The sequence below is a fragment of the Chryseobacterium sp. UNC8MFCol genome, from assembly GCF_000482305.1.
GTDB classification, from domain to species: domain Bacteria; phylum Bacteroidota; class Bacteroidia; order Flavobacteriales; family Weeksellaceae; genus Chryseobacterium; species Chryseobacterium indologenes.
Window position 1 is genome coordinate 440,564 of record NZ_KI535290.1, and the last position, 57,671, is coordinate 498,234.

Sequence of the window (57,671 nt, forward strand, 5' to 3'; positions counted from 1 at the left end):
CTCTGAAAGGTATCGATGATGCGATTCCCACTTTACCTTCTGCCAGTCTTTCAGCAATCTGCTCTGTTTCTTTTGGTGAAAGATGTCCCAGCGCAAAAGCATGGCTTACAAAAGTCTTACCTTGTAATTCAGGATTTTCGAGTGCTTTATCGATAAGATAATTGATGGTCTTTATCCCGGACTCTCCTGCTTCATGAAGATGGATATCAATTCCTTTATGATGATCTAACGCTAATTGTACAGTGAAATCCATTACCTTTTCAATACTTCCGTCGATACTGAACGGATCCAATCCCCCTATAAAATCAACACTTTTCATTTGTGCGGCTTCTTTCAGTAAAGGAACTGTATCCGTATAATAGATTCCATGTTGAGGAAAGGCGACCAATTCTGTTTTAAAAGAATCTTTCTTATTGTTCAGGGCCTGCTCCAGATGCTCCAGAGATTTCAATCCTGAAGTGGGGTCAATATTGAAATGGGTTCTGACAAAATGGGTTCCGTAATGCTGTAATAAACTGATCAGCTGCTCTGCTCTTTCCACTGAAGTCTTCAACAGTTCAGGGATGATTTCCTGTTCGTAGGCAATCATATCCTTCACCGTTTTTCTTTTTGGGGAAAGCGTTTGCCATGGAAGTCCGTACCATGTTTTATCCAAATGGATATGCATATCTCTGAAAGCTGGAAGCATCAGATATCCTTTCGCATCAATTGCGTTAGAAGAAGGTTCGTTAGATTTTACTGCTTGTATTTTCCCGTCTTCAATTTCGATACTGAAAAGATCTGTTTTTGTTCCGGTTACCTCTTCATTTTCGTATTCAAAACCTGTTTCCAGGCGGACATTTTTCAGGGAATATTTTCCTTTTGCAGTTAATTGATAGGGAAATTGCATGATGTAATATTTTAACAATACAAAATTACACCAGCTTGTATTCAAAACCGGTGTATCAATTATGTCTTGTTTTGTACAGATTATTCTTTAAACTGAGAAGGCGTCATCCCTGTTTGTGCTTTGAAGAATTTTGAAAAGCTGGCATGGTCGTAAAAGCCAAGATCATATACAATGTCTTTCACAGACATTTCCGAGACTTTCAAAAGCCGTTTTGCTTCCAGTAAAATACGGTCCTGAATCAATGACGAAGCGGAGGAATTCAGGTTCTTCTTGCAGACAATATTCAGATAATTGGCAGAAATGTTCAGCTTATCAGCATAGAAAGATACGGACCTTTCCGTTTTAAAATGCTCATCAATCAGCTGCAAAAATCTGGAGATGATAGGATTGGAATGATACATTTCAAAATCTTTAAAGGCACCTTCCATACACTGGCTTACCAATAGCCCAATAAGCTCACTCCTTTTCTGGATAAGCTCCCAAAAGACTTTTTCGCCTGTCAGTTCTTTTTGAATAGCTTTAAATTCATACCGGAAAGTTTCAAAAACGTCCTTTGAAAGGTTAATAACCGGATGATTCTGGTAATAAGAAGCGGAAAACCTCAATGAAGGCAGAAAGCTTTCAAACCAATCCCTGCTGATCATCAGCTGGTATCCTATCGTTTCCTTTTCAATAACCCATTGATGAACCTGATCCGGAAAAACAAGATGAATCTGATGGTTTTTTATCTGATATTCCGTAAAATCTATCGTGTGGGAACCTACTCCGTGCTCAAAAAGGTTGATGATAAAAAAATCGTGTTTATGGGGATCATCGATGGAACGTGCCCCGTAAAGTTCATTAAACAACAAATTACAGCCCATAAGCTGATTTTCGCTGAACTCCTGAATTCCTAAAATAGGAAAATGATCTGTATGATAACTCACACTACCTTAATTTCTCTTAAAATTAATAAAATTCCCCGGAGAAAAATTAAAATAACCACAAAAGAAACAAATCCCGAGTCTTTTGTGGTTAAATATCAACTAAATTATATGTCTGAAATTTCTACTGTTTGATCAAAATCCGGCGTTAAGATCTTAAGATTGCGGCAATCTCTTTAAAACCCAATGATTCTGCATGCTGCAAAGGCGTTTTTCCAGAATGGTCAGGAATATTGAGATCCGCACCGTTATCCTTTAAGATCTGTACAATTTCCTGATATTTTTGCGAGCCGTTTCCAAGAATTACGGCTTCCATTAAGGCGGTCCAGCCTAAACGGTTAACATGATTGACCGGGAAGCCTTTTGTTTTCACCAATACTTTCACCGTTTCCACATGTCCACGCTCACAGGCAGGAATCAAAGCGGTACCGTTATACCTGTTGAAAACATCAAAACGCGCTCCGTTTTCCAGAAATAATCTGACCAATTCTGTTTGTCCACTTGCTCCGGCATACAAAAACGGACTGTCCAGCTGCTTATCCTGAAGGTTAACATCTGCTTTATGGGAAATCAGAAGCTTTGCCATTTCCGGTTTATTTTCCAGGGTAGCTATCAAAAGTAAAGAACGTCCTTTTTTGTCCTGGGTATTCACATCAGTACCGTTCTCCAAAGCCGACTTTACGCCAGTAAGATCATTTTTCTTTACCAGATCTGTAATACGGGTCTGTTGCATAATATTTTCTTTTGAATGACTATCAGATTTCACTTCACAGGCATTCAGGCTTCCAAACGCCAAAAGAAATACCAGGATTTTCATAGCTTTTCATTTTTGAGGTTAATGATTAAAAAACAACATTTCCCTGATGTACCAGTGATTCCACATTTGAAATTCTTGATACAGCTTCTGCTGAGCAGCTTGCATTCAGCAATACAAAGTTGGCCGGGTCTCCGGCTTTAGGCCATTGCTGAGTTCCTTTATCATCCAATGGAAGTACGTTCCCTGTAGCGAGTTTTAAACTTCTAGATAAGGCAAACTCTGTAGAATATCCATATACCTGGGCCATTAAATTAGCCTTTTCCAGAACACTTCCGGTTCCGAATGTATTCCAATGGTCTACAATACTGTCATTCCCCGTCAGTACCGTTACATTATGTTTGTATAAAGTCGGAATCGGCATTACCAGTCTTCCGAAAGGAATGGTAGAAACAATTCCGATCTGAGCCTCAGCTAATTTTTCAGCAACTTCTTCCTGCCTGGATGCTTCCAGTTTTGCCAGAATAAAACAGTGGCTTAGGTATGTTTTGCCTTTTAAAGCAGGGTTTTCATTCACCTTTTTGATCAGGTATTCTACAGTTTTCAGTCCGGATTCTCCTGTTTCATGCAGGTGAATATCAATTCCTTTGTTGTTGTCTAAAGCCAGCTGAACAGTAAAGTCTACTACTTTTTCGATATTTCCGTCAACATTGAAAGGGTCTACTCCACCGATAAAATCAACATCCATCTTAGCAGCCTCTTTCAGATAAGGTGCTGAATCCGTATAAAACACTCCATGTTGCGGAAATGCGACCAATTCCGCTCCAAATCCTTGCTTTTTATTATCCAGGGCTTTCTGGAGGTTCTTTAATGACTGCAGTTTTGAAGTTGGCTCAATATTCACATGACTTCTTGCATATGAAGTTCCTTTTGACTGCAATAATTCTATCATTTTCTCTGCCTTAAAGGTTGAGTTTTTAAGCATTTCAGGAAGCATTTTCTGCTCCAGTTCTATCATCCCTTTGATTCCTCCTGTTCTTTTGCGGACTGCCTGCCACTTATCGCCATAAAAAGTTTTATCTAAATGGATATGCATATCTTTAAATGCCGGAAGCATTAAAAATCCCTTGGCGTCTACCCCTTTGGCGCTCGGTTGGTTCGGTGCAACCTTGGTGATCTTACCGTTTTCAACTTCTACACAAAATAAATCCGTTTTTGTTGAAACGACTTCTCCATCCTCATAGGTAAAACCTGTTTCCAGGCGAACATTTTTAAGGCTGATTTTTCCTTTTGCCGAAATATTCTTATCCTTAAAAAAAGGTGATGCTGTCATAATACCAGGTAATAAAGTGAATCCCGCTACGGCCCATGCGGAGCCTTTTAAAAAATCCTTACGAGATATATTATGGTCTGAGCTCTTCATATCCAATCTATTTATTACAAAATTAAAAAGAACGGATAGGAACACAGTGTACGGTTTATCACAAAATCTGTATCATTTATGCTTTCTCGACGGCTTTAAGAATAAACAGCACAAAAATTCATTGTTTATCATTTTTTTATTACAAGGATTTGATAAAACATTTTTTATATTTCAGATAGGTAGCTTTAATATTTTTTATACAAACAAAATAAAACTATATTTTTTTATTAAAATTTATCTTTGCAAGAAAAAATATATGAAAAAAATTATTGGTTTTATTTTGATGGGTGCAGCTTCTGTATTATTTGCACAAACCGGCATTAATACTGAAAATCCTAAAGCAACTCTTGATGTCAGTGCTAAAAAAGAAGTTTTAACGATTGCTGGTTTATTACCTCCGAGATTAACCCGGGCAGAACTTACGGAGAAAGGCAATACATTGTATGGAAAAGAGCAGGATGGAGCTATCATATACATTACTGACGCTTCCGGAGGAGATGCCTTGAGCCAAAGAGAACATATCCAAAGTAAAGGCCTTTATATATTTGATGCTGATGAAGCCAATAAGGAAGGACGCTGGATGTGTCTTCTGTGCTATGGTTTCGCGTAATTTAAGGCATTACCCTAAAAACAAGAGACCGGTTGAAAAGCCGGTCTCTTGTTTTTATTTATTTGAATATTCAAATTTCCTCACTGCTTCCAGTGTCATATCAATTTCCTTCTCTTTGATCGCATCACTGATGAAATATGTTTCATAACCACTTGGCGGAAGATATATTCCGTTCGTCAGCATCTGGTGGAAGAAATTATTGAATAATGAATGATTGGCTTCCTGTGCTTCATCAAAGTTAGATACTCTGTTGGTATGGAAGAATACAGACATCATAGAGCCTTTTCTGTTGATCTTATGGGCAATCCCTTTTTCATTTAAAATCTTCCCGATTTCAAAATCCAGCATTTCTGTTGTCTTGGCTAATCTGTTGAAAAATTCAGGATCATTTTTAATCAGCTGAAGGGTTTTCAATCCTGCTCTCATCGCTAAAGGATTTCCACTTAATGTTCCTGCCTGATATACTCCTCCTTTGGGAGCCAGATGGTCCATGATTTCATTTCTTCCGGCAAAAGCTCCTACCGGCAGTCCTCCACCGATAACTTTTCCGTACGTTACAAGATCAGCTTTTACGTTGAAAAGTTCCTGTGCACCTCCGAAAGCGAGTCTGAAGCCTGTCATTACCTCATCGAAAATCAATAAAGCACCATTTTCATCACAGATTCTTCTCAGGTTCTGAAGGAAATTATTTTCCGGTAAAACACATCCCATATTTCCTGCCACCGGCTCAATAATAACTGCGGCAATCTCTCCTGCATTATGACGGAACAAATCTTCTACCTGTTCAAAATCGTTGTAACGAGCCAGTAAAGTATCCTTAGCCGTACCTGCTGTCACTCCCGGAGAATTGGGATTACCAAAAGTTGCAGCTCCACTTCCCGCTTTAATCAGGAATGAATCTGAATGTCCGTGATAGCACCCTTCAAATTTCACAATTTTATCTCTTCCTGTATATCCTCTTGCCAGCCTGATCGCGCTCATACAGGCTTCTGTTCCTGAAGAAACCATTCTGATCTGATCGATATTCGGAACGTTTTCGATGATGAATTTTGCAATCTCGGTTTCAAGTTCTGTAGGAGCACCGAAAGAAAATCCTTTTTCGGCCTGTAGCTTCAAATCTTCCAACACTTCAGGATGGGTATGACCTAAAATCGCAGGTCCCCATGAATTGATGTAATCGATATAGGTGTTGTCATCTGCATCAGTAAGGTAAGCACCTTTTGCTGATTTCATGAAAACGGGAACTCCTCCCACAGATTTGAATGCTCTCACCGGTGAGTTAACGCCTCCCGGAATGTATTTGTAGGCTTCATCAAATAAAGCCGAACTTCTTTGATATTTCATATATACTTAGTTGCTGGTTGACAGTTCTTGATTGGCATGTAACTGTCAACAATAAACTCTCAACAAAAAATTAATTTCTTGGTTTTTTATCAATCAGATAAATCAGCTGCCCTGCAGATGGCTGTTGTCCTTCATCCATTCTGTTTTTAGCATATAATTTATGTAATTTGATTCCGAATTTCTGAGCGATATCATGCATATCCTCGCCTGATTCGGCTTTGTAGGTAGCGGTATTTCCTGATGAATTTTTAGACTCCAGGAAAACAATATCATTTTTCTTGAGCGCGTCATTTTCCAGTTCATTCCATTTTTTCAGTCTGCCTTCGCTGACTTTAAATTTGTTGGCAATAAACTGTATATTGGTATCTTCAGGAATTACGATATATTTTAGCCCGTCGTTCGGGTGACTTTTGATAAGAATTGAGTTGAGAATCTCCGCCTTGGTTTTGATTCTCTCTACTCTCTTTTGTTGCTGTGCGTAAGAAGTCTGTTTATAAGGTACTTCTACGGTAACCGGTTCTTTAGCTTTTTTAGCATATTTTGAAGGTTCAAGCTGTGCCATAAAAGATCTGTCGTCTTTCAGGTCCGGATACATTTTAAGAACAGCATACAATACTTCTGTAGAATTGGTATTGTCGTATTCGTATAATTTATACTTTTCAATCTTGGTGATAAGGATAGATGCATAACGGGGATTGGTTGCATAGCCTGCTTTTTTCAATCCATATGCCCAGGCTCTGTAATCCTTCATATCCAGCTTGAAAAGGTTTGCATAATACTTTCTTGTGGATAGAAATACAGAATGATCTTCGTACGACTGTCTTGGATCTTCATACACACGGAAGCATTCGTTCGGTGCATCATCTGTATGTTTCATTGTTTTACCGGTCCAGTCTTCTTTACATTTTATACCGAAGTGGTTTTTACCTTCCAACGCCAGACGGCTTTGTCCGCCGCCGGTTTCCAAAAGTCCCTGTGCTAATGTGATAGAAGCCGGAATTTTATATTTTTCCATTTCTTCTACGGCATATTTAGCAAACTTCTGAATGTACTGATCTTCGGTTGCCCAGTTTTGGGCAGAAAATTTTGATAAAACTAAAAGGCTTATGGATAGGAAAAGTCTTTTCATGTTTTTCAATTTTACTTATATAATTAAATTTCTATTCTGTTTTTCTAAAAGCAGATTAGCTCCCTCAATCCCCTGCAAGCCACCAGTATGAAAGCATAAAATCCTGCTGTTTTCAGGAAAATAACTGTCTTCAATCATCTCAAAAATCTTCTGCATCATTTTTCCTGTATACATCGGTTCTAAAGGAATATCATATTTCTCTTTGAAATCATTGATAAAACGGACATTTTCATCATTTATTTTACCATAACCTCCAAAACCTGAATCTATTAGATTAAAGTTCCGTTTCAAAGTTAATTCAAATATTTTATTTTCCAGTGAAGCATCATCAACGACCTTACAGCCTATAACTTTCTGATTGTCTTCACAAAATTTTGAAATTCCGGCAATAGTTCCTCCAGTTCCTACTGCGGTGCAAAGATAGTCAAAATCTTTTGTTTGCTCATTGAGCATCATTTTCACCCCTTGTACAGCTTCTTCATTGGTACCACCTTCAGGAACGATCAGTGCGTCAGGAAACTCCTGTTGAAGGAATTCTGTGAGTTTTTCTTTGTGGCGGTATTCTTCGCGGGTGACAAATTTCATATTCATCCCATTTCTTTTCGCAAAAAGCAAAGTAGGATTGTCACGCCATTTATGTTGCAGCTCTTCTCCCCTTATGATTCCTAATGTTGGAATCCCTGCTGAATTTCCAACCGCTGAAACCGCTGAAATATGATTGGAAAATGCTCCACCAAAAGTAATAATATAAGGATTCTGAGGTTTTTTTTCCAGATAATGATTCACATTATAAAACAATTTCCAGTACTTATTTCCTGAAATCTGTGGATGAATCAGGTCTTCCCTTTTGATAAAGAGTTTTATATTTTTTTCAACAGGTATTTCCTGGATCGGAATTGATTCTGTAGGGAGTTTTAATAGCATTTTTTGCTGCTCATGTTAATTATTGCAAAATTAGCAAAAGATTTATTGGTTGGAAATATTGGTGTAGCCAAGCCTATTTTCTGTTGACTTCAAATATTCATCCGCATTATTTCAGATATATTTACGGAAGCTCCAGAATTTTCTGCTTTTCAGATAATGCAAGTCGTGTTCTTTTGCATAGGCTTCTCTTTCAAAGGATATTCTTTTGTAGGCCAGATATCCGTCTTTGAGCTTAAAAAGCCAGTAATAATATTCAATGACATAGAAAATGTAGAAGAAAATAATGAGCATTTCCAATTGTTGCCGTAAATGGATTTTCTCGTGATTGATCAATACATTATTTTCCTTATCTTCGGGTTTCCTAATAAAGATAAAGGGAAAGAGAGCAATGCCGTTAATTTTTAATCTTTTTAATGGCTTTTGGCATACAATTATCATAGTAACAAATATAAAAAGTTTTTGACTAGGTTTTAACTTATGGCTCATTATGACATCAAAGAAGGTGAAGACTTTTACTATAATGAACAGGGATACAAGGTTTTTACAGAAAAATTCCATCTGAAAAGAGGATACTGCTGTAAAAGCGGTTGCAGGCACTGTCCTTACGGGTACGACAAAAAGACGGATACATTCATTAAAAATGATAAAAAAAATAAATAAAATGAAAAAATATATTTTTATTTTGTTGGCAGCAGCTACATTGGGATTAACTTCATGCAGCCCTTTTCAGGTACGTTCAGATTATGCTGAAACTGCCAATTTCAATTCTTATAAAACATATAAAATAAGAATCGATGATTTAAAATTGAATGATATTGATAAAGACAGAGTTTTGAATGAGCTATCAAGACAATTGCAAAGCAAAGGACTTCAGTCCGGAGAAAACCCTGATCTTATTGTCAACGTAAAAGCGAATCATAAGAAAATTACAGATATCAATACCACTTCTCCTTACGGAATGTGGGGATGGGGTGGCCCATTCGGATGGGGAGTCGGTATGAACAGAACATGGACCAGCAATTATAATGAAGGGGCTTTAATCGTTGATCTCATCGACTCAAAAACCAATAAACTGGTTTGGCAGGGTATCGGAAGCGGAATTTCTGTAGATTCACCAAAATCAAAACAGAGACAGATTCCTGAAATCATGGCTGAGATTATGAAAAATTATCCGCCACAAAGAAAATAGGATTTTAATCTATTATTATAGGAATGCCGGTGCAATATTGCACCGGCATTTTTTTATATCATGGCTGATAGGTAAAGGAATCATTTTCATTAATATTTTTACCTGTTGTTTATGTTATGTATTTTAAAATTAATGATAATGTCATTTTTTATTCATAAAAATGTAGTATTCTTGTTTTGAAATTATATTAATATGAAAAAAATTATCTTATTCTCTGTCTTTGCGGGACTTGCGCATGCTCAGGCGCCTGCAGGATACTACAATGCAGCTAACGGATTGAATGGTGCAGCATTAAAAACGGCTTTAAGTTCTATTATTTCGAATGGACATCAGGACAAAGGATATAACGGATTATGGACTGCTTATAAAACTACGGATATTGACAAGGACTATGAAAATGACGGAAGTATTCTGGATATCTATTCCGAAAAACCGACAGGTGCAGATCCGTACAACTACACGCCAGGATCAAATCAGTGCGGAACTTATTCTACGGAAGGCAATTGCTATAACCGGGAACACGTGATTCCTCAAAGTTTATTTAATCAGGCATCACCTATGGTTGCAGATATTCACTTTATCAGAGCAACTGACGGAAAAGTAAACGGAATGAGAAGCAATTATCCGTACGGAAAGGTAGGAAGTGCCTCATTTACTTCTAAAAACGGATCTAAGCTTGGAAGCTCTTCCTCTTCGGGATATTCGGGGACTGTATTTGAGCCGATTGATGAGTTTAAAGGAGATGTAGCCCGTATGATTTTTTATTTTGTAACCCGTTACGAGAGCAAACTATCTTCTTTTGCTTCGGGAAATATGTTGGGAAGCTCAGCATATCCGGGATTACAAACATGGGAGCTGAATACCCTTCTGGCATGGCATAATCAGGATCCTGTTTCTCAGGCGGAAATTAAAAGAAATAATGCTTCTTATACCTATCAGGGAAATAGAAATCCGTTTATTGACAATCCTTCTTATGTCAATCAGATTTGGGGTTCTCAGCAGCCAACAGGTGATACCCAATCGCCGACGGCAGCTACCGGCTTAATTGTAAACGGAAAAACATCCAACAGTATTTCCCTTACCTGGAATGCTTCGACAGATAATGTGGGGGTCACTTCATATGCCATTTATATGGACGGAAATTTGAAAACTACTTCAAATACCACCTCTGCCACAGTTTCAGGACTGAACCCTTCCACTACTTATAATTTTTATGTGGTTGCTAAAGATGCGGCCGGAAATTCTTCTGCAAACAGTTCAACAGTTTCCGGAACAACCAATGCAGGAGCAACTAATCCTTCTACAAGTTGTGCCAGTGAGAACTTTGAATCAGTACCGACAGGCAGCACTTCTTCCTACTCCACCAGAACATGGACAAATAACGGAATTTCGTGGACAGCTACTGATGCAAGAACAGATCAGACGATCAATGCCAAAGCAATAACTGTAAGAAACGGATCTTTAACTTCCGGAAGCTCAGCAAATGGTATTGGTTCTCTAACAGTAACCACACAGCTCAAGTTTTCAGGAACCAATGGAAGTTTTGACGTGAAAGTAAACGGAACTACAGTAGGAACCATTCCTTACGGTACTTCAGTAACGACTACAACCATCAACAATATCAATGTCTCCGGAAATGTAACGGTAAGTCTGGTTAATACTTCAACAAGCAACAGGGTGGCAATTGATGATCTTACATGGACCTGTTATTCAGGAGGAACTGCCAGGCTAGCTCAAGCTACTGTCCCGGAAACACAGGCTTCGGACTTTAAAATCTCTCCCAATCCTGTTACAAACCAGGAAATAACGGTAAAAGGAGATATTCAGAGGGTGAAAAAAGCGGAAATCTATAATTTGCAGGGAAAAGTAATGCAAACGATTGATCAGCCTTTTAAGAACGGAAATTCAATAAGAACCCAAAATCTTGGTCAGGGCGTTTATATCTTAAAACTGGATGGAGCTACCTTGCAGTTCTTAGTTAAATAATTCAAGACCATTCATCAGATAAAAAAAAGCTGGTCCCTGCTTCGGGGGCCAGCTTTTTTATGTAAAGATTCAGCATTTTCAATTTTCAATTTATTTCTTCTCTTTTTCTTTAATAATTTTAGACCAATCAGAAAACATTTTGGTAATGGTATTGGCATTGATCAAACTGAAAAAGAACATTCCGGTAAAAATAGTCAGCCAGCAATACATCAGCTTGATGATATTCTTATCAGTAACCAGGAAGAGAACAAATATGGTAACAACTCCCAGGATAAAGGTGAAAAGCAGGGTATACAATAGTACATGAACGATATACATATTGAATTTAAGTTTACGGAATACCCATCCTGCCACGGTAACCGGAATAAGCAAGACTAAAGGCAGAAAAAATGCTCCAAAGATGATCATCTCCGGAGAGTCCTGAAATTCGCCCGCAAGCCTGGTGAAGATATTAAAACCGGACACCGTCATAGTGTTTTTCTTCGGTTGCTATTTCCAGTAAAGTCCTGTCTTTATACCCCATCATCCCAGCTAACAATACATTGGGAAACTCATGGATGCCTATATTATAAAGATTGACACTGTCGTTGAAGAATTCTCTTCTGTCGGCAATTTTATTTTCAAGCTCAGAAACCCTTGTTTGGAGTTCCAGGAAATTATTATTGGATTTCAGCTCCGGATAGTTTTCTGAAACGGCAAAGAATGAAGTTAAAGCCTTTGAGGTTTCATTGGCTATTTCTGTTTTTTTATCAGCATCTGTAGTCGTGCTATAGGATGTTCTAAGCTCTGTAAGACGGGTAAGAACATTTTCTTCATAATTCATGAAATGTTTGGCAACATTCACCAGATTTGGGATTTCATCTGCTCTTTGTTTTACAATGACATCAATGTTGCCGTAGGCTTTCTCAACATTGAATTTCAGCATTACCAATTTATTGTACAGGCTGATCAAAAAGCTGATAATGGTGACTCCCAGCAGGATAAGTATGATGATTGCAACGGTTTGATTCATGATTGTATGAGTATATAGGTTATGATTAAAAGGATAACGGAACATATGAACAGAAACGATCTGAGCAGGGGCTGGTATTTGTTCCAGACATCAATGCCTGATGCTGAGGTTATTCCCAATATTTTATGATGGTCATCTCTTCTGATAAACGGCACTCCGTTTCTGCTATCCGCGTAGCCTACCAAAAGCATTTTCTGCCCGTCCTTTAAAAGGGTTTCCGTATATCTTTTGCTATTATTGCTGCTGATGTTGGTTTCGCTCAGAAGGACCAGCTCAATTCCTTCGGGTTCTACATCGATCATTCCTGTGCTGTCCTTTATCCTGAAAGGGTTGCATTTCGTTTCCCGGTGAATGGTCGTATACCTTTCGTCACCGTCTGAATCCTTGTCAATATCTTCAATCGTGTAATAATATCCGATACAGGTTTCATTGTTTACGGGTGAAGACAAAGGAGTATTCATCACCAGACTGCCCTCCACCTCTACCAATCCTTTGGCTAATGATTGAATTTTTGAAGTAGGAAGAGAGGACTGCAATTTCAAAAACCGTTTGGCAGATGTAGGTTTCAGGATAAGCAATGCAACGATGACAAAAAAGAATAAGGGAAGAAAAATAAATATCCGCTCTGCATAGCTGTCATAATGGGTATAAAAGTCTGAAAGATCATTATGAAACGGCATCTTTTCTTTAAAGATCAACCACAGGATAAAATAGAGAAAGCAGAATACTGCGATTCCGATAACAAGTAATGATATTTTTTTGTTGTTTCTCATGTGTTTATCCGGTAAGTCACCTTGTCTTTGTTTGCAACGCAACAGACTCTGCGCTTAAAAATACGTTTTATTTTAAAATTTATATAATTTCAAATTCTTGTTTTCCTTCCGGAATATAAAATGAAATATCCAGCATCAGCTCTTCTTTGGTTTTCGGATCTACCAGATATAGGGCTGAGTCTCCGTTTAATCTTTTTAAAACGGCTGCTTTATTTTCCGCGTAGAATATCATGACAGCATCCTGTGGTAAAGGTTGTACCTCCATTCCGGCATTGAATTCCTGCAGCAGTTCTTTAAATCTTCCTTCTGATTCACCGGCTGAAAGATACATGGACTTTGCCATATTTTCTTCTCTGGCAGAAATCATCTTCTTATACTCATCATATCTTCCGGTCTGAATCTGTCTGATCAATTTATTGTAGGCCGCTTCCAGCTTTTCTCTGACATCCTTAAGGTCTTTAAGGTTCCTGCCATGCTGCCATGCCTTTAACTGGTAAGGAACTTCCGCTTTAAAAGTGCTATTGTGTCTGAGAACCGGTAATTTCTGATCTTCAACCGGTTTTGACTGATAATCACCAAACTGACTGTCAAAGACAAAGTTGTTGGCTACATCAAACAGTTTTATATTCAATTTCAATTCGGCTTCTTTATCAAGCTCTGTTTTTCCTGCTATGGGAAGAATAGAGGCCGTCAGTGTCTGTTCTCCACTCTCAAGAATGGCATAATTGACAGGAATCATGGTGGAAACCTGGTGGGTGATATTCATATGAATCACAGGATAGTCATTCACTCGGATCTCCAGCATACATGCGGATGCACTGAAATCAATGACATAATAAGGCTGCTGCATAGTGGTTTTATAAGGTGTATCTTAAGTTAAGAGATTGTTTGGGGTTAGCTTAAAGAAATTTTATCCAGGTCCGGATATCCGGATCCATTAAGAAGATCTTTCCATTCTTTATTTTTGAAAACAAACAGGTTGCATCGGTATTCTTCAGGCTTGTTGTCAATCCGGGTTTCACAGTAGTAGTAAATAACGTCTTTATTTTTCCAGATGGCTACTTCCTGTCTGAACTTATTAGGTGTCGGGATGACTTCATTGTCTTTCACTTCTGAGTCAAAACTTTCATGTACAGTATTAAATTCTGGTTTCTGTAATGTCTGGTTTAAGTTTTCAAAAAGAGCCTTTTTTTCATTTTCTGTATAAATATCCAGTTGATACATACCCAGCTCATCATCTTTTTCATTGGCAAGCGGTCCTATTTCGTGGTCAACTTTTCCAAAATGCAAAAGAACTTTATTGGTATTTTTATTATTTTTCCCGTCTAAACTTATTCCGTTAAAGTGTAGGATTTTTTCTGTTGAAAACGCCAGTCTTTCATTCCCTATTAAGGTAACCTCATCCGTATAAACGGTATCTTTTGTCGTTATTCCTCCGGATTTCAGAATATCGTTGATATTTTGTCCTATGGAAATAGATGCCAGATTAAAAGGCCCGGTCTGGGTATTATTTTTAACCTCGGTCTGAGGTGCTCCGTTTTTTCCCTGCTGACCACATGATGAGAGTCCTAAGCACATGGCTGATATGAGCACATATTTCAAATTTTTCATAGTATTATTTTTCATGAGTGGTTATAAAACTTTGTAAAACAGTTTCTCTGTCTTCCATATTCCCGTAATGTATTCCCGATTTCACAAAATACAGGCTGGTCTCGAAACCTATTGCTTCTTTCTGATCCGTGGTAACTTTACTTTTCACCTGTTCCAATAAAATATCAAAACCGTCTTTGGTCTTTTTCCAGTAATATCCGGAATATGGCCACGCGTCTGTCGCTGTTGAAATCACTTCCGGCTCACCGTATTTTTTCTTCAAGGCTGCCATCAATGATTCACTTTCTTTAAAATTTTTAGTTACAATAAAGTAACCCTGAAGCAGATTATCTTTCTGATTGTTGACCAGAAATCCGATCTCGCTTTTGAGAAACTTTTTTCCTTTGGGATAATCCACTACAAATTGGATGCCTCCATACTGATATTGGTCTACTTTATAGGTATTATAATAAGGATATCCCGTCGTTTGTTCAAGATCAGTTTGTCTCGTAGCATTTTTAAGGACAGCCTCATGATTAGTTCCCGGCTTCAGATCTGACAACTCCGTTTTTGATTGGGAGCTACAGCAATTAAACAATAGCAAAGTACTTATCAGTAGTATATTTTTCATATTATCCTTGTTGAATGAATGGTATTTGTGCAGATATTCCTGTAAATTTTTCCAGTTTTTGAATCACATCAAACTCAGGAAGTATCTGGTAGGTTTTATCAAAATCAACGAGTTCCATTTTTCGGTCTGTTTCTAAAAAACCTTTTTTAATGTACAATCCGACGCTGGCTTTTACCACTACGGTTGCAACGAGTCCGTCAAATTTCACTTCCGGCCTGTAATATAAGGTTTTTTGTGTACTGCTTTTCTGATCATACGTTAAACTCTGTCCGAAAGTAGCAGATGCTTTGCCGGTAGCTTTCAGTTTTCCTTCCGCATAGGCTTCCGCAATAATAACTACGAATTTAGCTTTTACTTCGATACCTGCGTCCAGTTCAATTACAATTTTGGTCGTCAGCTTTCCGTTTCCTCCGCCTGCATCTGAATTGGTATTAAAGTTCAGTTTGGTTTCTCCTGAAATGGTTCCTTTTACTTTTAAATCCATATACATGTTTAAAGTAACGGGATGGTCGTCATCAGCCAGCCATGCTCTTACCTCGTTCAAGACCTGTTTGGCTGCTACATTAGCCGTTCCTCCACTTACCACTCCTACTCCGGCCTGTATCAGCATATCGAGAAGGTCTACCGTAATGTCAATACCGATCAATGGCTCTGCTTTAAAATACATTTCCATGGCCGTTCCGATTGTTGGCAACGGTTTTCGGTTTTTCTGGCCTCTTTCCAGCTGCCATTCTCCCCCGAAACAGAAATTAGGAGGTTTCATTTCTATGGCTAAGGGAAGTTTACTGGTAAAGCTGTTCTTTCTGATTTTTCCTTTGGTCTGATCTGTCACCCCTTTTGAAAACTCTTTTAAAGAACTGAAGACTTTATAGAACCACTTGATTTTATCTTCAAACTTGAAAGTGGCATCAAAATGACCGTTGTACTTATCATTGGCTACTTTGTCCCAATTGGCTTCCATAGTCACTCCAAAATCTACCGCCGTATTTTTACCTCTTTTTTCATTTCCGATTTTTCCAGCTTTGCTTTGCATTTCCTGATGTTTTTTCGGAGGGAGATTCTGCCATTTAACACTCAGGTCATTGCTCAAGTTTAAAAAGAAATGAAAATCCCATTTGATATCGGGAAACACATTCATTAAAACGGTCGTCTTTGATGTGTTGCTGTAAAACCTGCAACTATGGGCATGGAGATGAATTTTGTTTGGGGTGGTCCACTCCGGCCAGATATACTGCAGTGGAAGTGCATTGAATCTGGATAAATCGGAATACACCTGATAGTCGAAGGATGGAGAAGTAAATTTTCTTTCTTTATCACCTGCATCGATTACCTGACCTATATCCAGCAACCGAACTTCTTTGGCGTGGAGTGCTTTATTCCTGAAACAAGCTTTGGTATCAAGATCCGTCACTTCAATCGTAACATTTCTTTTGGTCGAAGAAGTGGGCCCAATGGTATGATAGATAATGGTATTGGCATCGTGGGGGAAATAATCAAAATAGATATCTACCCTACGGTTGTTTTTATATTCCTTTTCGTCTTTATGCTTGATATTATCACCTCCTTTTTTATCATCTGTAGGGTTTACTTCACCTTTTCCCAACGATTTGATTCGTTTGGCATCCAAACCTCCGTCTGTGAAGAACTTCTTGACAATGTCGGATCTTTTCTGGGATAGGGTTTTGTTGTATTCCATTTTACCGATCACACAGGCGTAACCGTCTACCGTAATCGTAGAATGCTGATGTTCCAGCAAAAAGCGAAGGATATTATTGAGTTTTGTTTCCCCGTCTCCTTCTATAATTGCAGAATTGAATTCGTAAAAAATGGTAGCATGGATGGTTTCTTTTGCTGCTGTATTTTTCACCCCTTTCCCGTTATCAAACACGGTAATGGGTGTTTTTACTTCTCCTTTCTTATCAAAACCAATGTCGGTGATATTGATCATTTCAAACTTACAGGGTTCGTAACGTTCAACATTTTTATCGGGCATGTAAACCTTGGTAGGCACTACATTCTGAGGTTGCTTGGGAGCCTGGGCCACCAGCTGATTTTTAATCCTTAAAAACCGGGCGTGAATGTCATCATTATTATCATCCACAATGTATTTTCCTTTGGAGTCTTTTACTTTTACATAGAGTTCTTCGACATCTTTGATATCTTTGATCATCCCTTTCCATTGGGAAGTATTCTGGATTTTAACATTAATTTCACCGTCATTGACTTCTACATCCGTTAACGTTCTCAACAGGAGATCGTCTTTTGCTCCTCCTCCATATCGTATTCTCCTGTAAATTTCTATGGTAAGATCCTTCCTTCCATTAAGGCCTTCTGTACCCAGATACAGATAGATGATATGCCCGTAACTGAAATAATATTCTTTTCGTACGTCTTTTCCGCCTTCGGTTGTACTCCATTTGGAATCTACAATTCTCGGCGGACAGAATCCGAAAATATATTTTCCTACTTTGTTGACGGTATCGGGTTTTCCTCCTAAGCTGGCTTCAACATAATAAGAAAGAATTCCGCATTCTTTTTTGGTAAATTTATATTCAAATACATAGCCTGCCGGTCTTCTCAGCTGCTCGATGATTGTTTTCCTTGAAGATTTCTGCCTGATCCATACCACTTCTTTTTTCTTGTCTGCATCGGGAGTTCCGGGATACCATTCTGAAACGCTGAAACGGATGGGTTTTCCGGGTTCTACTCCAATCATATCTCCGCTGCTGACTACCACTTTTGCATTGTCAGCTCTTGGAGCAATATCTATTTTTTTTATTCCTTTGTTTGCCATACAATCATTGTTTAAAAATCGTGTGATGGATCTTCATCATTTTTCTCATCTTTACGCATTTCCTCAGCATCCACCAAAGGATTGATCTGCTGCTGTACTTCAGGATCGGCATTTTTAAAGTTTTGCTGACTGGCTTCTGCTCTTTGTCCGTGGTCAATGATTTCGATGCAAGGGCTTCCGGCAACCGCACAAACTGCTTTGCTGTCTTCTACAATGATAAAGCCTCCGTTACTTAGCTGGACTTTATCATAAAAGTTCTGCCATTCGGTAACCATGATTTTACAAGGTGGCGGTGGGCCACCATGCTTTGTACAGTTACCAAATGTATTTTTTTCAAATGTAGCGCCTCCAATTTCTTTCGTGGTCACGATGAGTTTTTTGGAAGCATCTTTATCATTTGCATATTCTTTCTGGTGAGTAAGTACTTTGAGCTTATCGGGTGCCTGCCCAAACTGGCACTTGCACGTTGCTCCCTGTACTACAATATGTTTTTCTGCCATGGTTTATCTTCTCCTTTTTGACTGAAATGCAGGCTGCAAAAAGTAGAAGCCCATGCTGACAGTCTGTGTCTTAATTTAATTTTCATTTGTTTTGTTTTTTTATTCAGGAAGAGCGGCGATAGAAACCGAAATCTTCTTTTCTTGCCTCAAAAGAATACTGCTTTCGAGATACATTGATTCGGGAAATATTGTTTTCTCATCCAGGTAATATCTCACCCTGAATTCACCATTATCGTTCATTACCGGCTCATCGTCAATTATCATAGAGAAAGGAGCACCGTTCATAAAGTCAGATGCAGATCTCTCCTCATGTAATTTTCCGGTTCCGTCTATCCGGATGAGATTATGGTCATCTTTGAGAGGGTCAAGCTCCAGTTTTATTTTATATTTTGGTTCTATCGGATTATCTGTGATCGGGAAGCTTTGTATTTCTTCTATGCTAAAATCCTCTCCAAAGCTTTGATAAATCCCATAAAATAATGTTCTGATGAAATAATCATTTTTAAGATATAAATTAAGGGTTTCAGGAGCATCCAGTACTTTTTCAATCTGTCTGCAGTAGCGATCAACAGTCTCACCGTCAAATTCCTTGTACACTGCTTCTTTTACGGCCGGCCATCTTTCTTTAAAGACAGAAAGATTCTCAACTGTTTTAAATTTTCCGTGCTCATCGGTACTGATCTGCAGAGGATATAAAACTTTTGAGGTCTGATAAGCCAACATATCTGCTATTTCATTGACTTCTTCTTCGTTCAGATATATTTTGGAAATTCTGTTTATTTCAAAATAATGTTGTTGTCTTTCACTTCTGATCCATCGTACTGAAACTTCATATTTGAGCTCGTTGAGATGATCTCCGTTTTCAATAGTGACAACGGCACCGTATTTCCTGTATATTTTTGCAGGGTTAAATACCAGACTATTAGCCCTACCCAGCGGTACTTTTTTATCCTGATCAACTGCTGAAGATCTGGGAATAAAAATCTCCTTCTGCCCGGTCAGCTCAATCAGAACCATATCTCTTACACTGCAAAGGTTATTGTGAAATAACTTCAGCGCATCTTTATCTATTCCATAAAGGGCTGCAATGCTTTTTAGGGTATCGTTTTCCTGAACGGTATGTATATTAAATTTCTGCATAATTATCCTGCTTCACAACGTGTTGATTATATTTTAATGCACCACTCTTTTCCTGTCTGACCTCGGGTCCATTCCTATGGCATACCGGTCGGCAGACCAGTGGAGGTATTTATTCCTTAAATCTCTGAGGTCTTTCTGCTCTGCGAGCTCTCTTATATAATCAGGATGAGTTTTATTATGGTTATATTTTTTATCCAGATCAGCAACCCACTTAAAATCATAAGGTTTTCCGTTTTTAAAGACATATCCCCTAAGTTTTTTTTCAACACGAACCAGAAGGGTATCTTTAGAAAAATCATAGGTCTTTTTTATCTTCGTCATGGATATCTGCTCACATTTAGCGGTATTGGCTTTTTCTGTCATAAATGTGAGGGGAATATAGCTGTAGGTATGCAGTAAATCTCTGACTCCTTTTAATGCAAAATATGCATTGCCCCCAATGTAGGAGAGTTGATTTCTGTTATACCATCCTTCGGCAACCAATCTGTCTTCAAGAGGTTTAAGATCTCTTTTATCCGTCCAGTCGGTTTCTATTTCTCTTACCCATTCTGTTTCGGATAAGTAACTTCCTCCAATGTCTGAATGTACGCCCGGAAATGTTTTTTCTTCTCCATAGAAAACAGGAACCTGCTTTTTTCCTTTTGCATCTGTATCGTAGGCTACATTGGTAAGATCGAAGTTCTCCCTGTGCTCATCAGTGGCAATAAAGTGTACAATTTTTTTGGCCGAGGTTATATCGTCCAGGTGTAATTCTTCTACATCATTGCTGAAGTTGGGCTTTGCAGAAACACCGGGATGATACGATGAAACGGTGTCATAAATTCCCAAAAAGCGAACGACAATCCGCTCAACGGTAATACCTGCCTCCATTAACTTTAATCCAAGATGTCCTCTTGGCGGCAGTTGGGTAATAGGCACTTCTTTTCCGTCATCATCACTGTAAAAGGTAACGCTTACTTTTCTTTTGGTATAGGTTTTCTTGTTGGCGGCGTACTTTCTTTTATTAATTTCATATACAAAGTTACGGGCTGCCGCCGCTCCTCTGCTGAATCCAAAGACATCCAATGTTAAGACGGCAACTTTCTTTTTATTGCCGAGTTTTTCCTTTAATCTTTTGACTGTTTCTTCACAGCCTTTTCTCACTTTCCCACGGATTCCTGTGTCTCCGCTCCCAAAAGCAAAGCCGCTATTTTCATCATCTTTACGGTCATCGGTTCCTATTCCTTCGATATAAATGCCATAATCAGCATTGCAGGCTTCCGACATACGAGCAACATTGCTCCAGCCATTATCATAACTGGTGTCTTTTTTCTCGCTTATCAGCTTTTTGGACCAGGTTTTAATCCCGTATTTTTTATAAACTTCCGTATTATTTTCCCGCTCTTTGGTATTGGCTTTATTGTTGAGCGTTCCATCAAAGAAAACTCCCAGTACAGCATCTATAGAATCATCTTCTATGTTTTCGGGAGTATAATTTCCAAAAACTACATTTGACATAGGTTTCTATTTGTTTTGCTTTACGTATTTATCGGTCTGTGTCACCGGATATTTTTTACCGTTTTGCTCGATATAAATCTCTGCAGTATTTCCACTGCTTATATCAATAACTATATCTGCAGAAGCTTCTTTATCTAATCCTCCAAATATTTTATACATATCGGTTTTTTCAAAATCCAGAGGAAGAAAAGTTCCGTTGTATACTTTATTGGCCTCTTTTATATATTGTGAATTCCCTGTACATACAATCTGTGAGCTTTCCTGTTTTCCGTCTTTATTTTTCCATTCGAAATAGAAAAGATACGGCACAGCTCTTTTGGCATACGGTAAAGCAGTAGCCGGCTGATCCTGCAGCGTACTTTCACGTTCACCGTTGGCCATATAAAAATTCCTTTTTTCAAGAGTACTTCCTGCAGGCAAGATAAGCTTGGGTCTCCAGTTTAATTTTTCTCTGAAATTTTCATATAAATCAGGGTTCGGGTAGCCTTCGTCTTTTATCTTTTGAGTAACGATGGGTTTTACGATTCCAGGGTCGTTCAGGATATCTTCTCTGTAGTTGGGTTCAAATACATATTTAAATTTATCGTAAGCTTCTGCTTGTGTAATTTGTATTTCTTTGCCCTGAAAATGTCCTACCTCAACCTGATGTCCGTCTCCATATAACCAAAGTATCAATTTCCCTTTTGGTCCTAAGCCAATGACAAAGGTGTCATATGTTCCTTTTTTTAAGGAATCAAAATAGGTCTGGCTGAATCCTTCATTAAACAATCGGGTAATTTTTTGGGTGTCCAACTCCCAATGTCCTGCATAAAATTTATTTTCTGCCAGAGAATACCAGGTAAATTCCAAGGTATGGGGAACTTTGACGGGATGATCTGTGCCCCCCATATGTTTTCCGGGTTCTCCCCATCCTCCGCCTGTAATTCCCCAGATATCAGAAAACGGAAACTGATAATCATCAGCGATCAGCTCTCCGTAATAAGCCTGCATCGGGTATTCATTGGGTGCTGACAAGGTTCCTGTCCATATATATTTTTCTTCCATTTTTTTATTTTGACATGTGATTAATGAGAAACTGCATACAATGAAAAGAATGAAAGTTTTCAATTTATTTATTCCCATGAGACATTATTTTTTTATTGCTGGACAAAATAAGATTTTCCCGCTGTGCTTCCACATTTATCTTTTGGGCAATCTTTTCTACCTTTTTTCCTACATTTAAATGATAAGAGTCTTTCACGGTGACCCGGATATTGGTTGCGGTTTTTCTAATGGCCATTTTAGAACAATTTTGATTTTTCAGCACTGTTGAATTCTACGATTTTTCCACTCTGCATGGTCATATTTTCCAGCTCGCTGAACATGGATATTTCTCCTGCAATTTCATGAGAGGTTTCGGATTGTCTTTTGAATTCTTTTTCTACCATTTCGGTTCTGGTATCCGAAGATTCCCTGATATCACCGGAAGCGGTTTGTACAATATCCTGTCCTGCTACAGAAATAATATCATCATTAGCATTGCTCGTAATACTGTTTCCGGCTCCGATTGAAATTTCTTTTCCGGCTGTAATATTGATATTTTCTCCGGCATTCAATGTAAAATTCTTCGGGGCCTTCATATCAATATTTCCTTTACCATCCATGAAGTATACGTTTCCGCTTGGGTCAAGAATTTTCACACTTCCTTCTTCATCATTCATTAAAATCCTGATTCCGCTTCTGGTTTGTATCGATTTTAAATGGTTATTGATCCCACCTCCCAAAGCAACTCCTCCATGGAACATTCCTCCCATGACAAAAGGTCTGTCGGGATGGCTGTGCACGAAGTTTACCATGACCTGATCTCCTACTTCAGGAATAGCCACATATCCTCTGTTTTGGGTAATCTGGTCTGTACCCCCCGCATCGGGACTCATCATCCTGATAAAATGAGTGGTATCATTAGTTTGCCAGTCAAATCTTACCTGAATCCTTCCCTGCTTTTCAGGGTCTGTATTTGAAATTACGGTTGCCGTCTGCGGCTCGGCTTTAGGAACGGTATATTCTGGTCTGGGAAGGAAGCCTGTATCTGCAGCAATTCCGACAAAGCTTCCGTGATAATGGCCTATGGTATCAATTTCATGTTCCGACTCCGTAATCATGATTCTGGTAAAATAAGAAGTCTCATTGGAATCCGGTTTACGCATCTGCATATCTACGACACAACCCGGGTGCAGAAAAGGAACGGTTGTATTTCCTGAAACGGAAAAAACATTTACCGCTTCACTTCCTGAAGCACTTTTCTGTGAATATTCTACGTCAAGATGAGTAGAAGCTTTTATAGGAGCAACCTGTAATGCCGGTGTCTTATAAATAGAATCGTTATGGCTGTAAGCTGTCTTCGCAAGATCCCCCACATGTTTGATGGGTGTTGATCCGGAAGTTAGTTTTTCATTTTTATGACTGTTGTAACCGTAAAATTGTGGTCTGGTATGCACTGCTTTTAATTCAACCTTGATATCATTGGCACTGCTTCCGTAGGTTAAGATGATGGGTTTGTTCTGGGGAGGGAGTTTTCCGAAATGTACTACTTCGCCATCATAATAAAACTGTTCTCCGTATGCTTCCGCCATTCTTGCCAGATAATTATAATGCGTTTCATCATACTGGCTGCTGTAGATGATCTGTGAAAAATTATTAGCATCAACTCTTACGTCAAAACGGTTCTTATCTATTCCTTGTTTGATGACTTCTTCTGCAATAATTCCCATGTTGACGGGCTGATTTCCCCCAAAGCTCTGAATATGCGGAGCTCCGTCAAGAAGGATGGTCGGGCTGCTTCCGGTGAGTACGATATTTCCCAGGCTCATTTTTTCCTGACTGAATCCGACACCTGTAATGACTCCCACAAAAGTCCTTTCCGGGCTGTTGTCGACATCTTTATAAGAAATAATGGCTGTGAGACGTTTTCCAAGAAATTTATTAGCATCTTCCAATGAATGGGTTTGCCTTTCTCCCAAGGTATCATGTGCCAAGGTGAGCGTAAACTCATGATGGCGTTTTGTACTTTGCTTAAGTTTAAAGTGTTTGTAATATTTGATCATCTTTCCCTCTATTACAAGAGAGAGTTTTACCAATCGGTTGATTCCTGTATGATGATTTTCAGATATACCGTCTGCATTTTGCGTCGGACGAAAAGTCCCCGCTTGATTCCCAGGCATGATTGACATATTGTGTAGTGATTTGTTAGGTTTTTAATTTTTTGAAGAATTTTTAAACAAATAAAAATCCGGCAGATAATGATTTTCCAACAGGTAAAAAAAGACCGTCTTGTAAGGACAGTCTTTTAATATCTTGGAATGAAAGACCTAGCTCATTGGCCAAAGTCCTTCATAGAATGAGTTTCCGTAACTAATGCTTTCTGCACTTACTACAAAGCTGATCAGCATATTATTGCTGTCTAATGCATCAAAATCTACTTCATGCTGGATAACGTACCCGTTTTCCCATTTTAAAGTGATCAATGTACCTTCTTCGTGAGATTTGTTGAAATTGATTTCTCCTGTTGTAGGCTTGTATTTGCTGTTTAGTAAGCTTTCCAAAACATCAGATTTTTCTGTTGCCTCGATGGTTACTTTAATCAGTGCGTTTGACGGATCAGAGGCTACACGTCCTGAAACATCTGTAGCTCTTGATACACTGTAATTAAGCTTTAATAATTTTTGTCCCTCACCTCCATTGAATTTTAAGATTCCTCTTGAATTTCCTGCCATATTCTTACATTTTATTCTTTACTATATATTGTCCCTATAAGGTTTAATATAAACAAAGATAGACTTCATGTTCTAAACTGAAAAATTTTCGAGCAAGAGTTTCAGAAATTGTAGTAATTCTACGACTTTCAAACATCGGATATTATTGTAAAAATCATAACCGGCAGGTTTCTTTATCAGGTCTGTAAAAAAACATGTTTATAAACATATGATCCTATAATGATCGTAAGATTAATGATAAGCAGGGCCATCAGTACAGGTCCATATTTTCTTTTCCTGTCTATAAAACTTATCCCAAGAATAAATAAAAACAACAATATGGTATATACTGCCGGATACATCTGAAACGCTTCTGAAAATTTCCCTTCAAATACGAGAACAACAGCTCTCTGCGCACCGCATCCGGGACATTCTACTCCCAGAAATCTTTTACTGGGACAAGTCAGCATGAAGTCATCAATATTCATTTTTCGGAAATGTTGGGATGATTTGATATTACGTTGAAATCTTTGCTCTGGTGTATTGATGAGGGAAGAAGCAGTCTTCATTCATTTCAAATGATCCCTGAACGGCGATATAGGGATTTCTTAAAATCTCTCTGGCAATAAAAATAAGATCTGCATCTCCGTTTTGAAGAATTTTCTCCGCCTGATCAATCTCTGTGATAAGACCTACGGCACCTGTTTTCACAGAAGCTTCGTTTTTTACCTGAGACGAAAAAGGAACCTGATACCCGTCAAAAACTGAAATCTTCGCTCCATGGATATTTCCACCACTGGAAACATCTACCAGATCAACACCATGCTCTTTAAGCACTTTTGCCAGAGCCACGCTGCTTTCAATATCCCATCCGTTTTCGGCATATTCCGTTCCGGAAATACGTACAAAAAGTGCGGTATTTTCGCTTAATACTTCATTAACGGCATCTACGATTTCGATTAAAAACCTGATTCTGTTTTCAAAACTTCCTCCATATTCATCCGTTCTGATATTGGAAAGCGGTGACAGAAACTGGTGAATCAGATAACCATGTGCTCCATGAATTTCAATGACATCAAATCCTGCTTTAACTGCTCTTTTGGCCGCTTCTTTAAAATTCTGAACCTGTTCTTTTACCTCACCGGTAGTCAAAGCATGCGGAATTCTTTCCGAAGGATGATAAGGAATGGAACTCGGTGCAACGGTTTCCCAACCTTCTTCTACTGAAATCTGTTTATTATTCCAGGTAGATCCTTTTCTTCCTGCATGAGCTAACTGAATGCCTATTTTACTTTCAGAATTTTCATGCACGAAGTTGACAATTCGTTGTAGTTTTTCAGCCTGTTGATCATTCCAGATTCCCATGCAGTGATTGGTAATCCTCCCTTTGGGTTCTACGCCTGTTGCTTCTACCACGATCAGACCTGTTCCTCCCTGTGCCCTGCTTCCGTAGTGTACAAAATGAAAGTCATTGGCCATCCCGTTTTCACATGAATACATGCACATTGGAGACATTACCCATCGGTTTTTGAGCTCAATATTTCTGAATTTTATTGGTGTATATAGCATTTTTATTATTTTAAAAATTAGAATTTGCGGGAAGAAGAATAAATATTGCCCACCTCATTAAAAAGAAGTAATTTTACCCCCCTTTTTTAGTCGACAATATATGAAAAAAGACATACAGATCAGTTACGAATACTTTAAAAATAGCAGCGAACTGAGCGATATAGAGAAAAAATTATTTGAAAGAGCCAAAGAAGCTCGTGAGATGGCCTATGCTCCGTATTCTCAGTTTCTGGTGGGATGTTCTGTTTTGCTGGAAAACGGAGAAATCTATTCCGGGAATAATCAGGAAAATGCGGCGTATCCGTCCGGTCTTTGTGCTGAGAGAACTACCCTTTTCTGGGTGGCAGCGAATTTTCCTAATGTGAAAATAGAAAAGATTTTCGTCGTGGGTGGCCCGAAAGAATTCCATGAAAGCAACCCTCCGATTCCTCCATGTGGAGCTTGCCGTCAAAGCCTTATAGAATACGAAACCAAACAGAACGAAAATATAGACCTTTATTTCTCCAGCATGAATGAAGAAGTAGTGAAGGTTCATGCCGTGAAGGATTTGTTACCTTTTTACTTTGACTCTACCTTTTTGTAAAAAATAAGAAAGTAAATTTTATGAACAAATAACTAGTGGCTTTATATTAACCACAGAATTTTTGTTTTGATATGGGATCAGCTAAAGATCTTAAAAATCGTATTGATAATATTTAGTTTACAACCTGTAGTAATGAATGCTACAGGTTTTTTATTGGTGTTGAAAAAAATGCAAAGATTTAATAAATAACAAACCCTTTTACAACACAATAAAATCAAAGGTTTTCGTAAGAATTTTTATAGCCACTCATTCACGAATGATTTTATTCGTGCATGAGTGGTAAACCAATAAAAACTCCCGATACTTTCTATTTACGGAATCTCTCAAATCTGCGAGAAAATAAAAAAAACCGACTTTACTGACTAAAAAAAAGGATAACCAATGTGCACCACATAAAATAGGCTGTCTTATTTCTAAAACAACCTTATTACTTTTTTATATCATCAGTTAATCTTCTGTTTCCTCTTCGTCCTCATCATCTTCATATTGCTCCAGATAGTAACTGAAAGTGAAATCTTCTACTTCTTCCTCCGCATCTTCCAGCGTAGTCAACAAGTCTTCAAAAATTTCCAACTGATCTACTGTCATATTAACAAACTCAAGGTGAAGCGGCATCTCGAGATCTCCCGTAATGGTATCAAAAAGTGCATCAAGATTATCCCCAAAATGTTCAGGAAGTTTTATTTTTTCCTTTAGCTGGGCGTAAAAATCTTCGTAATCGCCTATGTCTGTAAAATCTATATATATTGTCTTCATATCTAATTAAATTTCCAATTTTTATCTATTAAAAAAGCTTTGCATGTATTGCAAAAATCGGTCTCCTCATTGGTAGGATTTTTACCTTCTGCATCTCTCATAAAGCACATCTTCCTGGGGCAATGTGGCAGCCCTTGTGTATGTCCAAGCTCATGGATGGCTATTTTATAAAATTGTTCATTCGCATTCTCTTTACTGAGTCTGAATTTGGATGCTACACAGGCTTTTCCAGGTCTATACCCTAATCCCATAATCCCAAAATCTTTTATTTTCCCTCTGGTTGCACTTATATCTTTTGAGGTTAAACCAATCGTAACAAATCCATCTTTTGTTCTTTTATTCAAAAATTTAATGATTGAATCAGCCCGGTATCTATTTCTCTCTTTATAATAAGTATTCTTAGGAAAATCTATAGCCTCAAGAACCTGTACATTTGGGTAAATTTTTTTAATACCTTCTGTAACCGTTAACAAACTTTGAGAACTGACATCCTTAAAAGGTTGAATAAGTATAGTTATGAACTGTTTTTGCTCAATCTTCACTGTTTTATGTTTCTCTTTACATGAAATCATCAGAAGAAAAACCATAAGAAGATAAAAACTATAATTTTTCAAAATTAACTATTTAAAATAACTTATCAGGAATATCGGCTTTGTGACGAACGCAATGACATTATTGTTTATCAAAACTCTTATAATGATTTTTGGTAAGATAAACGTCTCCGCTTCTGGTAAAAATAATTCTGCCTGCCTGCCTGTTGCCGCAATGGTAATTCACATCCGCTTCAAAGTACTTTTCTCCATCCGGTAACCTTCCTTCACGGTTACCAAATTTATCTCCTCCAATAGCTTTTCCCGGGAGTACATCGCAAAGATTTCCTTTTGAAGGATTCCAGCCTTGTTTCCTGGCTTCATTTTTTGTGATATAATAGTCCGGTAATCTATGATTTTGTTTAACATAACTGATAACGGTTCTTTCTTCCGTCAGTTTTTCAATGGGATCTTGACTTGCTGTATTTCCGGCATTCAATTGATTTTCTGCAGAAGTACTTCCGTAGCTTACATTTTCTGTTTTTGCTATGTTTGCATCTCCTTTGTCAATAAAATTCTTGTAAATATACATCACTGACATCCCGAAAAGAAGTCCTAAACAGATGAAGAATACGGCTCTTATTTTACCATTCATAGTATTTTTATTAATATAACAATTTAACCTAGTTTCTCCATTCTTCAGGAATATCACAAATCGGAATAGGTTCCATTTTGTGTTTTGCGGCTTTATGCATTCTGTCAAAGATCAGGAATACTTCTTTATCTCTGCCTTCATAGTCGTCAGCTGTTTTGGTTCCGTATTCTTTCTGAATCTTTTCAAGTTCAGGATACGTGGCTCCGATCTGCTGTTCATCAGTTCTGTCTACATCCCAAAGTCCGTCTGTAGGAATAGCTTCCTGAATACTTTTGATAAGGTTCAATCCTTTCGCCAGGGTATACACTTCAGTTTTATAAAGGTCTGCAATTGGAGAAACATCTACTCCGCCGTCTCCATATTTTGTATAGAAACCGATTCCGAAATCTTCTACTTTATTTCCTGTGCCACATACCAAAAGACCGTTCAGCTGGCCATAGTAGTACAGCGTAAGCATTCTTAAACGGGATCTTGTATTGGCAAAAGCCAGTTTTTCGTTGGGATACAGATCATCCTGCACATTAAATGTTTTATACAGTTCCTCGAAAGCAGGTGTCAGATCTACAGACATGATTTCAACATTGGGAAATTTTGATTTAAGATCATTCATATGGTCTTTCGCTCGGTCTACCTGATCGGCTTTCTGACGGATCGGCATTTCAATGAGTAGGGTTTTCAATCCTGTCATGGCCGCCAATGTGGAAACCACTCCTGAATCTACACCTCCTGAAACGCCTATTACATAACCGTTAACTCTGGCTTTTGTTGCATACTCTTTTAACCAGTCTACAATATGATCTATTACTTTTTGTGTCTGCATTATTTATATTTTTAATCTATACCAAATTCTTTAGGGTATTTCACCACCCCTTTTACATTTTTTAGTCCGTCTTTTACCAGCTCTATAGCCATTCCATTTTCTTCGGGAATTTCAAACGGAAAAGAAATCCCAAAATTACTTGTTTTTTCGTAACCAAACTTCGGATAATATTTTTCGTGCCCAAGAAGGATCACCGATTGATATCCTAATTCCCTGGCTATATGGTGTCCATGAAGGATAAGCTGGCTTCCGATTCCCTGATTTTGAAAGTCCGGCTTAACCGATACGGGAGCTAATGCCAGTGATTCAAAGGATTCTGAAGCATTTTCAATCCTGATTTTTGTAAACAGAATATGGCCCGCAATTTCTCCGTCATCATCCTCCATTACCAATGATAATTCGGGAATGAATGCATCGGAAACTCTTAATTTTTCTACCAAAAACTGTTCCTGATGGTCACTATGCTCCATATTTCTGAATGCTTCTTCTATAAGTTGAAACACGCTTTCGTGATCATTTTCTTCTTCCTGTCTGATCCTCATGGTCTATGCAATATATTTTTCACGTTTCAGTTCGTACCAGAGACAAGGTATTCCCGAATCTTCAAACTCTCCTGTATTTTCAAAGCCAAGCTTTCTCAATATATGGTTGGAACCTGTATTTCCGGCATCTGCATAAGCATAAATAGTATCGGCACCCAATTCGTTAAAACCGTACTCAAGAGCAGCCCGTGCAGTTTCCATAGCATATCCTTTACCCCAGAACTCAGGGATAAAACGATAGCCGAGATCCAGAGTGTTCACATACCCGTTGATGGGTTGTTTTAATAATTTCAGGCCGCTCCACCCTATCATCAGGCCACTTTCTTTTTCGATTACAGCTAGTCTTCCTACTCCGTTTTCGTCGTACTGCTTCTGAATCATTTTGATGGCTTCTTTTGATTCTTCAAGACTTGTCACGGGTTTACCAAGATATTTCATGACCTCAGGATCGGAATCCATCAGAAACATTCTTTCACAATCGGTCTCCTCAAGTTTTCTTAAAATCAATCTTTTTGTTTCTATTATCATCGTATTTTTTATTCCTTAGTTCCAAAAATTGTCACATCCGTTTTTGTGCCTTTTTTAATATCTGATTCTTTCATATTATTTCTTCCTACATTTATTGTTTGTAACGCTGTATTGGCTGAGATATCTATTATCTGAATTTTATTATGTTCAATATTAAGCTTTTTCAGGTTTTTGAGTGTGGTAATATCAATAGTTTCTAACTGATTTAAAGATAATGTTAATTGTTCAACTTTTGGTGTTCCTTTCATTGAAATAGCCTGCATAAGATTATTATCTAAATATAATGATCCCAGGTTTTTTAAATTTTCTGCGGTGAATGAAGTGAGTCTGCATCCTGTACATGAAAACAATTCCAGTTTATCGAGATTCGCAATCCTTATATCAGGAATAGTATTATCATCAAGTACGGCCATTTTAACGTTTTTAAAATGCCGTAAATCATCAGCGGAAGTAATACCTTTCTGTACCAGAAATAAATTGGTTATCATTCCGGTTTCTACAGGTTCCATGATTCCATTTTTATTAAGGTCAAAATTTGCCAACACTGCTTTCTCAAAATTCTTGTCCTTAAACTCAAGCTTTTGACTATAAAAAAAGGAAGATCCGGCAATAAGGGCAAGGGTTGTAAATATTTTAATTTTCATCATGATATGTCCATTTAATCCTTACTTTTGTAAACTTAAATTCCTTGTAAAAATAATGAAGATTTTTAGATATATTGCGCTTTCTTCTGTTTTAATTCTGGGCCTTGATTCCTGTAAAAAAGAGTCCGGAGATCAATGGAAAGTGGAAATAAAAGAACCTGTCGAAAAAATTAAGATCACGGATATTTCTAAAGAATTTTACAATCCGGGGATTCCGTTAGAACAATTTAAATCTCAGTTTCCATGGTTTCAGGGCACCGTTTCTGATGAAGATTTCGGAAAAAGAAGAACGGATGATGAAGAGATAAAAATCTATAAGGAAGCCATCGGAAAAATAGATCAGGCTAAATTACAAACAGAGCTTCAGGAGCTGTTTTCACATGTTAAATATTATTTTCCTCAGTTTAAGAGTCCGAAAGTTTATCTTTTTTCGTCTGCTTTACAGATGGTACAGGACCCGATCATTTATGACCGGAAAGGAAACTTCTTGTTTATAGACATTACAGGTTTCATGGGAGATGGCAATCCTCATTACAAAGGACTGGAACTTTACTTCCAGAAGTCTATGAATCCGCAGAATATTGTTCCGAAAGTTTCGCAGCTTTTTGCGGAAAACATCGTTACAGAATCTCCAGATCACCAGAAATTTATTGATCAGATCATTCTCAACGGTAAGGTGATGGTTTTACAGGATGCTTTCCTTCCTGACTTTCCGGATTATCTTAAAATAAATTATACCCAAAAGCAATATGATTGGGCTAAAGCCAATGAGGCCAACATCTGGAACTATTTCGTAGAAAGCAATTTGATTTTCGGAGATGACCCAAGATTGGGTGAGCGTTTTATTTCTCCGGGACCTTTTTCAAAGTTTTATACAGAAATTGATAATGAATCTTCCCCACAAATAGGGATTTTCACAGGATGGCAAATCTGCAAAGCCTACCTGAAAGAAAAACCTGAGACGAAATTAACTGATTTCCTGAAAATGGATGCGACCAGCATCTTTAACCAATCCGGATATAAACCTGTAACAAAGTAGAGAATATCACATACCTATAAAAGACCTTTTGTATTGCAAAGGGTCTTTTTTATTTTCAACACAAATCAACATGCACATGGAAAATTTAATTAGTATTCGGAATTTAAATTACGGATTTACGAGGGACAAGCTCATCCTGAAAAATATAGATCTTTCGGTTCCCAAAGGAAGTATTTTTGGTTTTCTGGGAGCTAACGGAGCGGGAAAATCCACAACTATGAAAATGCTGATCGGCAGTATTCCCGACGACCAAAATTCTATTCAGATTTTTGAAAAAGATTTATCAGATCTGTACCCGGAAGGCTTTCAGAAAATCGGTAGCCTGATTGATACAGCAGCATTCTACGACCATCTTTCCGGCTGGGATAACCTTGTCATTATTTCCAGACTTCGAAATTTACCCGAGTCTGAATGTGAAAGAGTTCTACATCTTGTGGGGCTTTGGGAAAGCAGAAAAATGAAAATGAAAAAGTATTCCCTGGGAATGAAGCAAAGGCTCTCTATTGCCATGACTCTCCTTGGGAAACCTGATCTGCTTATTCTTGATGAACCTGTAAACGGGCTGGATCCTAACGGAATGCTGGAGATGAGGGAATTACTCATCAAACTTAACAAAGAAGAAGGAGTTACTATTTTTATATCAAGCCATCTGCTTCAGGAAATTGAAAAAATGATCACTCATCTTGCTATTATTTCTCATGGTGAGATTCGCTTTACAGGAAGTATACAAGATCTTAACGAACTCTACAGATACAACCATATCCGAATTGGAATCATGAATGCAACTCGGTTTATTGATGAAGTTCCTGAGAATTATTCTCCTAAAATTATCAATGACCACACTATAGAAATCACTGCAGAGTCTAAAGAAAATATTGCAGCTCTTATCAAAAAGCTGGTTTTGGCTCAAGCCGAAATCTTTGAGGTAAAAAATAATGCGGGTCTTGAGGACTGGTTTATGGAAATAACAAAAAACTAAACTCAGATGAAAAAATTATTAACCGCCATCGGTACAGAATGGCTAAAAACAAAAGGGTTGGGATTGACCTATATTGCCATTGTCCTTGGAACTCTAATCCCTTTTCTGAACTTCGTTCCTGGGTTTTTCAAAAAAAGTCTCGTTATAGAAGGGACACTTAAGTATTCAATATTTGAAGATGCTATCGGTGGAGATGCCATCAAGTATTTTACATTTTTTATTGTACTGTTATTTGTCATTATTACAGCCAACAGAATAGCACAAACGGATCATAAAAATAACGGTTGGCAGCTGATGGAAACACAACCTGTGAGCAAATTTCAATTGTATCTGTCAAAATATATTATTCTCATATTCTTATGTTTTATATGTATTGTTTCTTATTTTGGATTCAATATTATTTTAGCCGTTGCAGATTATTATATACATCCTGATCCAGCCAAACTTATGATCTTTGATATCGTATGGATGATTAAGACCTTTATCAGAATTCTGATCACCATTTTAGGAATTGCTGCCCTTCAACTATGTGTTTCAATTGCTTTTCAAGGCTTTATCTGGTCATTTCTTATTGGCTCGCTGGGATTGGCTTCAAATATTACGTCCCTTGTACAGAAACAGGCCTACTTTTTTAATCCATATAGTTCTCTGTATACGTTTTGGAATGCCCCGGAAATAAAAAATCTCAACAGCTTTATTTCTCATTCTGAATACATGAGCCTTTTCTGGATGGTCATATTTCTTGTTCTTGGCTATTTCTGGTACAGTAAAAAAGGATTTAAAAATGCATTCCTTAAAAATAAAAAGCAGATTTTTATCTCCGCTGCTGCCTTAATTATTGGCTCCGGATTGCTTTATATTTTCCAAAAGCCCACATCATATCGCAGCGATGGTACCGGAGTTGTTATCAAAGGAAAGCTGGAAACTGATCTCAAAATAGATTCTGTACGAATTTATTCCAAAGATTTTCACAAAAAAATCGGTGCAGCCATTGTTAAAAATAACACATTCAGCTGGTTGACCACACAAGCACTCCCTCTTGATGAATATATCCTGGAAATCGGAAATAAAAAAATACATTTCATCATGGCCAGTGGTGATTGGTTTAATTTCGATATCAAGCTTAATACAACCCAGCTTGTATCTTATGTACAATCAAACAGGAAAGCTGATCAGGTGTATAAAAACAGTGAAAATTCTTTTGGGTATGAATTTCAATATGCACTGGAGAAACAAAATTACAGTAATGATCCCACAAAATTTTATGATGTGGCAGAATCCGACTGGAAAGAAAACAAAAGAATTCTCAATATATTTGCTGACCCGGAAAATAACGCCCTTTCAGAGGACTATAAACAATACAGAAGACAACTCATGGCCATAGAGTACCTGAATGAGATTAATAATTACAGAAAAATGACTTCTCTGACAGATACCAAGTTTGCACCACCCGCTCCTTTTTTAAAAGAGCTTAATGAAAATATTCAGAAGCCGGGTAAACTTGTAAGCAAGAATGATAAATATCTGCAATATAAACTGGATCTGCTTTTGTCTGATAAAGAACAGGTTTCCAATCCGGATAGTATTCTTTTTGTGAAAATTGATCATATGCCAAAAGGACTTTCAAAAGATCAGCTGCTATCAAAACATTTAACAAAATCCATAGAACTACAAACGGACAGCATTGCAAGAAACAAACTTTTTAATGCTGAAATCGGTAAAGTAAGTAATATTGATTACAAAAAAGCTCTCTACTCAAAACTTGACGAAATCAATAGGTCTCAAAAGGGGTCTGTATTTCCGGATATTGCTCTTCTTAATGATAAAGGGATTACCCAAAAACTTTCAAAATATAGAGGCAAATATGTGATAATAGACTTCTGGGCCACCTGGTGTGGCCCGTGTAAACAGATTCGCCCTGTATTTGAGTCGAGAAGTTACCAATACAGACATTATGATAATATTCAGTTTATTTCTATCAGTCTGGACGAAGAACAATCCAAATGGACAAATTATTTAAAAACAAAAACGTCTAACATACCACAGTTCTGGCTTATTAATGCAGAGCAGTTTATGAATAAATACAAAATACAGTCTATCCCAAGATTTATTATTGTTGATCCTGAAGGTAAAATTTTTAACTTTAATACACCATTTCCTGATGAAGATAATTTCGTAGAAATTTTAGATAAGCTCAAGAAGTATTAACTTTGCTGAAAATTTTAAATTGATATGAGAAAAACTCAGATTACGATAGATGTAGAGCTGGATGAAAACCACGTTCCTGAAAACATCACATGGAATGCTCAGGACGGTGGTATTGAAAAGGAAGAAACAAAAGCGACAATGATCTCTGTATGGGATGATAAAACAAAAGAAGCTTTACGAATCGATCTTTGGACAAAAGAAATGCCCGTGGATCAGATGAAGATGTTTATCCACCAGATCTTAATCTCTTTAGGAAACACTTACCAGAGAGCAACAGGTGAGGAAGATGTGGCACAGTGGATGGAAGAAATTGCAGAAGAGTTTGCGGTGAAATCAGCCATAAAATAAAAATATAAAAATGGATCAGTTTACTGATAAAACAATGCTGAAATATTGGTAAATTGGTACATTATTAGATTGGTAAATTATAAAATATTATGAATTTTAATACAAAAGTAATTCACGGAGGGCAACATCATGAGTCTGCAACAGGTTCTGTAAATGTTCCTGTATTTCTAACCTCTACATTTGCACAAAAAAGTCCCGGAGTACATTCCGGATATGAATATTCAAGAGCTGCCAACCCTACAAGACAGGCATTGGAAGACTCTTTGGCAAGTATTGAAAACGGAGCGAGAGGTTTGGCTTTCGGTTCAGGTCTTGCAGCAATTGACTGTGTTCTGAAATTGTTGAATCCAGGTGATGAGGTAATTGCTGTGGATGACCTTTATGGTGGTACCTACAGAATGTTTACCAGACTTTTCGAAAAATATCAGTTGAAATTTACATTCGTGAATTTTGATGATGTTTCTAAAATTGCTGACGTTATTACTGACAAAACGAAACTGATCTGGGTGGAAACTCCAACCAATCCGTTGATGAAATTGGTAGATATCAAGGCAGTAGTAGACATTGCTAAAGGAAAGGATATTTTAGTTGCGGTAGACAACACTTTTGCCACGCCTTATATCCAGAGACCTATTGATCTGGGAGCTGATATCGTAATGCACTCTGCAACAAAATACCTCGGAGGTCACTCTGACGTTATTGCAGGAGCTCTTATTGCTAAAGATGCCGAATTAGGTGAAAAACTTCACTTTATTCAATTTGCAAGTGGTGGTATTTTAGGACCACACGATTCTTACCTTGTATTGAGAGGAATCAAAACATTGGCGTTAAGAATGCAGAGACATTCTGACAACGGTCTTGCGGTTGCAAAATATCTTGAAACCCATCCGGCCGTTGATAAAGTCATTTATCCGGGATTGGAATCTCACCCTCAGTATGAGCTGGCTAAATCTCAGATGAAGGAATCAGGAGGAATGGTGTCATTCACTTTCAAATCCGGAAAAAAAGAAGATGCCATCAAGTTTCTGGAAAAAGTAAGAGTATTCACACTTGCTGAATCTCTGGGAGGTGTGGAATCATTGGCCAATCATCCTGCATTGATGACCCACGCTTCTATTCCGGCAGAAAAACGTGCTGAACTGGGAATTACAGATGACCTTGTTCGTTTAAGCGTTGGAATTGAAGATGCAGAAGATCTTATTGCAGATTTAGAAAAAGCTTTTTCTTAAACAAAATAAAATAATGAGAAGGGATTGAATAAAAATATTCCTTCTCATTTTATTTTACACCAAAACACTATCTTATTATGAGAGATATACGAAAAGCAATCATTTCCGATTTGCCAAAACTTGCAGAACTCTTCGATCAGTATAGAATATTTTATCATAAAGACTCTGATATCCCTGCCGCTACTCATTTTCTTCAGGAAAGACTGGAAAACAAAGATTCTGAAATTTTCGTTGCCGAAGAAGATGGTATGTTAACTGGATTTGTACAGCTCTACCCTATTTTTTCTTCCACCAGAATGCAGCGATACTGGTTGCTTAATGATTTATATGTCAACGAAAAGCACCGCGGAAAAGGGTTTTCCAAAGCACTCATTGAAGAATCAAAAGAACTGTGCCGATCTTCCAAAGCCTGCGGAATTTTATTGGAAACAGGAAAAGGCAATGATATCGGAAATCAATTGTATCCGGCTTGCGGATTTGAACTTTATGATTCTGTGAATTTTTATGAATGGAGCAATTCGTAGAAGCACATCAAAAATTACTAACTTATAACTCAAAACAATATGTCAGATTTTCAAAAATACGTTCAAAGATATTTAGATCAGATTCCGTCAGGAGATTGGTTGAAAGAATTAAAAATTTCCGGAGAAAAAACAATCGGAATCTATTCTAATCTCACAGAGGAACAATCCCGTTTCGCCTACGCTGAAGGAAAATGGACCCTGAAAGAACTTTTGCTTCATTTATCAGACTGTGAAAGAGTCTTTCAATACAGAATGCTCGCTTTTGCAAGAGGTGATAAAAATAATCTTCCTGGATTTGATGAAAATGAATATGCTGAAAAGTCATTCGCTCACGAAAGAACTTTAGAATCTTTAATTGAAGAATATACGCTGGTAAGAAAATCTACTCAGATTTTAGCTGAAACCCTAACTCCTTCCGCTTTACAAACGACAGGTATCGCCAACGGAAATGAAGTTTCCGTAGAAACAATCGGAAAATTGATCGTGGGCCACAATTATCATCACCTGAATATTATTGAGGAAAGATATTTATCTAAATTGGGATGGATGTAAATATAAATTTATTAATGGGGCAAAGCCCATTTCTATTGACAATTTCCATATTTATCTTAATATAAAACAGACAAATCAAAATCAACAGGAACGGGCTTTTGCCCGTTTTCCAATAAATACATCTTCCATTGGCTTTAGCCAAAACTTAAAAAATAATTCAACATCCCGTTTCATTTACAGGTTAATTTTTTGTCTAAAAAACCTAGATTTTCTACCTTTATCGACTGATTTGAATTCAATACAATTATGGAACATATTATAGATGTTTTAAAATCCGGCGGAACTATTCTTTACCCTACCGATACGATTTGGGGAATCGGATGTGATGCCACCAATATAGAAGCTGTCAATAAAATTTTTGACATTAAAAAAAGGGAAAAGAATAAGTCTATGATTATTCTGGTAGAGTCTGAAAAAAGGCTTCAGGATTTGGTAGATGTTCCTGAAATGGCCTGGGAAATCATTGACCTGAGCGAAAAGCCGGTAACTATCGTATATGAAAACCCACGAGGTCTTCCTAAGGAATTGCTTGCTGAGGATGGCAGTATAGGAATCAGATTGGTAAAAAATGATTTTTGTAAAAAATTAATTACAAAACTGAATAAACCTTTGGTATCTACCTCAGCCAATTTCAGCGGTGATAAAAGTCCTTTGAAATTTTCGGATATTTCTCCGGAAATGATCAAGCTTGTCGATTATGCAGTGGAAGAAGACAGAGATAAAGTTTCAAAATATTCAGGATCTTCGGTGATTAAAATATGGGCTGATAACAGAATAAAAGTCCTCAGGGAGTAATAAATTTTGTCTTACCTGATTTATTTTTGGAGTCTTGCCTGTACATATCGGCAGGATTTCTTTTTTTAGTTTTATCTTTGCAAAACTTCACCTCATAAAATACATGCTATGAATCATCAAAAATTTGCTCAGATGTGGGTAGATACCTGGAATTCTCATGATTTGGACGATATTCTTTCTCATTATTCCGAAGAAATCGAAATCACAACCCCGATGATAGCAATGGCTACCGGTGGTAAAGAAAGTTCATTACACGGAAAAGAGGCTGTTCGTGAGTATTGGAGGAAGGCATTGGAAAAATTTCCTGATCTTCACTTTGAATTGATTCACTCAACTGCCGGAGTTGATTCAGTAGCATTATTTTATAAGTCTATTATGGATAAACATGCTGTTGAGGTCATGTTTTTTGATGAAGAGGGAAAAATTAGTAAAATGTATGCCCATTATGATTAGTGAGCAACATTGGTAGAAACTGACACTATTATAAACGATGAAAATTAATCTTGCTCAAAATAAAAATTTAAAACTTTTTAAAATCATTTCTGAAGCTGCAGAAAGAAATAATCAGTCTGTATATATTGTAGGCGGTTATGTGAGGGATCTTCTGATGAAGAGAAAGGCTTCTACTGATATAGATTTTGTGACGGAACAAAGTGGTATTGAGCTCGCTCAAAATGTAGCTAAGGATATTGATCCTAAACTGAAGGTATCTGTGTTCAAGACCTATGGAACGGCAATGATCAAATATAAAGATCTTGAGCTGGAATTCGTAGGGGCAAGGAAAGAAAGTTACACTGAAAACAGCAGAAAACCGGAAGTGGAAGGTGGAACGCTGGAAGACGACCAGAAAAGAAGAGACTTCACCATTAATGCAATGGCCATTTCTTTAAATAAGGATAATTTCGGTGAACTGATCGATCCGTTCAATGGTATTGAAGATCTCGAAAAAGAAATCTTAAGAACACCTTTAGAACCGGCCCAAACCTATTCTGACGATCCCTTGAGAATGATGAGAGCAGTACGTTTTGCATCTACACTGAACTTCACAATTGAAGAAAAGTCTTTAGAGGCAATCAAACAGGAAGCAGAAAGAATCAAGATTGTTTCTATGGAAAGAATCATGGTAGAATTCAATAAAATCATGCTTTCGGAAAAACCTTCTGTAGGATTAAAACTCATGGAACAAACAGGTCTTTTAAAGCTGATTATTCCTGAACTGATAGAGCTGAAAGGTGTGGAAGAAGTGGAAGGACAAACTCACAAAGATAACTTTTACCATACCCTGGAAGTTGTAGATAATATATCTGAAAATACAGATAATCTGTGGCTTCGCTGGTCTGCGTTACTGCATGACATCGGAAAAGCTCCTACCAAAAAGTTTGTTGAAGGGACAGGCTGGACATTCCACGGACATGAATTTTTAGGTTCAAAAATGACAAAAACACTTTTTCAGAGATTAAAATTACCGTTGGGAAGTGATATGAAATATGTGCAGAAAATGGTAAAGCTTTCATCCAGACCTATTGCTTTGATTACTGATGATGCTTCAGACTCTGCATTGAGAAGACTTTTGTTTGATGCCGGAGAAAATCTTGAAGACCTGTTTACACTCTGCAAGGCAGATATTACTACAAAAAATTCAAAAAAACAGGAGAAATTCAAAAGAAACTTTGAATATGTAGCAGTCAAGATTAAAGAAGTGGAAGAAAAGGATCAGGTGAGAAACTTCCAGCCCCCTATTACCGGTGAAGAAATTATGGAAATGTTTAAATTACAACCGGGTCGTGAGATTGGTATTCTTAAGGAAAAAGTAAAAGAAGCTATTCTGGAAGGCGAAATTCCTAATGAAAAAGAGGAGGCAACAAAATTTGTAATTGCTGAAGCTGAGAAACTGGGATTAACATTATAAGAAAATTGATATCAAAAAAGGCTGCGGCGGGACAAAGTCCCGCCGCAGCCTTTTTTGATCTGTATAAAACAAAGCCGGCCGGTTTCTTCGAAACCGGCCGGAAAAAAACACAAATGATGAAAAAATAAAAATTTATATAATATACGCCGAAGCGCAATTTTTAGTTTTTATAGAAACCGTTGGTACCAATTCCGGCTATAAAGTTTTTCAATAAATTACCCCCAGCGGTATCATATACATACACTTTACTGTCGCTTGTAAAGCTGGCATCTGAAGCATAAAGTTTACCATCAATTACATCAAATCCGTACACATTTCCAAATAATGATAAAAGAGGTACTGTCGGAACAACAGTTGAACCAATGTTCATTTTAAATACCTCTTTACTACTGGTAAAAAGATAAAATTTATCATCATCAGCTCTAAGCTTTTGCCCCTGAGGAATTCCTGTAATAGTTGTTGTTGTATAGGTTCCTGCTGACGAGTTGATCTTATAAATATAAGAATTTGTATTATCAGAAGCTAACACATATGCCGCACCTTTATAAGAAATAAGATCTCTGATAATCCCTACATTAGGAAGGACAATAGGCTGTTCTGCAGTATTGGTAGATGGTTTTACTACCGTTATGGTATATCCGGTTGCGAATGAAGTAGCAGGTGTTGTACTAAAATCATATCCTACACCGTCCGTTTGTACTATAATATTTCCTTCAGCTTCTACAATTTTTTCTGCATAGCGAGGAAAATTAATGCTGGATACATAAGCATTATCCGAAACATTATATACATTCACTTTTCTTACGTTAGGAACTGTAGTAAAATTATTGTTCGTAACATAATATTTACCTCCTGAAAAAGCAATATACCTTGCATTATCAAGATTAGCAGTAACTGTTGTTATTTTTTTAAAATTAGTTCGATTAACAATATCAATCTTATTAGGAATATTAGAAACCAAATAAGCACGATCTCCATTTAAACCTATACTTTGGAGCACTTTTCCGAGCTCTTCCTTATTGGTATTGGTATAGATATTATTATATCCGAAAGCTAATGTATTGCTTAAAAAAGAAACATCTGCTGTAGGCGTTGTGAAGCCTCCTTCATTAGCAATAAGAATGCCTTTTTCATAACTTGTAGGAAGATTGGTATCCGTTCCTAAATCAATATCGTTACTACAAGAAACACTAAAAAGTAGTGCTGATAATAACGCAAGAGGTAAAATTTTTCTGATATTCATATGCAATTAATTTATTTTAAAAGTTAATGTTTAAATTTATACTATAATTTCTTCCAGGCAATGGATAATACCGCATAGTATAATATGTTTTATTAAAAATATTATTTATTTTTAAACCTAAGTTATAATTTTTAAAAAATGTTGCTCTAAGTCCCGCATTCATTATAAAATACGATTCTAAAGCCTGATCTTTAATTTCATTGGAATCTGTATAAGTAAGTCCGTTAAACATTCCCTGTACATACACTTTTATAAAATCATACTGATAATCGATACCACCTACAAATTTATGTAGAGGTACGTACATCAGTTGTTTCTGAATTTCAAGATCAGTAGATTTTGTATAGGAATATCCCAGATTCGTTTTCAAAACGTGTTTTCCAAACTTTTTCTCATATTCAAACTGAGCTTCGACTCCATATGATTCTACTTTATTGGTATTTGAAGCTGCGTAGTACCCTGCAGAAGTAGGAAGCCATCTGATCATATCCCTGATATCCATATAATAAGGGGTAACAGATAGCGTAATCCCTTTGACCTTAAATTGATTTCTTAATTCCAGCTGGTAAGAAGTTTCAGGTTGTAAATCTTTATTCCCTCCCGGCTGCCAATATAAATCATTAAATGTTGGAGCTTTGAAATTCCTCGAAACACTTAATCCTACATGGTACCATGGTGTGGCATTCCATTTTCCTGAGAAAGAAAACAGAAGCGGTGAACTAATTTCCTCGACAAAATCTTTTCTTATTCCAGCTTCAAAGTGTACATCTTTCGCCGCAAAATAACGTATTAACCCAACTATATACCCTGCATTTCTACTTACATTCCCCAGCATTGAAGTTCCTTCTCCGCTTCCTTTATTCAACTGGTATTCTCCGATAATATTAAAGTTCCATTTTGAACTAAGAAAATAATTGAAATCGTTTTTCAGGATATAGTTTTTTCCTGCCCCTCCACTTGTTTCCGGGCCTTCAATATTAGCATAATATTGAAAATTTTCTTCCGTATATGCAGCCCTGAATGAATTGGTAAATCGTGTCGTGTTCCAATCCCAGGAAACTAAACTTCTCACATTTTGGGTTCCGTACTTGGTACCTTTTTCAGTATCAAAGAAAACCGGATAATGCTGCATGCCGTTAAAAAACTCCGTAATCCAGGATATCTGGTGATGAGGAGCTAATTTATAAGCAGCTGATATATTAAAATTGGTATTATAGTATTTTCCGTTGTTATTGGTATATTTCCTTCCGTCTTTTACATCTACCTGATAATCATTCTCACTTACAGAATGACTTCCGGAAGCCTGAAAGCTTAGTTTTTCATTGCTGTAAGAACCTTTAACCAGATTATTAAATGTATTAAAAGAAGCTCCTTCAGAAAATAAAGAACCGTGAAATCCTTTATTAAAATCTAGATTATTATTAAGGTGAATACTTCCGCCAATAGCACCGGAGCCATATATGACACTTCCTCCGCCAGCCTTTATTCCTATCTGATCATATCCCAATAAAGCGATATTATTAATGTCGCCCTGCCCTAAAAAAGCAGAATTAATATTAATCCCATTCCACACAAAAGCGGTCTGCTGCGCAGTCGTTCCTCTGAAAGAAGGTGAAGAAACAGCCCCACGGCCATTTTCTTTGATATAAACAGGAGACTGGAATCTCAACAGCTCTGAGAGATTGGTTGAATTTTTTTCAGCGTCTTCGGTATTGATAATCTTTACAGGATGAAAAAGCCTGACTTTATTGATCTGACTGTCGAAGACATAAATTGTATCAATAGCTTTCTCTTGTGCAAAAAGAAAACAACCATAAGACGAAAAAAGCAGTACTAAAGATCTTTTTATACTCATACTCTTTTACTTTTCCTCCGAAAGCAATATGTTTGGATTATAAAACTGGCAGGTCTCCTGACTTTCGCTTTCTGTACCTTCCCGTTTTTACACAGTGGCTATTTACAGAAATTTTTATTGCGATTTACAGTTGCGGGGACAGTCCGGGAGTTACACCCGATTCCCTTTTCATTCCAATATGCTGGAAACCAAATTTTTTGCAAAGATAGCTTTTTAAATGTATTGGGCCAAAGGAAGAATTCCTGAATAATTACCCCTGAAAAAAGGCTGCCTTCACATAATGAAGGCAGCCTTTATAAAATAAACATCTTATTAATTTATTTACCGATAACCTCTGTAATCGGGTTTCCGACATTCCCACTTGGAAACTGGATCTTTAACAGAGAAGAAACAGTAGGGGCAATATCTGTCATATGATAAGCCTTGTTACTTTCTCCGTGTTGTACTCCCCATCCCATAAAGATCAAAGGAATATGAGAGTCGTAAGAGTTCCATACACTGTGTGTCGTTCCTGTTTTTGAATATGGAGGCAGCATAGAGTCGTGTGAAATCAATTGAATATCACCACTCCTTTGTCTGTTGATTCCATTGATAATCCTTTGTTTGATTGGCTCCGGAATACTTGATTCCTGCACTTTATCTACAGAAACAGCGTATAAAACGGTAGGATCTTTTTCCAATTCTTTTACGGCAAAGTTTCTTACGTCATCCAATTCAAGTTTATTGTCTGCCAATACTTTTCTGTCAAAATAGATCTGATAGTTATCGATAGCATTGATCAGTTTATCAGCTCCGAATTTATCTTTTAACTTTTGGTTAATATTTTTTTCAGCTCCTTCTCCAAAGAAACCGGTCGGGATTTTATGCTCTTTAAGGAAACCTACAGAATGTGCTCCTCCGTGGTCGGCAGAAAGGAAAACAGTATACTCCCCTTTTCCAACTTTTGAATCCAGATATTTGAAGAATTCTGCCAGATCCTGATCAAGTCTGATATAAACGTCCTCTACTTCAATAGAATTCGGACCGAATTTATGTCCGGCATAATCTGTAGAAGCTAAGTTAATTGCTAAAAAGTCAGTAATGTTGTCACCTCCCAATTTTTCACCTTCTACTGACGCTTCAGCCAATTTCAGGGTCAATGTATTTCCAAATGGTGTATAACGGATGTTGTCTTTTTTGGTCTGATAATCCTGCGGCAAATTGCTGTAAGGGAAAGTTGGTGTTTTGGCACTTCCTAACAATCCTTCCCAAGGAGAATTATCGGGAGCACTTTCTGTATATTGATTAATTGGAAGCAAGGTATTCCATCCGTTTGCCACTAATTTTTCAGGTAAATTCTGTGAGTTGAATGATTTTACCCATTGAGGCAGATCATTCATATACCACGTACTGGTAATAAAGTTTCCGGTACTGTCATCAAACCAGAAGGCGCCGTTGGGCGTGTGTCCTGCTGGAAGGATAGAAGCACGGTCTTTTAAAGAAACTCCGATTACTTTTCCCTGGAAATTGGTTGCCAGCCTCAATTCATCAGTTACAGTGGTAGACCAAAGATTTTTTGGAGAGTGGCTTCCTGTTTTGGTATTGGTTGTTCCTACAGGCTGAACGGCTTCATCTGCTGTACAATATACTCCTTTACCTGTTTCTTTATCTGTCCAGTCATTTCCTGCAATTCCATGGATCGCAGGTACTGATCCCGTATAAATACATGTATGTCCCAAAGCTGTAATCGTAGGAACATAAGGAATGTGCACGTTATTCAGAGAATATCCGGTATTCAGTAGTCTTTTAAAACCGTCATTTCCATATTTACCATAAAAACGGTATAAATAGTCCCAACGCATCTGATCTACTACCAGACCTACGACCAGTTTTGGCCTTTCCAATTGAGTGTTTTTGTTCTTCTGTGCATTGATTGTAACTACGGACAAGAAAGTAGCTGCCGCAATTGAAATGTTCCTAAGCATCCAAGTAAAATTTTTATTGGTCACAAATTTAAGGGTTTTGAAAGTTTTGGAGTATGAAATTTTATTTAATTTTGATATTTTACAATATATCAAGCGATTTTACTATGATTTTAGGAGTATACTGGTATTTTAAATTTCCTGAAAATTTATACCATTTCAAATTTTTCAAATTTTTTGAAGGAATTGGAGGACATGCTGATAATGCAGCAGAACTGATCACCAGAATTAAGGTCAATAATCCCAAGGACTTTATCCTAAAACTGGAAATCCTTAAAACAGAATACAAACAAGCATTTCTACATTTGAGTAGTGACGATAATCAGCTGGTTATTACATTAGGAGGTTATCATCTGTTTGATTACTGCTTTCAGTTTGCTCTGGAAATCGAAGAATTGCTTATTCTCGAGCATGCAATATCAATAGATTTCAGTACTCCTTTTACAGCAAAGGCCAGTAAAACCTATCATGCCGAAACTACATTCACAAATATTAAATACAATTTTATCCAGATTGTAGGCTCAGACTTAAAAAAAGACAATGCAGAAGTACTTTCCGTCAGGATTGACTGTAATCTTCCTTTATCATCAAAGAGAGATATGCTTCATGCTCTGACGTCTATTTGTAAAGAAGAAAATATCAGTGTTTTTTATTACAATACGTATGAATTTAAAGATCAGTGTAATCTGATGTTATTTTTCACCAATGGCAGACAGTATAAAGATCGTATTCAGCACGTTGATGTCAATTCACTGGGAAGCAAAGTAAGAAATCTTTCCCAGAAATTTCAGCTTCAGTTTGGCCATTTTGGCGGGATGCCCTATTATCCCCGTAACGGACCTCATGTTGAACTGATGCAGGATGAAAATTATATTTTAAATTAACAATAATTAATATTCAAAACCCATGGCTAAGATTCAATTCAAATATGTAATCCTGTATGTAGAAGATGTAGAACAATCTATGAATTTCTATAAAAATACTTTTGAAGCCGAAATAAAATTCATCACCCCTGAAAAAGACTATGGAGAGCTGTCAACCGGAGAGACGAGTCTTTCTTTCGCTTCCGTTGATCTGGCTTCATCCAATGTGAAACAAGGTTTTTTATCCTCTAAAGCAGAAACAAAACCCTTTGGAATAGAATTAGGGTTCACAACTGATCATGTAGAAGAATTGGTGGAAAAAGCAATTAAAAACGGAGCTGTTTTATATGAAAATATCGCTGTAAAACCATGGGGTCAAAAAACAGCTTATATTAAAGATCCCAACAATTATCTTATAGAAATCTGTACTTCTATATAATACATTCAATACTTTATGGAAATAAAAAGACTTCTGAAACTGATCTCCGACCCAAGTATAAACTGGGGCCACAACGGCTATACTACTGAAAAGATCTACACCGTTTCTTCTATCGAATTCTCCGGCTCTTTTGAATTTGTAGTTAAAGAAAAACCTTTGTCTTATTCCAAATTATGGGAAACCAGCGACGAAGATTTCAAGGATCTGAATAAGATTATTGAAAAAGGACAGTCTTTTGCGGCCTACATTGATGATGAAATTATTGGCTGGATAATCTGTGAACAAAGAGCCTGGAACAACAGCTTTTATATCGAGAATATTCTGGTTGATCAAAAATACAGAAGACACGGAGCCGGCATCATGTTGATAAAAAGCGCAATCAGGGAAGCCAGACGCCTTAACTCCCGGGTCATTGAGCTTGAAACCCAGAATACCAACTATCCCGCCATACAATTTTACAGAAGAATGGGTTTTAATATTACCGGGCTCAATACCAGATTATACGAAAACTCAGATGAGATCGCATTGTTTATGAGCCTGGATGTGGAGTAAAGTTTTAATATGATCATAATATCAACTGTTTTTTAAATTAAAACACCAAAAAGTGTCTTTAGTAATCATTCATTATTTAATTATGGAAAATCTCCTTACGTACCTCCGCTCTCTTACAAAATTTTCCGACGAAAGCTGGTATTTACTCCAGCCTGTTCTTTCTAAAAGAACATACAAAAAAAATGAAATGATGCTTAAGGAGGGTGAGATTTGTTCTTCCTTATTTTACATCGATCGCGGGTTTTGCAAGAGTTATTATGAAGTAAACGGCGTTTCTAAAAATACCGGTTTTTTCTTTGAGAATGAAATAGCAACCAATATCAACAGCTTTGGAAGCGGACAAAGGTCTGAGTTTAATATGATAGCTTGTGAGCCTTTACAAGCCATTGTTTTTGATAAAGAAAAGCTGTTTGAAGCAGCAGGTCAATCTCCTGAAATAGAAGCGTCAGGGCGTCATTGCATCCGCACATTCGCTTCGAAACAGGAAGAATTTTCCAATCTTTTTAAACTATACACCGCACAGGAAAGGTTGGAATATCTGGAAAAAAATTATCCGGAGATGATACAGCGCGTATCACTTTCTCAACTTGCCTCTTTCCTGGGAGTGGCAAGAGAAACACTAAGCAGGATAAGGAAACGACGGATTTCTAACTAAGTGAGCCTAACTACACATTAAAATTACAAAAATGAAAACATTAATATGGAAAGGGATCGCCTATGAATCTCTGGAATATTTTACTCTCAGAAAGCGTGAGGATTATACGGTAGAATCTACAATTATAGGTTGCTATCAGGATTATCTATATACGGTAAACTATAAACTCGCTATTGATAAAGACTGGAAAATCTTAGAATTCATGATTGAATCTGAAATCAACACCATAAAAAATAAGATAACCGGCAGAAAGCTCCATGATGAATGGGAAATCAATACCGTAATTGATCCAGATTTTAAAGATTTCACATTTATTGATATTTCATTAACCCCTTTTACAAATACATTACCGGTAAATAACCTCCAGTTACAGGAAAATACTTCCCGGGTAATCGACGTAATTTATATTGATATTTTAAACAATAACATCAGACCTGTACAGCAACAATACACCCGGAAAAATGGCAACAACTATCTTTATGAAAATCTCGAAAACGATTTTAAAGCCAATGTTCTGTTTGACGAAGAAGGATTGGTAACTGAATATCACCAACTGTTTAAAAAAATTGCCGTGTTATAGCGGAAAACAACAACACATCAATCTACTGCCGGATGTGTATCCGTTTTTACTATAGGTGTTAATTAAATATGACTGTTGATAAAATCAGGGCATCTGCTTTTGCCTTTAAACCCCAAAATAGACAAGAGCTCTCTGATAAATTAAAAGAACTAAAAGAAAATAGTATCTTTTTTACGATGCACTGCTTTTTCACAGTATAATTAACACCTGTCACTTTCAGAAGCTCGAAAACAAATATTTGATTTTGAAGCCTGGACCGAAGAAGAAAAACAGAGATCAGATACTATCAGAATCTTATGTTGAGCGAACTTATGGATTGCGCAGATGAAAACTGCTTCCGTGAAAAAGATCGGATAAAACGTAATAAACAATCACTTACAACTGTTATATAGGATATGAAAGCCTATATATTCATTTTTTTATTCGGTTCTCTGATGGTCATTTCAGCGCAGAGTAAAGAAGACGGAGCTTTTTTTGAAACTTCCGACCATGTCAAAATAAAATATAAGATCTCCGGAAAAGGAGAGGCGTGCATCTATGTTCCCGGTGGTCCCGGGCAAGGCTATCCATCTTTTGAACTGATGGGAGGCAGCAGCCTGGAAAAAGAACTGAAAATGGTTTATATGGATCAACGCGGATCCGGAAAATCCGGAACCTCAGTAAACTATCATCTTGAAAAAATGGTTCAGGACATTGAAGAACTCAGGCAACATCTTCAATTAAATAAAGTTTTTCTATTAGCCCATTCTTTCGGAGGAATCATCGCCGTCAATTATGCAAAAAAGTATCCCCAGTATATCAAAGGGCTTATCCTTGCTAATGTCACACTGCATTTCCTTAATCACGAATCTGTAAAAGAACAGATTGAATATGGAAACAGTCTTCTGCAACAAAAAAGCAGGGTTATCCCACAAGACAGCCTTTCCACCGAGCTTTCCAAAATAAGTGCCGCATTAAGAAAGAAAAGAATCGGTTACAAATTTCTTACCGATGATATTGAAACGATCAAGCAATCGGATAAAATTGACTCCCTGCATCCCCGGATTATCGACTTTGGGATGGCGGTGATCTCCCAACCTAAAGATTTCCCTGAATATTATGCTGATTATACACCTATGACCAAGGACATCAGGGTTCCGGTCCTGATAATTACAGGAAAAAAAGATAAAGCTGTCGGTACCCAGCATTATAAGACATTTCGGTTTCCTCATCAGAAAGTGATCGCTATAGATGGCGGACATCTTTTGTACTATGAAAAGAATAAGAAATTTGTGAACGCCATTATGAGTTTTGTACGCGGAATACAATAGAAAATAACTACTTATAATAGTTTCGGCGCGGCCAAAGGCCGCGCCGAAACTAAAAAAACCGCGCCCTACGGGCACGGTTTTCATTTATATAAAAATCCAATACATTAGAATTTCAGATCTCCATTCACTTCTCTTACTGCATTGGCAGCTTCAGAGAATTTCAATTGCTCTTCAGCCGTTAAAGTAACGTTCACGATTTTCTCTACTCCGTTTGCTCCGATGATCGCTGGAACTCCTAAGCAGATATCGTTTTGACCGTATTCTCCTTCAAGCATTAAAGAACAAGGAATCATCTTTTTCTGGTCGCATGCAATTGCCTGAACCATTACAGAAACAGCGGCACCCGGTGCATACCATGCAGAAGTTCCTAATAATTTTGTAAGTGTTGCTCCACCTACTTTTGTTTCTTCGATTACATATTTTTGTTGCGCATCGTCTAAGAATTCAGTTACAGGAACTCCGTTTCTTGTCGCTTTGCTTAATAATGGAAGCATACCTGTATCACTGTGTGCTGCGATTACCATTCCGTCAACATCAGAAATCGGAGATTCCAATGCTTCAGCCAATCTGTATTTAAACCTTGCAGAGTCTAACGCACCACCCATGCCGATGATTTTGTGCTTAGGAAGACCTGAAGTTTTATGAACAAGATAAGCCATTGTATCCATTGGATTAGAAACCACGATGATGATTACTTCGGGAGAATGTTTTACTAAGTTTTCAGTAACTTCTTTCACGATACCTGCATTGATACCGATCAGCTCTTCTCTTGTCATTCCTGGTTTTCTTGGAATACCTGAAGTGATTACTGCCACATGAGAACCTGCAGTTTTGCTGTAATCTCCTGTTGTTCCGGTAATTTTTGTATCGAATCCGTTAAGAGACGCAGTTTGCATCAAATCCATTGCTTTACCTTCAGCAAAACCTTCTTTGATATCTACCAAAACTACTTCTGAACAGAAGTTCTTCATTGCGATGTATTCTGCACAGCTTGCTCCTACAGCGCCTGCTCCTACTACAGTTACTTTCATATTGTTACTTTTTAAATTATTATTTGTTAGTTAAGTTTTATTTTGAAACTCCCCAAATTTAACAATTCCTGAAAAAATGCGCAATTTTTCAGAAATTTAATTAGAATTAAAATAAATTAGTTAACGTTTAGCAAAAACGTATAAAGTTTTTTCGCACCTGAAAGCACTTGAGGATAGTTTTCTTCTGCCACTTCAGTATCCAGTACTTCCTTAAAATTCTTCCACATCGGACCTGTATTCTCCTGGTAGCAACCGAAAAAATTAAAACTTACCTCATCAAAACCTTCCGTTTTTGACAGCTGCTTGGCAATGACGTTTCCACCGAGTGTAGAACCTTCGATGACATACATTGCTCCTAAAGCTTCATGCTCATTTTCAAACTCAAGAGGATGAGATGCTGTTTGGTTTTTCAGGGAAAGGCTTTCAAGATCCTTTTCAATGAGAGAAAGTTTCTTTCTGTTATCCAGCTGAAGTTTTTCAGCATATTTGTCCGAAAGGCTGGTAAATATTTTATCTTCACTGTGAAGAAGCATCAGATAATTGGTATGGATAATTTTTTTGTAGTCTTCCAGTGTGAAGGTTTTATTAAAAATCTTTTCAGAATTAAAAAGCTTTTCTGCTGCATCGTGATAGTCTGCTGTATTTTGTTTAAGATATTCTGATACCATAATAACGTTTTAAAAGTTTCTCAAATGTAAGGCTTTTTAAACGTTAAAATGAAAGAAGTTCCCTCAATATTACTCTCATAATCTACATTTCCACCTAATCTTTTCATGATCCGGTGAACGATAGACAACCCTACTCCATTACCCTTAAATTTCTTGGCATTATCCATCCTGTTGAAGATTTTAAACATCTTATGCTTTTCCTCTGCAGGAATACCGATTCCGTTGTCCGAAATTCTGTAGATAATGGTTTGACCATCCTCCGTTCCTTCAATATGAACTTTAGGCATTTCCTTGTGGGAAGAATATTTTACGGCATTATTGATGATATTTAAAAATACCTGGTGAAGCATGGTTTTATCAGCCATCACATCCGGGCATTCTTTAATGATGATCTCAGTCTTCGAACTTCCGTACGTCATTTTTGCGTTTTCGGAAATCTTTTGAATGGTATGGGCTGTTTTAAGATTTTCAAGTTCTATTTCACTATGTTTCGCACGGCTTAGCTGCAATACATCCTGCATCATTTCAGCCATATTGTCGATTTCCTCGATAATAGTATTGATTTTGGTTTTGCTTTTTTCAGAACCGTCGGTCAGATTTTTCAACAGCATCTGAGCATTTAGCTTCATGACTGTTAAAGGTGTACCTAAATCATGAGATATGGTATACGAAAAACTGTCGAGTTCCTCGTTTACTTTTTTAAGTTCATCATTAAGCCTTTTGATCGCATTATAGTTTTTATGGGAAGTCTCAAGAATCAAATCCCTGATAGCCTGTACAGCACTTATATTTCTGGAATTCCATCGCTTGGAATGCCCTTTGATATTCTCAGTGAAAATTCTGAAGGAGCTTCTTGGCGAAACCATTTGTCTGTTCTCTCCGTTTTGAGAGAATACCTCTATATTTTTTTCAGGATTACCAGCCCAGTTAATATGCTCATCAAATTCTTTTCTGAACCAGATCAGCATTTCATGTTTTTCCCGTTCAATAAAGTAGATAATAATTCCCGCCGCATTGTCAGATAATCCTAATTCTTCACCGTGATCTTTAAGAAAACTTCGGCTGATATATATGCGTTCTCTCGTATTCTCCAATGCCCATTGTACGATTTTTGCAATAGTTTCCGGTCGCGGTGTCGTACCTTCCATCACGATGCTTTCATCTGAAACGATCGCTAGACCATCAGATTCAGGCAATTGTTTAATCTGAGCTTTATTTTCAAACAGAGAATCCAATAAATTATTATGCTTTAAAAATTCCGTTTTCATCTGAGATAATTTCTCATTCAGCTCAAGACGGTAATGCAGTTCGCTTTTAGATTTAAAGGAAGAGTAGGCATTCGCAGCCAGCGTGGTAAATATCCCTGCCTGTACCCTATCTTCAAGATCAATATGTTTAGGTCGGATATTCTGGCAGGTAACCAATCCCCAGAGATGATCATCAATGATAATGGAAACACTGAAGCTCGAAGACACACCCGAATTTTTAAGATATTGCATATGTACGGGTGACATACTTCTTGCCCCCGAAAAAGTAAGGTCGATGGGATCTTTTGTTTTACTTAACAACGGAACGGGCTCCGCATCTACATTACTGAATATTCTTTTTCTCTTTTTAAGGTAAAGCTCTCTCGCCTGTTTGGGAATATCCGATTCAGGATAATGAAGGCCTAAAAAGCTCTCCATATTCTCATTTGTTCTCTCTGCGATCACTTTTCCGGAACCGTCCATCATAAATTTATACACCATCATCCGGTCATAGTTCACCACTCTTGATAATGTTTCCAGTAAATGGTTCCACAGGTCCTGTTCGTTATCTATGATATAAAAGTTATCGTACTTATTGGAAATCCTCTTATCAGGATTCATCAGGACTTTCTCGAATTCAAGGAAAATATAGGGACCGTTTTTAAAAACAGAAAAATGATACTCTTCTTCATCAATAAAAATTTTGTCAAAATAGGTCTCATTTTCTCTTCTGGTAAACCTTTCCAATGAAGTGTAAATATCCGAATCGATAATGCTCTGAAAGCTTTCCGGAAAGTCTGTAAGCTCCCTGTCGAAAAGTTTTTCCATACTATCGATTTTAAAAATATCCGAAATATTCCTGCTGAAAAAAGTAATGGAACGGGATTCCGCATCAATGCCAATCAAATAACCAAAACTTTGTATATACCCGGGAATATGGATGGGCTCTTCATGGCATTCTACAAAATTCATATTTCTCTTCAGTCTATCTATCAAATATAGTGTTTTTTTAGACAGCTTTTTACTTTGTGGTATTTTAAATTCTGCAGGCCCATGCCACTGCTTATTCCCCCGATAGGTCTCATCAAAATTATGTTAAAACATTCTCTGTTTTTCACTCATTTTACTGCGACATTTTTAAAATATACGAAAAAAAATCGGATAATAAAAATCTTTCTATATTAACCATGATTCATAACATGAAATACATAATATACGGTAATTTAATTATGATATTAAAGTGAATTTTGCTAAATTTATATCACCAAATAATGAATATGATTACAATTCCAATGAATTATTCACAATAAAATTCAATATAAATTTAAAATTCAAATAATACTATTATGAAAAAGTTCCCATTAATTTTATTTTCTTTGATTCTCTCTGTAGGATTATGGAATCCGTCAGAAGCCTGTACCCGCGTCGTTTACAAAGGTCCACAAAACACCGTTATCACAGCCCGTTCTATGGACTGGCGTGACGAAATCCCTGCCAACCTGTGGGTTTTTCCAAAAGGAATAGACCGTACAGGAGAAACAGGTCCGAAATCTGTAAAATGGACCTCCAAGTACGGAAGCCTTATCAGTTCGTCATGGGATATCGCTTCAGCAGACGGAATGAATGAAAAAGGACTGGTTGCTAATTTACTCTGGCTCGGTGAATCTCAATATCCGAAATATGACCCCAAAGGAAGTAAAAAAGGACTGGCCATCTCACTATGGGCTCAATATTATCTCGATAATTTTGCTACCGTAAAAGAGGCAGTTGAATTTTCCAGAAAAGAACCATTTGTAATAGTAAGTGATTATATTCCCGGAACCGAAAGATTTACAACCATTCACCTATCCATTTCTGATGCTACCGGAGATAACGCCGTATTTGAGTATATCAATGGAAAACTGGTTATTCACCATGATCCCTCATATACGGTAATGACCAACTCCCCTATTTTCGAAGAGCAACTAGCTCTGAACAATTATTGGAAAGGAATTCCGGGAACGGTTATGCTTCCAGGGACTAACCGCGCAGCAGACCGTTTTGTAAGAGCATCCTACTATATCAATGCCATCCCGCAAACCGCAGATACTCGTACTGCCGTAGCCAGTGTATTCAGTGTGATCAGAAACTGTTCCGTACCTTATGGTATTACTTCGGCAACAGAACCTAACATCTCTTCTACAAGATGGCGCTCTGTTTCGGATCAGAAAAATCTGGTGTATTATTTTGAAACCGTCTTTACCCCGAATACATTCTGGGTAGATCTTAAAGATTTTGATTTAAGCGCTAAAGGAAAGGTGATGAAACTGGATTTGAGTAACAACCGCACTTATAACGGGAAATCTAATCAGGATTTTAAGGAATCCGTCCCATTCAAATTCTTAGGCTTAAACTAAGATATCAACCGCAAAAGTTTTAAAAAACCCGAAGCACTTAATTTATTTTTTAAGCGATAGGGAAACTGTGAATCAATGCTGATGACCTTGTGGGTATTTCCATTTTATGAACTGACGCTACACAACAAGTAAGGCTTTTACAGTAAAATAAAATTCAAACTATACAAATAAACAAAAAGATATGGCCTTTTTTTCATTCAAAAAGAGAAGCCTGCTCCTATGCATTTTTTTCTGCTGGTTGTCAGCACATGCACAGAATCAGGATTCTCTTCAAACCCAGCCTCCCAAACAGGAAGAAGACAACATTAAATATCCGCAACTGCAGATCAAAGGGCTTTTTCAGGCACGTTATCTCGTAGGAATGAGCAAGGATGTTGACGTGAACGGACTTCACCACACGGATGGTTCCGGGACGGATAATAATTTCATGCTTAAATACATGAGGGTTCAGGTGCGTGCACAGATCAGCAAACGTACCGAAGTGGTAGTACTGGCAAACCTTGCTGATTTTAAAAATGATCCTAAAAGCAGGGTTCTTGAAAATGCTTATTTAAAATATACCTTCAGTCCCAAGTTGGCATTGACTGTTGGACAATTCAGACCCTGGTTCGGAATTGAAGAAACTTATCCTATTGACATTATTAAATCTTTAGACTGGTCTAATCAATATACAGAATTCGGAAAACTGGGCTGGACAAGCTTCCAGATCGGGATGTCTGCCACAGGGCAGCTTCAGCTCGGAGAAATTCCATTTCAATATGCTGTCTCTGTGGTGAACGGAAACGGGAAAAACCAGATCAATGATAATGACAACGGAAAACAATATTCTACCAGATTGGTTTTCGGATTGTCTAAAAAATACAATTTCAATGTCGGCCTGAATGGTGGTATCGGGGAAGTATTTAGCAAAAAAGTATATGCCCTGGGTGTTGACCTGAGCTCACTGATTCACTTTGATCCCAAATGGAGCCTTGATATGCAGCTGGAAGCCAAACAGGCGACCAATCACGTCCTGTACAATTCCATTGATCCGGAAATACGGCCTTCCAATCCTGACCAGTATCTGATTCGCGGGGTATACTTTCTTCCGAATCTCAGATATGAAATCAATCATAAAAATTTGAGTGCCTTCGAGCTTTCCTGCCGGTACGAATATCTTGACACCAATTTCAGAATGGCGTCCAACCCCAGACAAACCATTACCCCGATGTTCGGATTGGAATTCCTGAAAAATTACGGAGCGAGAATTCAGCTGGGAGTACAATTTGACCGATACAAGCATCAGGTAGACAATACATCACAATATAATAACAATCTATTCATTGTGCAGGTGCAAAGTAGATTTTAACAGAATAAATAGAAAGTATCATGAAAGAAATTAATATTAAAAATGTAGCGATCACATTCGTCGTTGCATTGATTATATGGTTCATTCCTGCTCCGGAAGGTGTTGCCGGGAATGCCTGGCATTTGTTTGCCATCTTTGCCGCGACCATTTTAGGAATTATTTTAAAAGCCGCCCCTATGGGCACCATGTGTATGATGGCCATAGGATTCACAGCATTAACGCAGGTGGTTGCTCCCGGAGATGCAGGAAAATCAATCACAAAAGCGCTTTCCGGATTTGGAGATAAAGTCATCTGGCTCATCGGGATCTCATTCTTTATTGCCAGAGGATTTATCAAAACAGGTCTGGGAAACCGTATTGCCTTTTTATTTATCAGAGTTTTTGGTAAAAGTTCATTGGGACTGGCATACGGATTAGGACTGGCAGATGTATGTCTTGCACCGGCTATTCCAAGTAATACGGCCAGAGGCGGAG

At 37.4% G+C, this 57,671-nt stretch carries 61 protein-coding genes and 1 riboswitch (2 of these 62 running past the window's edge); of the genes, 24 read left to right on the plus strand and 37 right to left on the minus strand.

Annotated features, from left to right (window positions below; all coding sequences use genetic code 11):
* From M030_RS0116295 to M030_RS0116310, 4 genes are all read right to left on the minus strand, one after another.
* Positions 1 to 889, minus strand: partial view of an amidohydrolase gene (locus M030_RS0116295; protein ID WP_027374474.1) — the 5' portion only. 350 nt of this gene lie to the left of the window's left edge; the window shows 889 of its 1,239 coding nt (coding positions 1–889); it begins with the start codon at positions 887 to 889; its stop codon lies off the left edge, out of view.
* 80 nt (positions 890 to 969) lie between these two features.
* Positions 970 to 1,815: a helix-turn-helix domain-containing protein gene (locus M030_RS0116300; protein WP_027374475.1), complete on the minus strand. Its 846-nt coding sequence runs from the start codon at positions 1,813 to 1,815 to the stop codon at positions 970 to 972.
* Positions 1,816 to 1,960: 145 nt separating this feature from the next.
* Complete coding sequence (locus M030_RS0116305) at positions 1,961 to 2,629, minus strand: ankyrin repeat domain-containing protein (RefSeq protein ID WP_027374476.1); 669 nt, start codon at positions 2,627 to 2,629, stop codon at positions 1,961 to 1,963.
* Positions 2,630 to 2,654: 25 nt separating this feature from the next.
* On the minus strand, positions 2,655 to 3,989 hold the full coding sequence (locus M030_RS0116310) for an amidohydrolase (RefSeq protein ID WP_027374477.1): 1,335 nt from the start codon (positions 3,987 to 3,989) through the stop codon (positions 2,655 to 2,657).
* 256 nt (positions 3,990 to 4,245) lie between these two features.
* On the opposite strand from M030_RS0116310, the gene M030_RS0116315 reads away from it, so the two are divergent.
* Positions 4,246 to 4,599 carry a hypothetical protein gene (locus tag M030_RS0116315; protein WP_027374478.1) on the plus strand — a complete coding sequence of 118 codons (354 nt, stop codon included), beginning with the start codon at positions 4,246 to 4,248 and terminating at the stop codon, positions 4,597 to 4,599.
* Positions 4,600 to 4,653: 54 nt separating this feature from the next.
* Here M030_RS0116315 and hemL read toward each other — a convergent pair whose 3' ends face one another.
* From hemL to M030_RS0116335, 4 genes are all read right to left on the minus strand, one after another.
* Complete coding sequence (gene hemL, locus M030_RS0116320; RefSeq protein WP_027374479.1) at positions 4,654 to 5,943, minus strand: glutamate-1-semialdehyde 2,1-aminomutase; 1,290 nt, start codon at positions 5,941 to 5,943, stop codon at positions 4,654 to 4,656.
* Positions 5,944 to 6,013: 70 nt separating this feature from the next.
* Positions 6,014 to 7,072 (minus strand): glucosaminidase domain-containing protein, encoded by a 1,059-nt coding sequence (locus tag M030_RS0116325; protein WP_027374480.1) that lies wholly within the window; start codon positions 7,070 to 7,072, stop codon positions 6,014 to 6,016.
* Positions 7,073 to 7,087: 15 nt separating this feature from the next.
* A complete protein-coding gene (locus tag M030_RS0116330; protein ID WP_027374481.1) occupies positions 7,088 to 7,996 on the minus strand; it encodes a 1-aminocyclopropane-1-carboxylate deaminase/D-cysteine desulfhydrase in 909 nt (302 codons plus the stop codon).
* Between the two features lie 111 nt (positions 7,997 to 8,107).
* The gene (locus M030_RS0116335; protein WP_027374482.1) at positions 8,108 to 8,434 is read right to left on the minus strand and encodes a hypothetical protein; all 327 of its coding nucleotides are present in this window, start codon (positions 8,432 to 8,434) and stop codon (positions 8,108 to 8,110) included.
* Between the two features lie 39 nt (positions 8,435 to 8,473).
* On the opposite strand from M030_RS0116335, the gene M030_RS0116340 reads away from it, so the two are divergent.
* From M030_RS0116340 to M030_RS0116350, 3 genes are all read left to right on the plus strand, one after another.
* The gene (locus M030_RS0116340; protein ID WP_007842321.1) at positions 8,474 to 8,656 is read left to right on the plus strand and encodes a DUF5522 domain-containing protein; all 183 of its coding nucleotides are present in this window, start codon (positions 8,474 to 8,476) and stop codon (positions 8,654 to 8,656) included.
* Position 8,657: 1 nt separating this feature from the next.
* Positions 8,658 to 9,185 (plus strand): DUF4136 domain-containing protein, encoded by a 528-nt coding sequence (locus M030_RS0116345; protein ID WP_027374483.1) that lies wholly within the window; start codon positions 8,658 to 8,660, stop codon positions 9,183 to 9,185.
* Positions 9,186 to 9,377: 192 nt separating this feature from the next.
* Positions 9,378 to 11,171 (plus strand): endonuclease, encoded by a 1,794-nt coding sequence (locus M030_RS0116350; protein WP_027374484.1) that lies wholly within the window; start codon positions 9,378 to 9,380, stop codon positions 11,169 to 11,171.
* A gap of 90 nt (positions 11,172 to 11,261) precedes the next feature.
* Here the strand turns inward: M030_RS0116350 and M030_RS0116355 are convergent, their stop codons facing one another.
* The 16 genes from M030_RS0116355 to namA form a co-directional block, all read right to left on the minus strand.
* Positions 11,262 to 11,636 carry a hypothetical protein gene (locus tag M030_RS0116355; RefSeq protein WP_123861696.1) on the minus strand — a complete coding sequence of 125 codons (375 nt, stop codon included), beginning with the start codon at positions 11,634 to 11,636 and terminating at the stop codon, positions 11,262 to 11,264.
* Positions 11,623 to 12,183, minus strand: coding sequence for a LemA family protein (locus M030_RS0116360; protein ID WP_027374486.1), 561 nt, complete (start codon positions 12,181 to 12,183; stop codon positions 11,623 to 11,625). Before M030_RS0116360 ends, M030_RS0116355 begins: the two co-directional genes overlap by 14 nt.
* Positions 12,180 to 12,956: a hypothetical protein gene (locus tag M030_RS25035; RefSeq protein WP_051585123.1), complete on the minus strand. Its 777-nt coding sequence runs from the start codon at positions 12,954 to 12,956 to the stop codon at positions 12,180 to 12,182. Before M030_RS25035 ends, M030_RS0116360 begins: the two co-directional genes overlap by 4 nt.
* A gap of 79 nt (positions 12,957 to 13,035) precedes the next feature.
* Positions 13,036 to 13,806 carry a hypothetical protein gene (locus M030_RS0116370; protein WP_027374487.1) on the minus strand — a complete coding sequence of 257 codons (771 nt, stop codon included), beginning with the start codon at positions 13,804 to 13,806 and terminating at the stop codon, positions 13,036 to 13,038.
* 44 nt (positions 13,807 to 13,850) lie between these two features.
* Complete coding sequence (locus M030_RS0116375) at positions 13,851 to 14,567, minus strand: hypothetical protein (RefSeq protein WP_123840880.1); 717 nt, start codon at positions 14,565 to 14,567, stop codon at positions 13,851 to 13,853.
* Between the two features lie 4 nt (positions 14,568 to 14,571).
* Positions 14,572 to 15,177: a hypothetical protein gene (locus M030_RS0116380; RefSeq protein ID WP_155860266.1), complete on the minus strand. Its 606-nt coding sequence runs from the start codon at positions 15,175 to 15,177 to the stop codon at positions 14,572 to 14,574.
* A gap of 1 nt (position 15,178) precedes the next feature.
* Entirely contained in the window at positions 15,179 to 17,971 is a 2,793-nt protein-coding gene (locus M030_RS0116385; protein WP_027374490.1) for an OmpA family protein, read from the minus strand.
* An 11-nt stretch (positions 17,972 to 17,982) separates the two neighbouring features.
* Positions 17,983 to 18,471, minus strand: a complete 489-nt coding sequence (locus M030_RS0116390) for a DUF4280 domain-containing protein (RefSeq protein ID WP_027374491.1) — start codon at positions 18,469 to 18,471, stop codon at positions 17,983 to 17,985.
* Between the two features lie 99 nt (positions 18,472 to 18,570).
* Positions 18,571 to 19,611: a LysM peptidoglycan-binding domain-containing protein gene (locus tag M030_RS0116395; RefSeq protein WP_027374492.1), complete on the minus strand. Its 1,041-nt coding sequence runs from the start codon at positions 19,609 to 19,611 to the stop codon at positions 18,571 to 18,573.
* Between the two features lie 33 nt (positions 19,612 to 19,644).
* Positions 19,645 to 21,108, minus strand: coding sequence for a phospholipase effector Tle1 domain-containing protein (locus M030_RS24350; RefSeq protein ID WP_027374493.1), 1,464 nt, complete (start codon positions 21,106 to 21,108; stop codon positions 19,645 to 19,647).
* Positions 21,109 to 21,114: 6 nt separating this feature from the next.
* The gene (locus tag M030_RS0116405) at positions 21,115 to 22,152 is read right to left on the minus strand and encodes a DUF2931 family protein (RefSeq protein ID WP_228457448.1); all 1,038 of its coding nucleotides are present in this window, start codon (positions 22,150 to 22,152) and stop codon (positions 21,115 to 21,117) included.
* A 64-nt stretch (positions 22,153 to 22,216) separates the two neighbouring features.
* Positions 22,217 to 22,387: a hypothetical protein gene (locus tag M030_RS25605; RefSeq protein ID WP_155857878.1), complete on the minus strand. Its 171-nt coding sequence runs from the start codon at positions 22,385 to 22,387 to the stop codon at positions 22,217 to 22,219.
* Position 22,388: 1 nt separating this feature from the next.
* The gene (locus M030_RS0116415) at positions 22,389 to 24,317 is read right to left on the minus strand and encodes a type VI secretion system Vgr family protein (RefSeq protein ID WP_027374495.1); all 1,929 of its coding nucleotides are present in this window, start codon (positions 24,315 to 24,317) and stop codon (positions 22,389 to 22,391) included.
* 138 nt (positions 24,318 to 24,455) lie between these two features.
* Complete coding sequence (tssD, locus tag M030_RS0116420; protein WP_027374496.1) at positions 24,456 to 24,860, minus strand: type VI secretion system tube protein TssD; 405 nt, start codon at positions 24,858 to 24,860, stop codon at positions 24,456 to 24,458.
* A gap of 176 nt (positions 24,861 to 25,036) precedes the next feature.
* The gene (locus M030_RS0116425; RefSeq protein ID WP_027374497.1) at positions 25,037 to 25,327 is read right to left on the minus strand and encodes a DUF2752 domain-containing protein; all 291 of its coding nucleotides are present in this window, start codon (positions 25,325 to 25,327) and stop codon (positions 25,037 to 25,039) included.
* 28 nt (positions 25,328 to 25,355) lie between these two features.
* Complete coding sequence (gene namA / locus M030_RS0116430; protein ID WP_027374498.1) at positions 25,356 to 26,408, minus strand: NADPH dehydrogenase NamA; 1,053 nt, start codon at positions 26,406 to 26,408, stop codon at positions 25,356 to 25,358.
* Positions 26,409 to 26,508: 100 nt separating this feature from the next.
* Here namA and M030_RS0116435 point away from each other — a divergent pair, with 100 nt between their 5' ends.
* Complete coding sequence (locus M030_RS0116435; RefSeq protein WP_027374499.1) at positions 26,509 to 26,991, plus strand: cytidine deaminase; 483 nt, start codon at positions 26,509 to 26,511, stop codon at positions 26,989 to 26,991.
* Between the two features lie 447 nt (positions 26,992 to 27,438).
* Here the strand turns inward: M030_RS0116435 and M030_RS0116440 are convergent, their stop codons facing one another.
* Genes M030_RS0116440 through M030_RS0116470 form a run of 7 tightly spaced genes read right to left on the minus strand, consistent with a single transcriptional unit; the run spans position 27,439 to position 31,469 of the window.
* Positions 27,439 to 27,747 (minus strand): barstar family protein, encoded by a 309-nt coding sequence (locus M030_RS0116440; protein ID WP_027374500.1) that lies wholly within the window; start codon positions 27,745 to 27,747, stop codon positions 27,439 to 27,441.
* Positions 27,748 to 27,749: 2 nt separating this feature from the next.
* Positions 27,750 to 28,361: an archaemetzincin gene (locus M030_RS0116445; protein ID WP_027374501.1), complete on the minus strand. Its 612-nt coding sequence runs from the start codon at positions 28,359 to 28,361 to the stop codon at positions 27,750 to 27,752.
* A gap of 58 nt (positions 28,362 to 28,419) precedes the next feature.
* Positions 28,420 to 28,932, minus strand: a complete 513-nt coding sequence (locus M030_RS0116450; RefSeq protein WP_027374502.1) for a ribonuclease domain-containing protein — start codon at positions 28,930 to 28,932, stop codon at positions 28,420 to 28,422.
* A gap of 28 nt (positions 28,933 to 28,960) precedes the next feature.
* Positions 28,961 to 29,752, minus strand: a complete 792-nt coding sequence (gene nadE, locus M030_RS0116455; protein ID WP_027374503.1) for an NAD(+) synthase — start codon at positions 29,750 to 29,752, stop codon at positions 28,961 to 28,963.
* 11 nt (positions 29,753 to 29,763) lie between these two features.
* On the minus strand, positions 29,764 to 30,294 hold the full coding sequence (locus tag M030_RS0116460) for a GNAT family N-acetyltransferase (protein ID WP_027374504.1): 531 nt from the start codon (positions 30,292 to 30,294) through the stop codon (positions 29,764 to 29,766).
* Between the two features lie 3 nt (positions 30,295 to 30,297).
* Positions 30,298 to 30,822 (minus strand): GNAT family N-acetyltransferase, encoded by a 525-nt coding sequence (locus M030_RS0116465; RefSeq protein ID WP_027374505.1) that lies wholly within the window; start codon positions 30,820 to 30,822, stop codon positions 30,298 to 30,300.
* A gap of 8 nt (positions 30,823 to 30,830) precedes the next feature.
* The gene (locus M030_RS0116470) at positions 30,831 to 31,469 is read right to left on the minus strand and encodes a leucine-rich repeat domain-containing protein (protein WP_027374506.1); all 639 of its coding nucleotides are present in this window, start codon (positions 31,467 to 31,469) and stop codon (positions 30,831 to 30,833) included.
* 52 nt (positions 31,470 to 31,521) lie between these two features.
* On the opposite strand from M030_RS0116470, the gene M030_RS0116475 reads away from it, so the two are divergent.
* The 10 genes from M030_RS0116475 to M030_RS0116525 all read left to right on the plus strand — a co-directional run bounded on the left by M030_RS0116475 (position 31,522) and on the right by M030_RS0116525 (position 41,049).
* Complete coding sequence (locus tag M030_RS0116475) at positions 31,522 to 32,505, plus strand: hypothetical protein (protein ID WP_027374507.1); 984 nt, start codon at positions 31,522 to 31,524, stop codon at positions 32,503 to 32,505.
* 76 nt (positions 32,506 to 32,581) lie between these two features.
* On the plus strand, positions 32,582 to 33,484 hold the full coding sequence (locus tag M030_RS0116480; RefSeq protein WP_027374508.1) for an ABC transporter ATP-binding protein: 903 nt from the start codon (positions 32,582 to 32,584) through the stop codon (positions 33,482 to 33,484).
* A 6-nt stretch (positions 33,485 to 33,490) separates the two neighbouring features.
* On the plus strand, positions 33,491 to 35,692 hold the full coding sequence (locus M030_RS0116485) for a thioredoxin-like domain-containing protein (protein WP_027374509.1): 2,202 nt from the start codon (positions 33,491 to 33,493) through the stop codon (positions 35,690 to 35,692).
* 24 nt (positions 35,693 to 35,716) lie between these two features.
* A complete protein-coding gene (gene gldC / locus M030_RS0116490; protein WP_027374510.1) occupies positions 35,717 to 36,040 on the plus strand; it encodes a gliding motility protein GldC in 324 nt (107 codons plus the stop codon).
* A gap of 89 nt (positions 36,041 to 36,129) precedes the next feature.
* Positions 36,130 to 37,269, plus strand: a complete 1,140-nt coding sequence (locus tag M030_RS0116495) for a cystathionine gamma-synthase (RefSeq protein WP_027374511.1) — start codon at positions 36,130 to 36,132, stop codon at positions 37,267 to 37,269.
* A gap of 77 nt (positions 37,270 to 37,346) precedes the next feature.
* Positions 37,347 to 37,793 carry a GNAT family N-acetyltransferase gene (locus M030_RS0116500; protein WP_027374512.1) on the plus strand — a complete coding sequence of 149 codons (447 nt, stop codon included), beginning with the start codon at positions 37,347 to 37,349 and terminating at the stop codon, positions 37,791 to 37,793.
* A 39-nt stretch (positions 37,794 to 37,832) separates the two neighbouring features.
* On the plus strand, positions 37,833 to 38,345 hold the full coding sequence (locus M030_RS0116505) for a DinB family protein (RefSeq protein WP_027374513.1): 513 nt from the start codon (positions 37,833 to 37,835) through the stop codon (positions 38,343 to 38,345).
* A gap of 246 nt (positions 38,346 to 38,591) precedes the next feature.
* Positions 38,592 to 39,140 carry an L-threonylcarbamoyladenylate synthase gene (locus M030_RS0116515; RefSeq protein WP_027374514.1) on the plus strand — a complete coding sequence of 183 codons (549 nt, stop codon included), beginning with the start codon at positions 38,592 to 38,594 and terminating at the stop codon, positions 39,138 to 39,140.
* Positions 39,141 to 39,248: 108 nt separating this feature from the next.
* Complete coding sequence (locus M030_RS0116520; RefSeq protein ID WP_027374515.1) at positions 39,249 to 39,593, plus strand: nuclear transport factor 2 family protein; 345 nt, start codon at positions 39,249 to 39,251, stop codon at positions 39,591 to 39,593.
* A gap of 37 nt (positions 39,594 to 39,630) precedes the next feature.
* Entirely contained in the window at positions 39,631 to 41,049 is a 1,419-nt protein-coding gene (locus M030_RS0116525) for a CCA tRNA nucleotidyltransferase (RefSeq protein ID WP_027374516.1), read from the plus strand.
* A 160-nt stretch (positions 41,050 to 41,209) separates the two neighbouring features.
* On the opposite strand, the gene M030_RS0116535 is transcribed toward M030_RS0116525, so the two are convergent.
* The 3 genes from M030_RS0116535 to pafA all read right to left on the minus strand — a co-directional run bounded on the left by M030_RS0116535 (position 41,210) and on the right by pafA (position 46,111).
* Positions 41,210 to 42,292 carry a DUF5074 domain-containing protein gene (locus M030_RS0116535; protein ID WP_034722749.1) on the minus strand — a complete coding sequence of 361 codons (1,083 nt, stop codon included), beginning with the start codon at positions 42,290 to 42,292 and terminating at the stop codon, positions 41,210 to 41,212.
* 16 nt (positions 42,293 to 42,308) lie between these two features.
* Positions 42,309 to 44,147: a TonB-dependent receptor plug domain-containing protein gene (locus tag M030_RS0116540; RefSeq protein ID WP_051585125.1), complete on the minus strand. Its 1,839-nt coding sequence runs from the start codon at positions 44,145 to 44,147 to the stop codon at positions 42,309 to 42,311.
* 29 nt (positions 44,148 to 44,176) lie between these two features.
* A riboswitch (cobalamin riboswitch) is annotated at positions 44,177 to 44,355 on the minus strand.
* Positions 44,356 to 44,464: 109 nt separating this feature from the next.
* Positions 44,465 to 46,111, minus strand: a complete 1,647-nt coding sequence (pafA, locus tag M030_RS0116545; protein WP_027374519.1) for an alkaline phosphatase PafA — start codon at positions 46,109 to 46,111, stop codon at positions 44,465 to 44,467.
* A gap of 104 nt (positions 46,112 to 46,215) precedes the next feature.
* On the opposite strand from pafA, the gene M030_RS0116550 reads away from it, so the two are divergent.
* From M030_RS0116550 to M030_RS0116580, 6 genes are all read left to right on the plus strand, one after another.
* Positions 46,216 to 46,992: a hypothetical protein gene (locus tag M030_RS0116550; RefSeq protein WP_034722751.1), complete on the plus strand. Its 777-nt coding sequence runs from the start codon at positions 46,216 to 46,218 to the stop codon at positions 46,990 to 46,992.
* A gap of 22 nt (positions 46,993 to 47,014) precedes the next feature.
* The gene (locus M030_RS0116555) at positions 47,015 to 47,410 is read left to right on the plus strand and encodes a VOC family protein (protein WP_027374521.1); all 396 of its coding nucleotides are present in this window, start codon (positions 47,015 to 47,017) and stop codon (positions 47,408 to 47,410) included.
* A 15-nt stretch (positions 47,411 to 47,425) separates the two neighbouring features.
* On the plus strand, positions 47,426 to 47,962 hold the full coding sequence (locus M030_RS0116560) for a GNAT family N-acetyltransferase (RefSeq protein ID WP_027374522.1): 537 nt from the start codon (positions 47,426 to 47,428) through the stop codon (positions 47,960 to 47,962).
* A gap of 82 nt (positions 47,963 to 48,044) precedes the next feature.
* Entirely contained in the window at positions 48,045 to 48,617 is a 573-nt protein-coding gene (locus M030_RS0116565) for a Crp/Fnr family transcriptional regulator (protein ID WP_027374523.1), read from the plus strand.
* A gap of 31 nt (positions 48,618 to 48,648) precedes the next feature.
* Positions 48,649 to 49,197 (plus strand): putative glycolipid-binding domain-containing protein, encoded by a 549-nt coding sequence (locus tag M030_RS25040; RefSeq protein WP_051585127.1) that lies wholly within the window; start codon positions 48,649 to 48,651, stop codon positions 49,195 to 49,197.
* Between the two features lie 395 nt (positions 49,198 to 49,592).
* Positions 49,593 to 50,507 carry an alpha/beta fold hydrolase gene (locus M030_RS0116580; RefSeq protein WP_027374524.1) on the plus strand — a complete coding sequence of 305 codons (915 nt, stop codon included), beginning with the start codon at positions 49,593 to 49,595 and terminating at the stop codon, positions 50,505 to 50,507.
* A gap of 104 nt (positions 50,508 to 50,611) precedes the next feature.
* Here M030_RS0116580 and M030_RS0116585 read toward each other — a convergent pair whose 3' ends face one another.
* From M030_RS0116585 to M030_RS0116595, 3 genes are all read right to left on the minus strand, one after another.
* Positions 50,612 to 51,538: a malate dehydrogenase gene (locus M030_RS0116585; protein WP_027374525.1), complete on the minus strand. Its 927-nt coding sequence runs from the start codon at positions 51,536 to 51,538 to the stop codon at positions 50,612 to 50,614.
* Positions 51,539 to 51,654: 116 nt separating this feature from the next.
* Positions 51,655 to 52,206, minus strand: coding sequence for a biliverdin-producing heme oxygenase (locus M030_RS0116590; RefSeq protein ID WP_027374526.1), 552 nt, complete (start codon positions 52,204 to 52,206; stop codon positions 51,655 to 51,657).
* A gap of 20 nt (positions 52,207 to 52,226) precedes the next feature.
* Positions 52,227 to 54,449 carry an ATP-binding protein gene (locus M030_RS0116595; protein ID WP_228375260.1) on the minus strand — a complete coding sequence of 741 codons (2,223 nt, stop codon included), beginning with the start codon at positions 54,447 to 54,449 and terminating at the stop codon, positions 52,227 to 52,229.
* A gap of 350 nt (positions 54,450 to 54,799) precedes the next feature.
* Here M030_RS0116595 and M030_RS0116600 point away from each other — a divergent pair, with 350 nt between their 5' ends.
* The 3 genes from M030_RS0116600 to M030_RS0116610 form a co-directional block, all read left to right on the plus strand.
* Positions 54,800 to 55,849 carry a linear amide C-N hydrolase gene (locus M030_RS0116600; protein ID WP_027374528.1) on the plus strand — a complete coding sequence of 350 codons (1,050 nt, stop codon included), beginning with the start codon at positions 54,800 to 54,802 and terminating at the stop codon, positions 55,847 to 55,849.
* 181 nt (positions 55,850 to 56,030) lie between these two features.
* Positions 56,031 to 57,197 (plus strand): porin, encoded by a 1,167-nt coding sequence (locus tag M030_RS0116605; protein ID WP_027374529.1) that lies wholly within the window; start codon positions 56,031 to 56,033, stop codon positions 57,195 to 57,197.
* 20 nt (positions 57,198 to 57,217) lie between these two features.
* Positions 57,218 to 57,671, plus strand: partial view of an anion permease gene (locus tag M030_RS0116610; protein WP_027374530.1) — the beginning only. It continues 977 nt past the right edge of the window; the window shows 454 of its 1,431 coding nt (coding positions 1–454); its start codon is at positions 57,218 to 57,220; its stop codon lies beyond the right edge, outside the window.

Bases quoted from the DNA above. Each gene is read 5' to 3' on its own strand.
- M030_RS0116520 (WP_027374515.1), top strand. From the start codon at position 39,249: ATGAATCATCAAAAATTTGCTCAGATGTGGGTAGATACCTGGAATTCT.
- nadE (WP_027374503.1), bottom strand. From the start codon at position 29,752: ATGCAGACACAAAAAGTAATAGATCATATTGTAGACTGGTTAAAAGAG.
- M030_RS0116375 (WP_123840880.1), bottom strand. From the start codon at position 14,567: ATGAAAAATTTGAAATATGTGCTCATATCAGCCATGTGCTTAGGACTC.
- M030_RS0116395 (WP_027374492.1), bottom strand. From the start codon at position 19,611: ATGCAGAAATTTAATATACATACCGTTCAGGAAAACGATACCCTAAAA.
- M030_RS0116425 (WP_027374497.1), bottom strand. From the start codon at position 25,327: ATGAATATTGATGACTTCATGCTGACTTGTCCCAGTAAAAGATTTCTG.
- M030_RS0116335 (WP_027374482.1), bottom strand. From the start codon at position 8,434: ATGATAATTGTATGCCAAAAGCCATTAAAAAGATTAAAAATTAACGGC.
- M030_RS0116600 (WP_027374528.1), top strand. From the start codon at position 54,800: ATGAAAAAGTTCCCATTAATTTTATTTTCTTTGATTCTCTCTGTAGGA.
- M030_RS0116415 (WP_027374495.1), bottom strand. From the start codon at position 24,317: ATGTCAATCATGCCTGGGAATCAAGCGGGGACTTTTCGTCCGACGCAA.
- M030_RS0116380 (WP_155860266.1), bottom strand. From the start codon at position 15,177: ATGAAAAATATACTACTGATAAGTACTTTGCTATTGTTTAATTGCTGT.
- M030_RS0116555 (WP_027374521.1), top strand. From the start codon at position 47,015: ATGGCTAAGATTCAATTCAAATATGTAATCCTGTATGTAGAAGATGTA.
- M030_RS0116550 (WP_034722751.1), top strand. From the start codon at position 46,216: ATGATTTTAGGAGTATACTGGTATTTTAAATTTCCTGAAAATTTATAC.
- M030_RS0116470 (WP_027374506.1), bottom strand. From the start codon at position 31,469: ATGATGAAAATTAAAATATTTACAACCCTTGCCCTTATTGCCGGATCT.
- M030_RS0116585 (WP_027374525.1), bottom strand. From the start codon at position 51,538: ATGAAAGTAACTGTAGTAGGAGCAGGCGCTGTAGGAGCAAGCTGTGCA.
- M030_RS0116540 (WP_051585125.1), bottom strand. From the start codon at position 44,147: ATGAGTATAAAAAGATCTTTAGTACTGCTTTTTTCGTCTTATGGTTGT.
- M030_RS0116580 (WP_027374524.1), top strand. From the start codon at position 49,593: ATGAAAGCCTATATATTCATTTTTTTATTCGGTTCTCTGATGGTCATT.
- M030_RS0116370 (WP_027374487.1), bottom strand. From the start codon at position 13,806: ATGCAGCAGCCTTATTATGTCATTGATTTCAGTGCATCCGCATGTATG.
- M030_RS25035 (WP_051585123.1), bottom strand. From the start codon at position 12,956: ATGAGAAACAACAAAAAAATATCATTACTTGTTATCGGAATCGCAGTA.
- M030_RS0116465 (WP_027374505.1), bottom strand. From the start codon at position 30,822: ATGATAATAGAAACAAAAAGATTGATTTTAAGAAAACTTGAGGAGACC.
- M030_RS0116440 (WP_027374500.1), bottom strand. From the start codon at position 27,747: ATGAAGACAATATATATAGATTTTACAGACATAGGCGATTACGAAGAT.
- M030_RS0116450 (WP_027374502.1), bottom strand. From the start codon at position 28,932: ATGAATGGTAAAATAAGAGCCGTATTCTTCATCTGTTTAGGACTTCTT.
- M030_RS0116460 (WP_027374504.1), bottom strand. From the start codon at position 30,294: ATGAGGATCAGACAGGAAGAAGAAAATGATCACGAAAGCGTGTTTCAA.
- M030_RS0116340 (WP_007842321.1), top strand. From the start codon at position 8,474: ATGGCTCATTATGACATCAAAGAAGGTGAAGACTTTTACTATAATGAA.
- M030_RS0116350 (WP_027374484.1), top strand. From the start codon at position 9,378: ATGAAAAAAATTATCTTATTCTCTGTCTTTGCGGGACTTGCGCATGCT.
- M030_RS0116305 (WP_027374476.1), bottom strand. From the start codon at position 2,629: ATGAAAATCCTGGTATTTCTTTTGGCGTTTGGAAGCCTGAATGCCTGT.
- namA (WP_027374498.1), bottom strand. From the start codon at position 26,408: ATGCTATATACACCAATAAAATTCAGAAATATTGAGCTCAAAAACCGA.
- M030_RS0116405 (WP_228457448.1), bottom strand. From the start codon at position 22,152: ATGGAAGAAAAATATATATGGACAGGAACCTTGTCAGCACCCAATGAA.
- M030_RS0116385 (WP_027374490.1), bottom strand. From the start codon at position 17,971: ATGGCAAACAAAGGAATAAAAAAAATAGATATTGCTCCAAGAGCTGAC.
- M030_RS0116560 (WP_027374522.1), top strand. From the start codon at position 47,426: ATGGAAATAAAAAGACTTCTGAAACTGATCTCCGACCCAAGTATAAAC.
- pafA (WP_027374519.1), bottom strand. From the start codon at position 46,111: ATGCTTAGGAACATTTCAATTGCGGCAGCTACTTTCTTGTCCGTAGTT.
- M030_RS0116310 (WP_027374477.1), bottom strand. From the start codon at position 3,989: ATGAAGAGCTCAGACCATAATATATCTCGTAAGGATTTTTTAAAAGGC.
- M030_RS0116475 (WP_027374507.1), top strand. From the start codon at position 31,522: ATGAAGATTTTTAGATATATTGCGCTTTCTTCTGTTTTAATTCTGGGC.
- M030_RS0116325 (WP_027374480.1), bottom strand. From the start codon at position 7,072: ATGAAAAGACTTTTCCTATCCATAAGCCTTTTAGTTTTATCAAAATTT.
- hemL (WP_027374479.1), bottom strand. From the start codon at position 5,943: ATGAAATATCAAAGAAGTTCGGCTTTATTTGATGAAGCCTACAAATAC.
- M030_RS0116535 (WP_034722749.1), bottom strand. From the start codon at position 42,292: ATGAATATCAGAAAAATTTTACCTCTTGCGTTATTATCAGCACTACTT.
- tssD (WP_027374496.1), bottom strand. From the start codon at position 24,860: ATGGCAGGAAATTCAAGAGGAATCTTAAAATTCAATGGAGGTGAGGGA.
- M030_RS25040 (WP_051585127.1), top strand. From the start codon at position 48,649: ATGAAAACATTAATATGGAAAGGGATCGCCTATGAATCTCTGGAATAT.
- M030_RS0116495 (WP_027374511.1), top strand. From the start codon at position 36,130: ATGAATTTTAATACAAAAGTAATTCACGGAGGGCAACATCATGAGTCT.
- M030_RS0116360 (WP_027374486.1), bottom strand. From the start codon at position 12,183: ATGAATCAAACCGTTGCAATCATCATACTTATCCTGCTGGGAGTCACC.
- M030_RS0116315 (WP_027374478.1), top strand. From the start codon at position 4,246: ATGAAAAAAATTATTGGTTTTATTTTGATGGGTGCAGCTTCTGTATTA.
- M030_RS24350 (WP_027374493.1), bottom strand. From the start codon at position 21,108: ATGTCAAATGTAGTTTTTGGAAATTATACTCCCGAAAACATAGAAGAT.
- M030_RS0116565 (WP_027374523.1), top strand. From the start codon at position 48,045: ATGGAAAATCTCCTTACGTACCTCCGCTCTCTTACAAAATTTTCCGAC.
- M030_RS0116515 (WP_027374514.1), top strand. From the start codon at position 38,592: ATGGAACATATTATAGATGTTTTAAAATCCGGCGGAACTATTCTTTAC.
- gldC (WP_027374510.1), top strand. From the start codon at position 35,717: ATGAGAAAAACTCAGATTACGATAGATGTAGAGCTGGATGAAAACCAC.
- M030_RS0116390 (WP_027374491.1), bottom strand. From the start codon at position 18,471: ATGGCAGAAAAACATATTGTAGTACAGGGAGCAACGTGCAAGTGCCAG.
- M030_RS0116500 (WP_027374512.1), top strand. From the start codon at position 37,347: ATGAGAGATATACGAAAAGCAATCATTTCCGATTTGCCAAAACTTGCA.
- M030_RS0116480 (WP_027374508.1), top strand. From the start codon at position 32,582: ATGGAAAATTTAATTAGTATTCGGAATTTAAATTACGGATTTACGAGG.
- M030_RS0116590 (WP_027374526.1), bottom strand. From the start codon at position 52,206: ATGGTATCAGAATATCTTAAACAAAATACAGCAGACTATCACGATGCA.
- M030_RS0116330 (WP_027374481.1), bottom strand. From the start codon at position 7,996: ATGCTATTAAAACTCCCTACAGAATCAATTCCGATCCAGGAAATACCT.
- M030_RS0116505 (WP_027374513.1), top strand. From the start codon at position 37,833: ATGTCAGATTTTCAAAAATACGTTCAAAGATATTTAGATCAGATTCCG.
- M030_RS0116345 (WP_027374483.1), top strand. From the start codon at position 8,658: ATGAAAAAATATATTTTTATTTTGTTGGCAGCAGCTACATTGGGATTA.
- M030_RS0116485 (WP_027374509.1), top strand. From the start codon at position 33,491: ATGAAAAAATTATTAACCGCCATCGGTACAGAATGGCTAAAAACAAAA.
- M030_RS0116525 (WP_027374516.1), top strand. From the start codon at position 39,631: ATGAAAATTAATCTTGCTCAAAATAAAAATTTAAAACTTTTTAAAATC.
- M030_RS25605 (WP_155857878.1), bottom strand. From the start codon at position 22,387: ATGGCCATTAGAAAAACCGCAACCAATATCCGGGTCACCGTGAAAGAC.
- M030_RS0116435 (WP_027374499.1), top strand. From the start codon at position 26,509: ATGAAAAAAGACATACAGATCAGTTACGAATACTTTAAAAATAGCAGC.
- M030_RS0116605 (WP_027374529.1), top strand. From the start codon at position 56,031: ATGGCCTTTTTTTCATTCAAAAAGAGAAGCCTGCTCCTATGCATTTTT.